Annotated in this window: 40 protein-coding genes (2 of these 40 only partly in view); 14 read left to right on the top strand and 26 right to left on the bottom strand. The window is 49.3% G+C overall.

Annotated features, from left to right (window positions below; translation table 11 throughout):
- The 4 genes in view from thiE to BMZ56_RS17330 are tightly spaced (at most 24 nt apart) and all read left to right on the top strand, a layout consistent with a single transcriptional unit that may run on beyond the window.
- Positions 1-87: the end of a thiamine phosphate synthase gene (gene thiE, locus BMZ56_RS17315; RefSeq protein WP_090628801.1), read on the top strand. Its footprint begins 633 nt before the window's first position; the window shows 87 of its 720 coding nt (coding positions 634-720); its start codon lies off the left edge, out of view; its stop codon occupies positions 85-87.
- Entirely contained in the window at positions 59-835 is a 777-nt protein-coding gene (locus tag BMZ56_RS17320) for a thiazole synthase (protein ID WP_090628802.1), read from the top strand. Before thiE ends, BMZ56_RS17320 begins: the two co-directional genes overlap by 29 nt.
- 1 nt (position 836) lies before the next feature.
- Positions 837-1,946 (top strand): 2-iminoacetate synthase ThiH, encoded by a 1,110-nt coding sequence (thiH, locus tag BMZ56_RS17325; protein ID WP_090628804.1) that lies wholly within the window; start codon positions 837-839, stop codon positions 1,944-1,946.
- 24 nt (positions 1,947-1,970) lie between these two features.
- Complete coding sequence (locus tag BMZ56_RS17330; protein ID WP_090628805.1) at positions 1,971-3,011, top strand: HesA/MoeB/ThiF family protein; 1,041 nt, start codon at positions 1,971-1,973, stop codon at positions 3,009-3,011.
- A gap of 5 nt (positions 3,012-3,016) precedes the next feature.
- Here BMZ56_RS17330 and BMZ56_RS17335 read toward each other — a convergent pair whose 3' ends face one another.
- The 10 genes from BMZ56_RS17335 to BMZ56_RS17385 form a co-directional block, all read right to left on the bottom strand.
- Positions 3,017-5,920: a PD-(D/E)XK nuclease family protein gene (locus BMZ56_RS17335; protein ID WP_090628807.1), complete on the bottom strand. Its 2,904-nt coding sequence runs from the start codon at positions 5,918-5,920 to the stop codon at positions 3,017-3,019.
- Positions 5,917-9,225: a UvrD-helicase domain-containing protein gene (locus BMZ56_RS17340; protein ID WP_090628810.1), complete on the bottom strand. Its 3,309-nt coding sequence runs from the start codon at positions 9,223-9,225 to the stop codon at positions 5,917-5,919. The genes BMZ56_RS17335 and BMZ56_RS17340 overlap by 4 nt, the downstream gene beginning before the upstream one ends.
- Positions 9,226-9,618: 393 nt before the next feature.
- Positions 9,619-10,104, bottom strand: coding sequence for a methylated-DNA--[protein]-cysteine S-methyltransferase (locus tag BMZ56_RS17345; protein ID WP_177195189.1), 486 nt, complete (start codon positions 10,102-10,104; stop codon positions 9,619-9,621).
- Between the two features lie 57 nt (positions 10,105-10,161).
- Positions 10,162-11,043 carry a lipoyl synthase gene (gene lipA, locus BMZ56_RS17350; RefSeq protein ID WP_090628811.1) on the bottom strand — a complete coding sequence of 294 codons (882 nt, stop codon included), beginning with the start codon at positions 11,041-11,043 and terminating at the stop codon, positions 10,162-10,164.
- A 127-nt stretch (positions 11,044-11,170) separates the two neighbouring features.
- Entirely contained in the window at positions 11,171-15,400 is a 4,230-nt protein-coding gene (locus BMZ56_RS17355; protein WP_090628813.1) for a two-component regulator propeller domain-containing protein, read from the bottom strand.
- 65 nt (positions 15,401-15,465) lie between these two features.
- Positions 15,466-15,981, bottom strand: coding sequence for a hypothetical protein (locus BMZ56_RS17360; RefSeq protein ID WP_090628814.1), 516 nt, complete (start codon positions 15,979-15,981; stop codon positions 15,466-15,468).
- A 102-nt stretch (positions 15,982-16,083) separates the two neighbouring features.
- The gene (locus BMZ56_RS17365; RefSeq protein ID WP_245893276.1) at positions 16,084-17,751 is read right to left on the bottom strand and encodes a RagB/SusD family nutrient uptake outer membrane protein; all 1,668 of its coding nucleotides are present in this window, start codon (positions 17,749-17,751) and stop codon (positions 16,084-16,086) included.
- A 7-nt stretch (positions 17,752-17,758) separates the two neighbouring features.
- Positions 17,759-20,878 (bottom strand): SusC/RagA family TonB-linked outer membrane protein, encoded by a 3,120-nt coding sequence (locus BMZ56_RS17370; RefSeq protein WP_090628816.1) that lies wholly within the window; start codon positions 20,876-20,878, stop codon positions 17,759-17,761.
- A 106-nt stretch (positions 20,879-20,984) separates the two neighbouring features.
- Positions 20,985-24,560, bottom strand: a complete 3,576-nt coding sequence (locus BMZ56_RS17380) for an alginate lyase family protein (protein WP_245893277.1) — start codon at positions 24,558-24,560, stop codon at positions 20,985-20,987.
- 116 nt (positions 24,561-24,676) lie between these two features.
- Positions 24,677-25,384, bottom strand: coding sequence for a DNA alkylation repair protein (locus tag BMZ56_RS17385; protein ID WP_090628817.1), 708 nt, complete (start codon positions 25,382-25,384; stop codon positions 24,677-24,679).
- Positions 25,385-25,722: 338 nt separating this feature from the next.
- Between BMZ56_RS17385 and hflX the strand changes: the two genes are divergently transcribed.
- Together hflX and lipB are read left to right on the top strand one after the other, a co-directional pair.
- On the top strand, positions 25,723-26,922 hold the full coding sequence (gene hflX / locus BMZ56_RS17390) for a GTPase HflX (protein ID WP_090628818.1): 1,200 nt from the start codon (positions 25,723-25,725) through the stop codon (positions 26,920-26,922).
- Complete coding sequence (gene lipB / locus BMZ56_RS17395) at positions 26,922-27,620, top strand: lipoyl(octanoyl) transferase LipB (protein ID WP_090628820.1); 699 nt, start codon at positions 26,922-26,924, stop codon at positions 27,618-27,620. The genes hflX and lipB overlap by 1 nt, the downstream gene beginning before the upstream one ends.
- On the opposite strand, the gene BMZ56_RS17400 is transcribed toward lipB, so the two are convergent.
- From BMZ56_RS17400 to BMZ56_RS17410, 3 genes are all read right to left on the bottom strand, one after another.
- Positions 27,610-29,091 carry a S41 family peptidase gene (locus BMZ56_RS17400; protein ID WP_090628822.1) on the bottom strand — a complete coding sequence of 494 codons (1,482 nt, stop codon included), beginning with the start codon at positions 29,089-29,091 and terminating at the stop codon, positions 27,610-27,612. The genes lipB and BMZ56_RS17400 overlap by 11 nt on opposite strands.
- Before the next feature lie 79 nt (positions 29,092-29,170).
- Positions 29,171-30,004, bottom strand: a complete 834-nt coding sequence (locus BMZ56_RS17405) for an MBL fold metallo-hydrolase (RefSeq protein WP_090628823.1) — start codon at positions 30,002-30,004, stop codon at positions 29,171-29,173.
- Positions 30,005-30,024: 20 nt separating this feature from the next.
- On the bottom strand, positions 30,025-31,449 hold the full coding sequence (locus BMZ56_RS17410; protein ID WP_090628825.1) for an L-serine ammonia-lyase: 1,425 nt from the start codon (positions 31,447-31,449) through the stop codon (positions 30,025-30,027).
- Positions 31,450-31,691: 242 nt separating this feature from the next.
- On the opposite strand from BMZ56_RS17410, the gene BMZ56_RS17415 reads away from it, so the two are divergent.
- From BMZ56_RS17415 to BMZ56_RS17425, 3 genes are all read left to right on the top strand, one after another.
- Positions 31,692-32,189, top strand: coding sequence for a DUF5684 domain-containing protein (locus tag BMZ56_RS17415; protein WP_090628826.1), 498 nt, complete (start codon positions 31,692-31,694; stop codon positions 32,187-32,189).
- 136 nt (positions 32,190-32,325) lie between these two features.
- Entirely contained in the window at positions 32,326-32,529 is a 204-nt protein-coding gene (locus BMZ56_RS17420) for a hypothetical protein (RefSeq protein WP_245893281.1), read from the top strand.
- Between the two features lie 58 nt (positions 32,530-32,587).
- The gene (locus BMZ56_RS17425; protein ID WP_245893278.1) at positions 32,588-34,162 is read left to right on the top strand and encodes a glycoside hydrolase family 10-like protein; all 1,575 of its coding nucleotides are present in this window, start codon (positions 32,588-32,590) and stop codon (positions 34,160-34,162) included.
- A gap of 21 nt (positions 34,163-34,183) precedes the next feature.
- On the opposite strand, the gene BMZ56_RS17430 is transcribed toward BMZ56_RS17425, so the two are convergent.
- Both BMZ56_RS17430 and BMZ56_RS17435 read right to left on the bottom strand, forming a co-directional pair.
- The gene (locus tag BMZ56_RS17430) at positions 34,184-35,893 is read right to left on the bottom strand and encodes a glycoside hydrolase family 3 protein (protein ID WP_090628905.1); all 1,710 of its coding nucleotides are present in this window, start codon (positions 35,891-35,893) and stop codon (positions 34,184-34,186) included.
- A gap of 10 nt (positions 35,894-35,903) precedes the next feature.
- Entirely contained in the window at positions 35,904-36,452 is a 549-nt protein-coding gene (locus BMZ56_RS17435) for a TetR/AcrR family transcriptional regulator (RefSeq protein ID WP_245893279.1), read from the bottom strand.
- Between the two features lie 199 nt (positions 36,453-36,651).
- Here BMZ56_RS17435 and BMZ56_RS17440 point away from each other — a divergent pair, with 199 nt between their 5' ends.
- On the top strand, positions 36,652-39,483 hold the full coding sequence (locus BMZ56_RS17440) for an outer membrane beta-barrel protein (protein WP_090628828.1): 2,832 nt from the start codon (positions 36,652-36,654) through the stop codon (positions 39,481-39,483).
- Here BMZ56_RS17440 and pncA read toward each other — a convergent pair.
- The 3 genes from pncA to BMZ56_RS17455 form a co-directional block, all read right to left on the bottom strand.
- Positions 39,459-40,049, bottom strand: coding sequence for a bifunctional nicotinamidase/pyrazinamidase (pncA, locus tag BMZ56_RS17445; protein ID WP_090628830.1), 591 nt, complete (start codon positions 40,047-40,049; stop codon positions 39,459-39,461). The genes BMZ56_RS17440 and pncA overlap by 25 nt on opposite strands.
- Positions 40,050-40,074: 25 nt before the next feature.
- Complete coding sequence (locus tag BMZ56_RS17450) at positions 40,075-41,082, bottom strand: hypothetical protein (RefSeq protein WP_143072955.1); 1,008 nt, start codon at positions 41,080-41,082, stop codon at positions 40,075-40,077.
- Positions 41,083-41,211: 129 nt separating this feature from the next.
- Complete coding sequence (locus BMZ56_RS17455; protein WP_090628833.1) at positions 41,212-42,201, bottom strand: aspartate-semialdehyde dehydrogenase; 990 nt, start codon at positions 42,199-42,201, stop codon at positions 41,212-41,214.
- Positions 42,202-42,351: 150 nt separating this feature from the next.
- Here BMZ56_RS17455 and BMZ56_RS17460 point away from each other — a divergent pair, with 150 nt between their 5' ends.
- The 4 genes from BMZ56_RS17460 to BMZ56_RS17475 are packed head-to-tail and all read left to right on the top strand — an operon-like array spanning position 42,352 to position 45,836.
- Complete coding sequence (locus BMZ56_RS17460; protein ID WP_090628834.1) at positions 42,352-43,317, top strand: lamin tail domain-containing protein; 966 nt, start codon at positions 42,352-42,354, stop codon at positions 43,315-43,317.
- Positions 43,318-43,349: 32 nt separating this feature from the next.
- Positions 43,350-44,321, top strand: coding sequence for an NAD-dependent epimerase/dehydratase family protein (locus tag BMZ56_RS17465; RefSeq protein WP_177195190.1), 972 nt, complete (start codon positions 43,350-43,352; stop codon positions 44,319-44,321).
- Complete coding sequence (locus BMZ56_RS17470; RefSeq protein WP_090628837.1) at positions 44,305-45,030, top strand: YebC/PmpR family DNA-binding transcriptional regulator; 726 nt, start codon at positions 44,305-44,307, stop codon at positions 45,028-45,030. Before BMZ56_RS17465 ends, BMZ56_RS17470 begins: the two co-directional genes overlap by 17 nt.
- Complete coding sequence (locus tag BMZ56_RS17475; RefSeq protein ID WP_090628838.1) at positions 45,030-45,836, top strand: hypothetical protein; 807 nt, start codon at positions 45,030-45,032, stop codon at positions 45,834-45,836. Before BMZ56_RS17470 ends, BMZ56_RS17475 begins: the two co-directional genes overlap by 1 nt.
- Positions 45,837-45,843: 7 nt before the next feature.
- Here the strand turns inward: BMZ56_RS17475 and BMZ56_RS17480 are convergent, their stop codons facing one another.
- The 8 genes in view from BMZ56_RS17480 to BMZ56_RS17520 are tightly spaced (at most 26 nt apart) and all read right to left on the bottom strand, a layout consistent with a single transcriptional unit that may run on beyond the window.
- A complete protein-coding gene (locus BMZ56_RS17480) occupies positions 45,844-47,181 on the bottom strand; it encodes an ATP-binding protein (protein WP_090628908.1) in 1,338 nt (445 codons plus the stop codon).
- A gap of 10 nt (positions 47,182-47,191) precedes the next feature.
- Positions 47,192-48,307, bottom strand: coding sequence for a hypothetical protein (locus tag BMZ56_RS17485; protein WP_143072956.1), 1,116 nt, complete (start codon positions 48,305-48,307; stop codon positions 47,192-47,194).
- Between the two features lie 11 nt (positions 48,308-48,318).
- The gene (locus BMZ56_RS17490) at positions 48,319-49,572 is read right to left on the bottom strand and encodes an eCIS core domain-containing protein (protein ID WP_090628841.1); all 1,254 of its coding nucleotides are present in this window, start codon (positions 49,570-49,572) and stop codon (positions 48,319-48,321) included.
- 3 nt (positions 49,573-49,575) lie between these two features.
- The gene (locus BMZ56_RS17495) at positions 49,576-50,205 is read right to left on the bottom strand and encodes a hypothetical protein (protein WP_090628843.1); all 630 of its coding nucleotides are present in this window, start codon (positions 50,203-50,205) and stop codon (positions 49,576-49,578) included.
- 21 nt (positions 50,206-50,226) lie between these two features.
- The gene (locus BMZ56_RS17500) at positions 50,227-52,005 is read right to left on the bottom strand and encodes an eCIS core domain-containing protein (RefSeq protein WP_090628844.1); all 1,779 of its coding nucleotides are present in this window, start codon (positions 52,003-52,005) and stop codon (positions 50,227-50,229) included.
- Between the two features lie 26 nt (positions 52,006-52,031).
- Positions 52,032-53,648, bottom strand: a complete 1,617-nt coding sequence (locus BMZ56_RS25875; protein WP_218146604.1) for an N-acetylmuramidase domain-containing protein — start codon at positions 53,646-53,648, stop codon at positions 52,032-52,034.
- Positions 53,649-53,667: 19 nt separating this feature from the next.
- Positions 53,668-55,131, bottom strand: coding sequence for a contractile injection system tape measure protein (locus tag BMZ56_RS17515; protein WP_090628846.1), 1,464 nt, complete (start codon positions 55,129-55,131; stop codon positions 53,668-53,670).
- A gap of 6 nt (positions 55,132-55,137) precedes the next feature.
- Positions 55,138-57,671: the 3' portion of a hypothetical protein gene (locus BMZ56_RS17520; protein WP_143072957.1), read on the bottom strand. It continues 1,132 nt past the right edge of the window; the window shows 2,534 of its 3,666 coding nt (coding positions 1,133-3,666); its start codon lies beyond the right edge, outside the window; its stop codon occupies positions 55,138-55,140.

The following is a 57,671-nucleotide window of genomic DNA, read 5'->3' on the forward strand; positions in this document are numbered from 1 at the left end:
AACCCATTTCCAACCATAAATTACGAATCATCGATCACGAATCACCGATCAACAAAAGATGAAAGACACCTTAAAAATAGCCGATAAGATCTTTTCATCCCGCCTGTTTGCAGGTACGGGAAAATTCGGCGATCACCAAATGATGGAAAAAGCCCTGCTGGCTTCGGAAACGGAGTTGGTAACGGTCGCACTGAAACGCGTGGAACATAGCCAGCCGGCAGAGGACGCGCTATTGGCGCATCTTGCACCCGGCCGCATTCACCTGTTGCCCAACACATCGGGAGTCCGCAATGCCCGAGAAGCGGTCTTTGCTGCACAGCTGGCCCGGGAAGCGCTGCAGACCAACTGGCTGAAACTGGAAATCCATCCCGATCCGAAATACCTCATGCCCGACCCCATCGAGACACTGGCCGCTGCGGAACAGCTGGTCAAACTGGGTTTTGTTGTGCTGCCGTATTGCCATGCCGATCCGGTGCTTTGTAAGCGGTTGGAGGAGGCTGGCGTAGCGGCTGTGATGCCCCTGGGTGCCCCCATCGGCAGTAACAAAGGATTGGTCATGGAGGAAATGTTGCGGATTATCATCGATCAATCCGCCATTCCGGTCGTGATCGATGCGGGCATCGGTGCTCCCAGCCACGCCGCACGGGCGATGGAACTGGGTGCAGATGCGGTGCTGGTCAATACGGCAATGGCCACAGCAGGCGATCCGGTAGCGATTGCCGAGGCCTTCAACTGGGCGGTGAAAGCCGGGCGGCAGGCGTTCGTAGCCGGCCTTCCCGGTCAGCAGGTCACAGCGGCAGCAACAAGTCCATTGACGGCATTTTTAGATTTATAAAATGTTTATACCGCTATTTAACCAATACGACTGGATTAAGGAGCTGGAGTCCATCTACCGTACGACGGCGGAGGATGTACGCCGTGCGTTGGCACGCAGGCAACGGACCCTGGCTGATTTCAAGGCGCTGATTGCCCCGGCAGCGGCACCCTTCTTGGAGCAAATGGCCTGGTTAAGCCAGCAGGCTACACAAAAACGCTTTGGGAAGACGATCCAATTGTTTGCGCCGCTGTACCTTTCGAACGAATGCCAGAACATCTGCACCTATTGCGGGTTCAGTCTGGATAACCAAATCCCACGCAAGACCTTAACTGCCACGGAATTGATCCAGGAATTGTTTGCCGTGAAAGCAATGGGTTACCAACATGTGCTGCTGGTGACCGGTGAAGCGCAGCAATGGGTCGGAATGCCTTATTTCCGTCAAATGCTGCCCCTGGTCAGGCAACATTTTCAGCACATCGCCTTAGAAGTGCAGCCACTTGACGAAACGGATTATGCCGAACTTCGTTCGTTGGGCGTAAATACGGTCTTGGTCTACCAAGAAACCTACCATCGGGGAGACTACCGAAAACACCATCCCAAAGGTAAAAAGGCCAACTTCGACTACCGCTTGGCGTGTCCCGACCGTATCGGCAGGGCTGGGATGCACAAGATCGGTGTCGGTGCGCTACTGGGATTGGATGACTGGCGGGCGGACAGTTTTTTTACGGCTATGCACCTGCAATACCTTGAAAAAACGTATTGGCAAAGTAAGTTTTCCGTATCCTTCCCCCGCCTGCGTCCCCACGCCGGTGGCCTGCAGCCCAAGTCGGTGATGACGGACCGGGAATTGGTGCAGCTTATCTGCGCGTGGCGGCTCTTCAACAACGAGGTAGAGCTGTCCATATCCACCCGCGAAAGTCCACGCTTCCGCGACAACATCATCAAGCTGGGCATCACGTCCATCAGTGCGGGCTCGAAGACCAACCCCGGTGGTTATGCGGTTGCGCCCCAGAGTCTCGAACAGTTCGAGATCGATGATACACGTGATCCGGCAGTCATCGCACAGGTTATCAGGGACGCCGGGTATGAACCCGTTTGGAAAGACTGGGACCATGCCCTTCAGCTATAGCTCATTCTCATATCATACAAACTGATGGAACAACAACTCACCCAAGCGGAAACTCATTATTTTGACCGCCACCTGAAATTAGCCGGCTTCGGGCAGGAGGCCCAGCAGCGACTCAAAAACGCCCGTGTATTGGTGGTAGGTGCCGGGGGCTTGGGTTGCCCGGTGCTCCAGTACCTGGCAACAGCCGGTGTGGGGCATATTGCTATAATCGATTTCGACACCATAAATTTCCACAACTTGCACCGGCAGGTATTGTTTTCGCCCGATGACGTCGGAAAAAACAAGGCAGAAACGGCCGTGCGGAAGTTATCCACCCAACAGCCTTTCTCGCAGCTCACCGCTTATCCCGAAGCGCTGTCGACCGCCAATGCGCTGACGCTCATCGGTGCGCACGACCTCGTGATCGATGGCACGGACAATTTCGCAACCCGATACCTCGTCAACGATGCCTGCGTCATTGCGGATGTACCGTTCGTATCCGGTGCAATAGACGGGTACACAGGCCAGGTATCGGTATTTAATTACCAGGGAGGCCCCACCTACCGTTGCCTGTACCCCGAGCCTCCTGAAGCGTGCGGCTCCTGCGCCATCGACGGAGTGCTGAATGTCCTGCCCGGCATTGTCGGCACGCTCATGGCCAATGAAGCACTCAAGGTGCTCGGCGGTTATGGTGAGATCCTGACAGGCAAACTGCTTCTGATCGATATCGGTGAGAATGGTTACCAATTGGTCAGCTTTTCCGATATTGAAGAAAATAAGCAGGTTCAAGCCTTACAGCCTCACTACGTATATGTGCCTGCGGAGAGCGGCAAGGTACCCCTTGAGCCGGTTGTCCAGCCTACGGATGCATTATTGGTGGATGTGCGTGAGCCGTGGGAGTATGAAGAAGGCCATGAAGACACCCATGTCAACATCCCGCTATACGAGTTGCCAGACCGCGTTGACGAGTGGGTTGTCCCCGGGCGACCCGTGGTATTTTTCTGCCCCTCCGGTAAGCGTAGCCAGATAGCCGTTGAGCTGGCCAAGCAACAGGGTGTGACGGCTTACGCCGAGCAGTTGCCGTAGTTTCATCAGGGTTCCTCTTCCGATGCCTGCGGCTGTCCGATAAACTCCCGGTAGGGATCGTTGGGATACAATATCGCATCCGGATTGTGCTGGAAGGGTATATCCGGGTTAAACAGTTCTTCAAGCGTATGCCTTAAGAACTCCACAAACTGCGTTTTGATGCGTTCGAGTTCCTCGCCTTCCGCCACATATTTGCCGCGCCCACTCATGTAAAATAACGGTCCCTCGTTACGGAGACGGCGGGCAATATAGAGGTTGGGTTCTACGTCCCGCTTGCCCGTTACCTGCTCGTACACATGCGTATAAAATAAGGTCTGGATCATGGCTTTGTTGCTCTTAGCCGACGCAGGAGCAAACAGGGTGTCCAGCCCGTTGTATTTCACCTCATCACGTCCGGTCTTATAGTCGACGATACGTGTCTTGCCGTTTACCTCATCCACCCGGTCGATGATGCCGTAAAGTTTAACCGTTCGAACTTCTCCCTGTACGGTGATCGGGAACTCGATGGAATAATCCCGTTCGTTTTCCAGCTCTACGATACGCAGCGGGGCCACGTGTGTAGCATCATACTGCAAGAACACCCTTGCATACTCCTCAGCCACTTTAAGCAGAATACGCTGCATGCTGTTGGGCGTCTGGATTCTCCCGGTCTCGCGGTAGAGCTCTTTCGACAGTGCCTGCAAGCAGATCTGCGGAAGCATTTTTATCTTCGCTTGAATGCGATGGGCTGTAATGGCATCGTTTTCTGCTTTTAATTGTTCATAAGTATCCTGCATCGCCTGATGTACAACCCGCCCCAACCGATTCATTTCAAACTCTTCCGTGATCTTGGGCGGCTCCTTGATGCCGGCAACGTATTTGAGGAAAAATAGAAGCGGCGATTGCAGGTACGTTGTTAGCGCTGAGGCCGACAATTTCGGACGATCGGGATCGGCATCGTCCAAATAGCGGCTCAGTTTGTGCCATGCCGCTCCGGTTTTAGGCAGGCTGAGTGAAGGCGGTGCAGAAATGGTTTTGACGGGTTGCTGCTGGATGCGGCGTTGGAACCTGAACTGGCTCTCAAATGCCAATTGGCGGACAAAGCGGCTTACCTCCCCGCTGTTTCGGTCGTCAACCACTGCATTATACACCACGGTAATACGCTTTGGATGGTGCAGCAGTCGGTAAAACAGATAGGCCGACAAGGCATCCTGGTTCTCCAAAACGGGTAGGCCATGGGCGCGCCGGATGGAATCGGGGATGAAGGTCGGAGCCACGGTGATGTTGGGCAGTTTGCCCTCATTGGCGCCTAGGATGTAAACCTCGTCAAAGTCGAGGCAGCGGCTTTCCAGCAGCCCCATAATCTGCACACCTTTCAGCGGCTCCCCCTCGATGGGCGCCGATATACTTTGGAGTGCCTTACGGATCAGCGCACACAGGAAAGACATCGACAGTTCGGGGTAATGGGCCAGCCCTTCCTGCAACAGGTTAAGGGCTTTCTTGACGGCCAGGATAAGTACCGCCTCGATATGCCGAAGGCTATGGGCATTCTTGCGGTATGTAAGCACCCCTTCGAGCAGGGCATGCAATGCATCCAGTACAGCCTTATTGCCACTTCGGGGCATAAAAAACGCCGGATAGCTGCCTGACTTCAGCGATAATTCAGCAACAGGTACCTCCAGCCATTCGTTGGCAGTAATGTTGCCTTGCAGCGCATCCCGTTCTTCCGCCGATAGGCCACTGAGCGGGTGAGTGAGGATCGTTTCAACGTCGAGGTGATGGACGAATTGGCCACGGTTTGTGGCCAATTGCTGCTGAATACCCAGCCAGCCATCCAGGTATCCGAAGAGCGTAGATTGTGACAATGGATAACCCATTGTTACATTAAAATCAATGCCATCGGGTAAGCTTTGCAATACCGGCACCAGTAGGCTTTCGTCAGCCAGGATAATAGCGGTACGGGTTGGCGTGTCCCGGTCGGCAGGTCGATCGACTAGCAAGTTCGACAACCATTTAGCCTGGGCTATGCTGCCAGAAGCGGCAATCAGTTCGATGTCATCGGCTTTTGAACGCAACGTTGCCGGAAATTCGCCTAACGCATTGTGCAGCCCGTACTGCCGCACATTTTTCCGGAGAAAAAGTCCCGCTTCCTGTAGGTTGTCATCCAGGTAATAACTGTCCGCGTCGAAGTAAAAGAGCGCCTTCCTTGATTCCTGCCATTGCGTGAACAGGTTGATTTCGCATCGGTTAAGTGCATTGAATCCCACGAACGCAACTTGCTTATATATCGAAATAAAGTTAGGATTGTCTGCATGATTCTCTGCAAGCGCACGGTAGATACCCGCCGTGGTGGTCAATTTCTGTTGGACCAGCTCCTCTTTGAACCGTTGGTAAAGCTTGGGTAAGCGCCCCCATAGCTGTAAAAACTTCTGTTGGATAGCGGTCTGCTTGCCTACCGAAAAAGACTCCCAGAACTGCCGCATAAATCGCTGCTGATCGGCAGAAAGGTGGGGAAAACGCTGTTGGAGCAGGGCAATGTCGCGCAGCTCGGCATAGACCGCCTCTGGTTCTACCAAGTCGTAATCCAGTTGTGCAAAATCGCTCAGTATGGTTTCGGCCAATGGATAAAACTCATCGGGTGTTTCCTCAGGCCGTCCCTCCTCACGCAGCAGCGCATTGTGCAGCCGATGGAGGACAAAAAACTGTGTAAGCGAACTTGCCTCCGGTAACGTAGCCGATTGGCGGATAAATTCCTGTATCGTGAAAAACGAGGGGCTCCACATCGGTTTGCCCGCTAAGTCGGCCAGGTGTTTCCGCAAAAAGACAATGGGTCGCTTGTTGGTGAGCACCACGGCTACGTCTTTCAGATCGCCACCAAAACGGGCTAATAGATCTGCTGCAACTTGTCGGAGGAATGGATCAGGTTTCATACGGCAACCAGTTTCTTTAATTCTCCATAATAGACGTATCCGCTTACGTTCGGCATGCCCATTTCACGAAGGAGCAGCTGATAGTCGACCACCTGTTTGAGGTGCGCTTCCTCCTCGTGTTGCGTGAATTTAAAGTCCAATACAATGGTTTCACCCGGGCGCACCAATACCTTATCCGGACGGAGTGTCCGTCCGTTGGGTAAGATGATACTCCGTTCATTCCAATGCACATAGTCGCCACTAAACCACTGAGTCAATTGCGGATGATTCCATGTATTCAGGGCGAGTGCCAATACATCTGCGCGTTCTTCCTCGCGTAGGAGTCCCTGCGCTTGCAAGGCATCCAAGCGAGCGTCCAGATCGCTCCTCGAAGCTGTCTCAGCCATCAGCTCATGCAGCAATTGCCCACGCCGCTTTGCAGCGTCCAGCCGCACAATGTCCAGTTCGGCCGCTATTTCCGGGCGGGCCAGCTCCTCTTTCATCCGGAGGGAAGCGGGATAATAGCTAAACGACCAGCTGGCTGAGGCCGGTTTATTCTCCCACATAACATCGTCGTTCTGGATTTCACCTAACTGCATCCCACCATGAAAGGCTACATCCAACTCGTCAGCAATCGCCGGCAACGTCTCCAAGAGCAAGTCGCCGGCAAGCAAGGAACTGATTTCGCCGTCGCCCTTTTTGCCCGGTGCGGTGATGTATAAATGTCTACGGGTTCGGGTAGTTGCCACATAAAGCGTGTTGAGGGCATCCATATAGTTAAAGAGCATCTCTTCGAAATACGCTTGGTAAAGGCGAGACTTACCGAGGTCGCTTTTATATTTCACCGGTGTTTTACGCAAAAGGGCATAAGGGGTGTCTTCGGTGCTCACCCAAAAATTGCCGTTGGTACGCCCATCAATGGGCCAGCTGCAAAACGGGATCATTACTACATCAAATGCCAGTCCCTTGGACTTATGGATGGTCAACACCTCTATCGCTTCAGCGTCACCCGCAGCAGGCAACGCTCGGTCGATCCCTTCTTCCTCCCAATACGTCAGGAATGCGGGTATTCCACGTTCCCCATTGGCAGTGAAAGCAGCAACAAGGTCACGGAAAGCAAGCAGATACGGAAGACTTTCTTCATTCGGCTGGAGCCCATAAGCGACAATAAGTGATTCGATCAGCTCTGCCAAGGGCAGTTGGGACCATGTTTCCCAATTGCTGCAAAGCGGTTCCGGCAACAACCCGGTCAGCCTGGCCGGTTTGCATGTACTGATCCGTACCCAATCATCGGGTAAGACGCTTTCCTCTCTGCCCAGCAATTGGCTATACAGGTGGATGCAGTTGGCCACATACAATGCCGTATCAGGAAACTTGCCCATCAGGGCGCGCAGCGTATCCACCAACAGCCGGACCGCCGGATGGCTGGCTAATGCCAGCGCATCGCCTGATATGACGTCAAATGCAACACCGGATTCCCGCTGTTTATCGAGTAGGTACTGGATGACTTCACGGGCTTCATTGTTGGTGCGGACAAGGATACCGATCTGGCCAGGACGGTAGGTGTCTGAAGACAACCATCCGATGAGCGTATCTGCCAAACGGCCGAGTGCTTCTTCCTTCACGGCACTGGCGCGGTGATTGTTGCTGCCCACGTCGATGAAATCCACCTGTACCTTACCGCCTTTTTTTTGCATAGAAGAAGGCAATTGTTGTCGGCTGTCGCTGTATGCCCGGATGATGGTATCGTGGTTGCCGGTGGATTTCCACCAGCGTTCATATTCTTCATCACCCAGCTCGGTCTGAATACGCTCGTTCAGGCGGTGCTGCAACCATTGCGCGGCATGCTCAAAAACCAGGTTATTGAACGCCACAATGTTTTCGTAGCTACGGTAGTTGGTTTCCAGTGTTTCGTTCTGGATGAGCGACGAGGTGTCGATCGTATTAAACGCCGTACCGATCTGCTGCGCTGCCTGGTCCAGCAGGATACGCCAATCGCCGTTCCGCCAACGATAGATGCTTTGTTTGACGTCGCCAACGATGAGGTGCTCACTCCGTTTACCGGCAGCGTTTCCCATCGCATTGATGAGCAAGGGGCGCAGGTTACTCCATTGTTTCCGCGAAGTATCCTGAAACTCGTCAAAGAGGAAATGCCGGAAGCGATTACCCGTTTTCTCCCAAATGAACGTTGGGTCGCCCGATTCGTTGGTGCCGATGTTGTTGAGCAAGATCTGGGCATCACTGATAAGCTGTGCCCCATTGTCCCTACGCCATTCGGCCAGCAGTGCGCTCATTTCTTTGAGCAGCCGCAGGTAGTAAAGGTTTTCGTCGATGGATTTAGCCAGGTAATAATCCGGACTTTGTGCGGTATACAGTTCATACAGTCGTTCCAAAAAGGGGTTCAAATCACGATATAGCACGGCCATCTGGCCCACCAGCCCCCCTTTTTGCCATTCATCTGGCGCATGGATGTATTTTTCCAGCTTTTTGACAACATCGTACGGATTCTGGGCAGACAGGCTACCCAATTTGCCCAACTGGTTACGCGACTTCCCCACCAAATCCATCACGTCTACTCCGGAAGCGACAAACCGCTCCGCTGCCGTTTTAAGTAACTGCTCAAAAGCATCTTCAAACTGTTTGATGGTTTCCTTACAGTAGCTGTCAAGGCTGGCGAACAGTTCCTGTTCGGGAATATCGGACACGGCCTTATCGAAATCCTGGAAATCTTCCTTGAAAATTTCCGAGGCGAGGTCGCTCAGTGCCCACCGATAATTCCAGTTTTCATCCCGGTCGATGCGCGTTTGGGCATAGTCCATGATCCATTGCAGTAGGTCGGGCCGCTCGTCAAGCAGGCGATTGAGGCGAAGCACAAGATCCGCTTTTACCTTACGGATGTTCATCTCCAGTTTATATCCTGCTTCGATGCCCAGCTCGAATGTGAAGCCCCGTATTACTTTCTGCGTATAGCCATCAATGGTGCTGACCGCAAAGCGGCTGTAATCATGAAGGATTTTGCGGTACACCTCGGCTGAACGTTGCCGCAACGTAACGGCATCCCAGTGCGAATAGCTTTCCAGGAGGATTTCGCGATAACCTGCAGCATCGTCTTTCTCGGAACCGTCGCCTGTAGCCAGGGCTTCCAACACCTTCAGGATACGGCTTTTCATCTCTGCTGTCGCCTTGTTGGTAAAGGTAATGGCAAGAATCTCGCGGTACTTTGTTTCACCCGAGAACAGGAGAGTGAGGTAATGCGCGGTAAGGCTGAAGGTCTTGCCAGATCCTGCCGATGCCTTGAGTATCTTCAATGGTGGTATGATGGGCATTATCGCGTGTTTCGAGGGTGAAGATAACAAATCCTAACGGAATAGTAGATGCAAATCCATCCATGCCATGCCATGCGTTGAGAATCGACCCGCTAAATTTCATGGCCTTTTTCTGAAAAGGAAGCATAAGATAACGGAAGAACGAGTGAGCTACGACTCATATTTGATATCTTATGTTACTATATTGGTTATCTATTTGTCGTTTATAAGACGATCAACAGACGATTAATAGACGACCAAAAGACGATAAAATAGCGTAGTATATCCGTTTTAATTCCCTATTCTTTCAGTTTCTTTTCATAAAAAGGTAGGAATACCTTGGGGACAAGAACCTCTAACATGGGTACACGTTAGCGCAAAGGGATCGAATAAAAAGAGAAAATAGGGGCTAAATCAAGCGAACATCGACTGTTGCTTATAAGGACTTTCGTGTTCCAGCAACCACTTCTTGCGCCATAATCCACCCGCATAACCAGTGAGGGATCCGTCGCGACCAATGACACGATGACAAGGCACCACAATCCAAAAGGGGTTTTGTCCGTTTGCTGCTGCCACAGCTCGGATGGCTTTCACATCGCCGAGCCTGCGGGAAAGCTCCAGGTAAGAAATGGTTTTCCCATAGGGTATGTTAACCAACTCCCGCCAAACACTTTTCTGGAAGTCCGTGCCCTGCGGATTCAGCTTCAGTTGAAATGTAGTGCGGGTGCCCGCAAAGTATTCCTGTAATTGGTCTACGGCAGGCTTCAGACTGTTCGGAACATGCGATGACGGTGCCGTGGCATCACCATTTAGCACCAAAATAGCTGTTACCCCTCCTTCATTGCCTTTAATGACCGTGATGCCGAGTGGCGTCTGGATAAATGCTTCTTGTATTTCCATAGTTAAAACGCAGCATTCGACATGCGACGGGCGGTCTATTGGTAGATCAGCAAAAGGCTATTGCATATCGAACAAGTGCTTTTCGGCATGATATGACGATCGAACCAACGGACCGCTTTCTACATATTTGAATCCCATCCGCAGCCCGATCTCTTGGTAGTAGTTAAACTGATCCGGCGTAATCCATTCAACAACGGGATGGTGTGCCTTTGTAGGTTGAAGGTATTGCCCCAATGTTAGGATATGCACCCCTGCTTCATAGAGGTCCGTCATCGCCTCAACGACGTCGGCTTCCGTTTCGCCGAAGCCCAACATGATACCCGATTTGGTACGCAGCCCTGCGGCTGAGATCCGGCGCAGGCATTCAAGGCTGCGGTCGTATTTTGCCTGTATGCGCACTTCGCGGGTAAGACGGCGTACAGTTTCAAGATTATGTGATACTACTTCGGGGCGCACGGCAAGGATGCGCTCCAGATTTTCCCATTGGCCTTTAAAGTCAGGAATCAAGGTTTCCAACGTCGTACCAGGACTTTCACGACGGATCGCATTTACCGTCTCCGCCCAGATGATGGATCCTCCGTCTTTTAGGTCATCTCGGTCGACCGAGGTAATCACACAGTGTTTTACTTCCATGAGCTTGACCGATTGCGCCACCCGGTTAGGTTCATCCAAATCGACCGCCAGCGGCCGTCCGGTAGCCACCGCACAGAACGAACACGAGCGTGTACAGATATTGCCCAATATCATGAACGTAGCTGTACCAGCACCCCAACACTCTCCCATATTCGGGCAGTTACCGCTCTCGCAGATGGTATGCAACTTATGCTCGTCCACCAACCCACGGACGTGCCGGTATTCTTTTCCCACGGGAAGCTTCACACGCAGCCAATCGGGCTTGCGCTGTAGCTGGTGGGCGGGAATGACAGGAAGTTCGATCATAGCCACAAAGTTAGGCATTAATATTTAGATTCCAGGCACCCCTAGCTAGGAGCACCGGATAATCTGACACTATGCAAACAGGCAGCAAGTCGTTTCACTTTTTCCGCGGCGACAGTAACTGCCTCACTTATACTTGGAGCTCCTGTGCCAATAAGCCTTTCTGTGTTGTTGCATCCAATGCTGCATACTCACTGGGTGACTTGCCGAAATGATTTTTGAATGACTTGCCGAAATATTTCGGATCGTTGAATCCTACGTGATAAGCCACCTGGCTGATGGGCATGTCGCCTTGTGCCAACAACTGGGCAGCTTTGCGGAGTCGCATGACATTAATCAGTTCAATGACGCTCAAGTCCGTAAGCTGCTTAAGTTTGCGGTATAAAACTGGACGGCTCATGCCTAACTCGCTGGACAACATACTGACATTGAATTGGGTTTCTCCGAGATTGTCTTCGATCATTCGGATTACTTTATGAAGAAATTGCTGATCGGCTGATGGGCCTTCAACCGCCTGTTGCGGAGCAAGCACGTAATCCCGTATAAATTTTTTGCGGAAGCGCTCACGAGCAGCTAGGATATTGCGGATTTTGAGTGTGAGCACATCCGGATGGAAGGGTTTAGTGAGGTAGTCATCGCTGCCGGACTGGAGCCCCGTGATGACATTTTCCATGGAAGAACGCGCCGTAAGCAGTAGTACCGGTATATGGTCAGTAGCCATGTTCTGCTTAATATTTTTCAGCAGCGTAATGCCGTCTGCCTCTGGCATCATAATATCGGTAATAACAAGATCGGGCAACCGAGAGGTGACCAGTTGCCAACCTTCCAAGCCATCAGCAGCTTCCAGTACCGAATAGTCGTCATTGAGGGTTTGGGCTATAATTTGTCGGATGTCGGCATTGTCTTCTACGATAAGGACAACGGAGCGGTCCGTATTGCGGGGCTCCGCAGTAATGATGTTGGAAGCACGTAACGAGTCCGAATCCGGTTCAGGGGGTCGCAGAATCCGCGCACTATCGGCAGCTTCCGATGGACACGCGAGGTCCTTAGCGTCAACATGCAGGTTACCCAACGGCAACGTAACTGTAAAACAAGTGTAGGTCGGCTTATCGGTGCCATGATAACTCTCAACGGTGATTTCACCACCATGCATCTCCGTCAGGTTTTTAGCCAATGCCAACCCGATTCCAGAACCCAGTTGCCCCCGATTTTTCTCGTTGACCGTGTGAAGCTGGTAATAAAATTCGAAAATGGATTCCAGCTTGTCGCCGGGAATTCCGTTCCCATTATCCCATACACGAATGATAGCAGATCCGAGAGGATATACCGGTGACGGCTTAACTTTTTCAACCATGAGTTGCACATTGCCCCCGACGGGTGCAAACTTGAAGGCGTTGGAGAGCAGGTTGTAAACTACTTTCTCCAGTTGATCAGCGTCAAACCATGCCTCTACAGGTGCTACCGGCTTACTGTATTCAAACCGGATTTGTTGTTCTTCGGCATAATGCCTGAATTCAAGGGCGATCCGATCGATGAACGCCACTAAATTGTGAGAAGCTATGGCGAGCTGAAAATTTCCGCTTTCCTGTTTCCGGAAATCAAGTAATTGGTTCACCAGGTTGAGTAATCGCAAGGAGTTGTTTTTTACAGTCGTCATCATTGTCCGTGCGTTTTCTTCCAGCTTAGCATGTGCGAGCAGATGCTGCACCGGAGCAAGGATTAAGGTAAGCGGCGTGCGGAATTCATGGGAGATACTGGTGAAAAAGTTCAGCTTGATTTCATTGATTTCACGTTGTCGCTCGTTTTCCAGGTGCTCCAACTGCAACTCGTGTTCCAAACGGCTCCGGATTTTGGTAAATCGGATGATCATGTAAATGCCGACCACAATCAAGGCAGTGTAACTCAGGTAGGCCCACCATGTTTTCCAAGGTGGCGGCAGTATCCGGATGGTCAACGCGGCCGGGGTTTCATTCCAGATGCCATCATTGCTGGCCCCTTTAGCCAAGAGTGTATAGGTCCCTGCATGCAGGTTGGTATAGGTGGCTGACGGATTGGCCACATAATTCCATTGGTTTTCCAGTCCGTCTAACCGGTATGCATACCGGTTTTTTTCAGGCAATACATAATTGATGGCTGAGAACTCCACGGTAAAGATATTTTGAGCATAGCTCAATACGAGGGTATCGGTCATGGAGATCGGCTTTTTCAATACTCCGTCATCGCTGGGAACCACCGGTTCGTTGAATAGTCGGAAATCGGTGAATACTACTGGAGGTATATAGGAGCTTGAGCTGAAATCTTTTGGATCAAAGCACGTAAGGCCATGCGTGCCCCCAAAGATCAATTGCCCATCGTCAGTTTTGCAGTAAGCGCCGATGGAAAATTCATTGCCGCCAATGCCATCTTTCGTATTATAGGACTTAATAACACCCGTTTCGGGGTCGACCGAACAAATGCCATTATTTGTGCTCAGCCACAATTTCCCGGCATCTTCCAATATGCCAAAGATGTTGTTGCCGGGTAATCCATCCTGCTCAGTAATCTGGCTGAATGAATCGGTCTCGTAATGGTATTGGTTCAGTCCGTTTTTGTAGGTACCAAACCATATCCGTTGCTGGCTGTCTTCAAAGATACTAATGATGATGTTGCCGCCGATACTTTGGGGATCATTCAGCGAAAACCGGAATACCTCGAACCGGTCGGACCCAGCACGTTTCAGGTTGAGTCCGTCTTCTGTACCCACCCAAAGGTTGTTGCGGCTATCGATAAAAACAATACGCACCAAATCGGAACTAAGGTGATAGCGGCCCGTTTTGCCCGCCCGGTAGCTTTCGAATTGCATGTCGGGCCCGGGGAGTTTGAGGTTGAGCCCACCTCCATACGTACCAAACCACATGTTTCCCCCTGCATCTTCCCGGATTGCGTATACATTGTTGTTTGACAGCGAATGGGAAATCGAGGGGTCGTGTTTAATATGCTGAAAGGTGTTTGAGCCTTTTTTCAATACATTCAATCCACCGGAATACGTTCCCACCCACAAGGTTCCGTGATGATCAAGGTGGAGTGACTTGACATGATTGTGGCTCAATGAGCCTGGATTTTTTGGGTCGTGCTTAAAGTGTCGGAATACCTGGCCTGTACGATCCATGTAATTTAAGCCGCCGCCTTCCGTACCAATCCACAGCTGTTGGTCGGCATCCTCAAGAATACCACTTACCACATTGTAACTCAAACTGGAAGTGTATGGACTATGCGCATAATTCTGAAAAACGGGAATGTGCCTATCATATACACATACGCCGCCATAATAGGTGCCTACCCATAACGATCCGCGTGTATCCTGAAAAAGCGGCCTGATTGAATTATTACTGAGCGAAAACGGATCGTAATCGTTGTTGGAGTAAGTTAAAAAGCCCGTATCCTCGGCATAATAATTAAGCCCATTGATGGTTCCTATCCAATACCCCCCGAAGCGGTCTTTGAGGATCGATCGCACGTCGTTGCTTGCCAACGAATAGTCCGGTGCCTGGGGTTGGTGCATAAGATAGTGAAAGACTCCTGTCCGCGAATTGTATACATTGATTCCTCCGTTCTTTGTGCCAAACCAAAATATACCGCTATCTAAACCTTGGACCACCCGCACGTCTTCGCTATTGAGCTCGCCGGGCCGTTTACGAAAATGCTTGATCAACTGTAGTGAACGACCAGCCTGATATGGCTCGAAAACCAATACTCCGTTTACCGTGCTCAACCAGATATTTCCGCGCTCATCGTCATACAGTGACTGTACATTGTTGCATCCCAAGGGCACTCCCTGCGCACTATACATTGCCGCATCGAATACCAGGATAAGTTGCATGGAATTTTTCCCTTCTTCAAGGCAATACAACCCTTGCGATGTTGCAAACCAAACCCGGCCGCTTCGATCTTCTACGATGGCCGACACAATCGGTTCGGAAAACGTGTTACCTGACTGATTATTAACCAACGGGAACCGCTTGAAACTATCGGAATACCGATCGTATAAACAGATGCCTGAGCTGGTACCCACCCACAGCCTGTTTTTACGATCTTCCAACAAGGACATGATGTAGTTGTCGGCAAGCGATGTGGTGTCCGATGGGGTATTCCGATAGGTAACAAATTTGCGTGCATCGTACCGATTCAATCCGTCACGCGTACCGACCCACATGAAACCGAGGTAGTCTTGGCAAAGCGAAAAAATACTGCTCTGAGACAGACCTTCACGCAAACCGATGCGTGTAAATCTAACCGATTTGTCACTGACCTGGCTTATCGCCGCATCACCAAGCGACAAAAGTATTACGGAAATAAAAATTCGTGCAATGCAGCACATCATAATCGTCCAAAGGCATTAACTTCAGTGCAATATCGAAAATTAATGGGTTATTCCCAACTGGGATACTACTCAATGGTTAATGTGCGCCGAAAGGCCGTAGAAAAGATATCGACGCGATAGTCGGGTGTAATGTTGTCCTCGAAATTGATCTCTACCACCCGGGTGCCGGGCGCCGGATTGTTGAGCAGTTTGACATACACCGTATCTTTGGCTTTTATTGCCTGCGGAAATACGATGGAATATTTACCGTTTCCATCCGGCTGAATGGCGTTTCCATCACGATCTACAATCTGGAAATCTTCGTCAATGACGGCGGCGTCAACGCCATCGGGTGTAACGACTGAATAGTGGGCAACTGCATCGTAATTCCTAGTAAATTCGGAATAAAACTGCACCGGGAATTTGAGCAACTCACTTTGGCTTCTGTTTACAGTAACGCCGCTGTTGTTGTTGGGTACATATACGATGTAATAGTGATGTTCGTATTCCGATAGCCCTGCGGGATAGTCTTTGTCTTCGCAGGCAGTAAACAATACGCCGGATAACAGGAGCGCCGCAATTAATACATTTTGTGTTTTCATTAGAAAATAGTTTGTTCTTAATAGTCTAATGGAACCTGCATGTTCATCGCCTTGTTGTATCAGGCGTTGACAGGGCAGGTTTCATTGTTCAATGGTTTATACTTATTGCCAATTGGGATTTTGGACCACGCTGCCACCACTTAGGGTGACCTCATTGAATGGAACCGGATACAGGTAATCGCGGTCAGAATCAAACGACCGTACGTTAGTATCTTCCACGACCAATACCCCTTCACTGTTGATATTCAAGGTAGAGGGATCTGCGCCCACCCAGTCCTCTGCATCAAATTTAGCTCCGAGCAGCTGCTCTGGAAGCAGGGTCTCTGCAGTTTTCCAGCGGATCAGGTCGTCGTAGCGAAATCCTTCCAGGGCCAGTTCAACCGTCCGTTCCCTTCGTATTTCTTCGCGCATATCAAGGTTATTGACCTGAGCGAACGCATTGGAAAGGCGTGCAGAAAAGCCTGCCCGTTGTCGCAACGCATTGATGGTGAGATCCAGATCCGCATCGCTGAGGGAGCCATTCAATTCATAGGTTGCTTCGGCATACGTGAGCAGCACTTCCCCATAGCGGATGAGAATTTTATCTACAGTTCCGGCACCGTTCGTCTGCCAGTCTTCAATGTTGAACCCTTTTTTTGCAGCAAAAGCCGAACGTGATCCCAAGGTAGTCGTCGGAATCCAGGGGCCTTTATAGGCCTGTTCTCCGGCTTGGAAGAGCGTCATTGCCAACCGCGGATCACGATTTTGAAAGATCGCGTTGTAACCATCCTCTTCGTTTTCCTCAATAAAATGTATGGAACGGGTTGAAGAAGGCTTGTTTAGTTCATTGAAAGCGGGCAGCCCATCCGAATAAAGATATTGCCGCACCAGGTTCCGTGTGGGTGCGTTGCGTCCGTTTTCCATGTCGCGGGAGTAGTTGTGTCCCACAATCAAGTTGGAAGGGCTTACTCCATAGATCTTTACGAAGATGTTTTCGGTATTGTCCGGCCCTTCGGCCTCATGCTGAAACAGTCCATCATAGGTAGGGTACAATTGGTGTCCCTGATCCATCACTGCCTGGGCCGCCTGCACCGCCAAGGTGAGATGCGACTGCCAGTCGCCGTCATTGTGGAATTTAGCATAGGTACCTACGTAAAGGGCTATCCGGGCTTTTAGTGCGAGCGCGCTACTTTTCGTTACCCGGCCATATTGTGCGGTTGGCAGCTGCTGATGGGTGGGCAACCACGCCGCCGCAAAATCCAGGTCGTCATAAATCGCCTGGATGACCTCTGCTTTCGGTGTGCGGGGCATGGTAAGCTCAGGGGCATCGGTATCGAGGGTTTTCAGGATCAGCGGGACATCGCCGTATTTCTGTATCAAGCTGAAATACGCATACGCCCGGAAGAAACGTGCCTCGCCGAAATATCGGTTCTTGATTTCGTCAGAAACCTGGGCCTTCCCCCCTTTTTCCAAAATATTATTTGCTGTGAAGATATCCCGATACGGGTTATTCCAGTCGCCGCTGGTATTGGGAATGGTTCGGGTACCATTACTTACGGAATTGGCGGTTTGGTTAACGTTGTCGTCACCACGGGAGTCTAATTGGAAGCCCGCCAGCAGTTGGTAGTGTCTATTGGTCGCATTCATCAGATCGGTCTCTGTATTCCAGAAATCCACATCGCTGAATTCACTTTCCGGAAAACGGTCCAGGCTGCAACTGCTGGCAATTCCTGCCAAGCAGATAATGGCTATCCGGATAAAGCTCTTGGTTTTATTGGGTTGTCTCATCATTGTTCGATTAAAAGGTAACATTCAGTCCAAAGGAATAAGAACGGAAAAACGGATAGGTGGTTGCACCAACATTGTTGCCCACTTCCGGATCAAATACGCTCATCACGTCGGTCGATTCCCACAGGTCCTGACCCGAAAAATATACGCGCAAGCGTTGGATTTTATCCGTCCGGATAGGGACGGTATAGCCGAGCTGCAGGTTTTTCAACCGGACATAACTACCGTTCTGTGCCCATCGGTCGGAGGACCTATAATTGTGTGCACTGGTCTGATACATACGTGGGAAGTATGCGTCCGGATTTTCCGGTGTCCATCGGTCCATATGAATTGTCCAAGGCATATCAGCGGTACCCAGCATGGGAGAGAGCGTTCCTTCGTTGATGAGGAACTTCCGCTTGGCCGCCCCTTGAAAAAAGATGGAGAAGTCAACGTTCTTCCAATCGAAACCCAAATCCAATCCATACGTATACCGGGCGTTGGTGGTGCCCAAATAGACTAAGTCTCCCGAATTTTCGGGCGTTCCCTCACCCGCATTGATACTGCCATTCCCATCCAGATCTAGGTATTTAACATCGCCTGCTCCGGCATTGCCCGGAAAAAACGGTGTGACCACTTGTTCCTTATAGGCATTGTATTCTTCCTGTGATTGAAAGAATCCATCTGTGCGGTATCCCCAAACACTGTTGAGTGGATAACCTTCGAGCAGCTCCACCACACCACCATTGCCGATCGAATTGCGTCCATCGTACCGTACGAGCTCATTTTGATTGTCGGAAATATTGAACCCTACCCGGTAATTGAATGCGTTAATCCGATCACGCCACCGGATATCAAATTCCCAACCCCAGCTTTTCAGTTCACCGATATTCATGGAGGGGACATTGATCCCTATGATGTTGGGTAGGTTCAGCTGTGCGAGCATATCTTTATTACGTTTCACGTAGTAATCGGCCGTAAGGGATAGCCGGTCATGGAGGAACCCGGCATCGATACCGATGTTCGACTGCTGTACCGTTTCCCACGTTTTCTGTGGGGAGGCCAGTTGGTTTTGGTAAAAATACTGCGTTCTAATATCGTTAAAGACAAGGTTGTTGGTCTGGGTAAGTCCGCTGGTTAAGAGTGCGATGTAATCATACAATCCAAGTACGGCACCGTTCCCTAATTGCCCCCAAGACCCTCTTAGCTTAAGTGCTGAGAGGATCGACTGATCCTGCATAAAGTTTTCCTGGTCAATACGCCATGCCGCAGAAAAGGAGGGAAACAACTGCCACCGATTTTCCGGCGCAAGCCGCGAGCTACCGTCGTAGCGGAAAGACGCCTCAAAGAGGTATTTTTCGCGAAAGTTATAATTCAGCCGACCGAAGAAAGACCCCATCGCCCAACTTTCAATCTTGTCGCCGTTAGTTTTGGTCAATGGGTCGGCAAAATTGAAGCTGAAGAAATCGTTGGTGATCATGCTTTGGGCACCCGCCGAAAACTCATCTTTCCGATATTCTTCGAACGACGCGCCACCGAGCAGCGTAAAATTATGCGCATCGGCCAGGGATAGGTTATAGGTAAACACGCCTTGCAGGTTGTTATGATAACCCCGATTCTTGGCCATGCTTTTGGTATTGGGGTCGTTTATGCGAAATCGGACCGTGTTGGTGGTCCGTCCGTACCACAGCAGCGTACGACTGTCATTTTCCATGGAATAATAGTCTTGGTTGCGCCATCCCGACAAATCAAAAGTCAACCCCTTGACCAAGTTTTGCACCTTGAGGTTGAGCCTTCCGGTAAACGATTCATACATACGTTGCTCCAAGCCTCCATTCTTTTCAATATCCACGGCATTGATTTGCAAGTCGCCGTTATAAGGTTGACCCGTGATATCTTCGGCGGGCACATATAAACTTTGGCGGGCACGGCTACGGTAGAGGCGGTTGATGATTTGCTCTGTCCCATAAGCGTTTTCGTTCACGATGGAACCGATGTATCCTGCCACCACTTCCACACTGAGGTACTTGTTGAGCTCCGCATTGATATTGGCCCGCAGGTTATACCTCGAATTATCATCCGGCCCATAGCGCAGCACGCCATCTCTTTTATAGTAACCGCCCGAAACCAGGTAATTCATCTGGCTGGATCCACCATTTATCGAAAGCGTATGATTCTGCATACCATTGTATTTGTCCATCCCCTCTTTGAGCCAATTGTTGTTGCCGAAGTACTCCCAACGATCCTGCGTAGGGTTAGGACGTACGGAGAAGTTGGGGTTGCTTACCCACTCCATTTGCTCTTCGCTGAATTCCGGATTTCCCGTCGCATTGCGGCGCGATTCGTCTATCAATATCTGTTCTTCCCACGAATTTAACCGTTGAGGCTGGCGGGCCGTGGCATTGATGCCATAATAGCTATTGAAGTTGATGCGGGTTTTTCCTGCGGTACCTTTCTTGGTAGTCACCAAGACTACCCCGCCTGCTGCACGAGCTCCATAAATGGCCGACGCGGAGGCGTCTTTTAATACCGAGATAGATTCGATGTCATCGGGGTTCAGCAGGTTCATATCCATTTGGATGCCATCTACGAGCACCAACGCACTGGTGGTGTTGGATGAAGAGAATCCCCGTATACGTATACCGTATCCTTCTGCTCCAGGTTTTCCGCTGCCGCGGAAGACTGTCACCCCCGGCAAAACGCCCTGCAGGGCACCGGTTACATTGGCCACGGGCCGATTCACCAATGCATCTCCGCTCACCTGTGCAACGGCCCCGCTTAGGTTTACTTTTTTCTGGGTGCCGAATCCGACCACAACCACCTCATCCAGGGCTGACACGTCGCTTTCGAGTGTTACATTGACGATGGTGCGGCCGTCGACAGCGATTTCCTGTGGTACAGCACCCAATTGCGTAAACACCAACGTACCGGTACTTGGTGTCGAAATCCGGTAGTTTCCATCGTCATCCGATGCCGTAGCGATAGTGGTTCCCTTCACCGCTACACTGACCCCAATGGCGGGCGCACCGTCCTGGAAAACGATTTTTCCGGTCACTGTAAGTTGAGACTGGGAATAGGCCATTTCCATCCAACATATTAACAGTGCAATCACGAAACCGTAGTTTCGCTTTTTTGTAAAACGTTTGCTCATCTGTATAGGTTTATATACGTTTATAAAATAGTTACAGCGAGCAAAAGTATTCGGGAATATCCCTTTGTACGGGGTAATTATTGTTTGAAAGAGGGGTAAAAAATGTTCACAGCCATAATAGTGGGTATCGGATAGGCAGATTTCGGATTACTTCTTCTTCGGTAGGCTGATGTTCAAGGGATATCCACGTGCGCAAAAGCTCCTGATCGCCATACGCGAGCGCGCCCATGAAAAGAAACGGTTGGGCTACGGGCCAGTTATCCCAATACATCACGTCTTCAGCATAGGGCCACTTGCTTTTATCCTGCACGAAAGGCAGCATATACTGTAGACCTTTACCGACTGAGCGACCATTGGCCATTGCATCATACCAAAGATCCGCTCCCGGCTTCGAAAGCAGGGAACAAATCGTAGCCATGGCATCGAGATTGAAAAGTGAATATCCATAAGGCTTCGTCCGTTCGATTTCCAACGGAAAGCTTCCATCTCCGGCCATCTGCTGGGGAAGCAAAACCGTTTTATACCGATCTGCACACTGACGCATCAGATTGGTATTTCCGGTATAACCAGCGAAGGCTGCCACCTGCATAACCCAGCATGTTCCGTGGTTATTTTTTGCGTTCATTTCCTCAATGCCATAGGGGTGTGTCGTTAACCACGTCAGGTAATCAGCAAACCATTTTTTAGTCCCTTGACTCATCGCCTCGTCGAGTAACCCCGCCTCATCCAAAAGACCCAATGCCTTGGCTACCTCGATCAGGTGAATGGTATCAATGATCCCAATACCTCGCCCTGTAACGCGGCCTTTGATAGCCTGCGCATATAGGAGTGAAGGGTTCATGCGGGTATCGGGATCGATGAACCAAGCAGACACATGCCGGAGCGCGTGTCGTACGTATTTTTCATCGCCGGTAAGCTTCCATGCAGACACCAATGCCCCGACAACGCGGCTGAAACGGATCATCGCCAAGCGATGATCTACAAAATTATCCGGATTGGAAAGCCCATCCCTCCGGATGTAAGGGCCATCGGGATGCTCCGGATCGGGCCACCAATAGTCGCCCTCTGAATAAAAATCGTGTTTGCTTCCGGCACTTCGGGCGGCAATGCTTGCCGTAACGGTAACCGGTTGTTGGGTAAGTGCCCAAGCTGCTGCTTCCATTGTCTGGTCGTGCAGTGTAGCCGTGATCATCTCCGCTGCACGCTGTTTTGCATCGGTTAAGTCCAATGGCAGAATTGCTGTTTCCAAGCTATCTGCTGCAGCTACGGCAACCATCCGATCGCCGGTACGTTTTATGCGGATAACCGCGCGGCCGTTGTATGCCTGCACTTTACGTGAGCCGTCTGATGTGCCAAGATCGGCCAGTAACCTGCCGTCGCCTGCCACTGAAAAATAGATGTAATTTGCGGCATCAAGGCATAACACCCCTTGTTTATCACGCAGTGTTGCCTGAACGGTAACCGTATCGACCTTTGCTTCGAGCATCTCAAGCCGTATGGATGCAGGAGCCGACCACTTGGCGGTCTGATAAACCTGCGTGATGTGATCTCTTACGGTAACACTGTCTTTGTGTGCGATTACTTCCAGCTTGTTTTCTCCTTCACGTAACAGGACCATCCAACGAAGACCCGCAGCGGGAAAATCCTGGCTGTCACGTTTACGAATACCCTGACTTACTCCATTGACAAAGAGTTCGGCTTTGTCGCAATTGGAATAAACTTTTACCATCTTTTCCTCACCTTCATCGCCCCATCTGACCGGCCAGCTGTGTCCATAAATATGGGCCATGGGTTTTTCCGACCAATAGGACTGGAAGATATAATACGATTCCTTTTTGTTGAAATTGCGCTCCACTACTCCTTTTTGATTAACATAGGGTACCGGGTTTTCCGGACGGATGGGGGTGGAAAAATCCTTGAACGGCCAGTAGGCGGTACCCGTGAGCCAGGGCATCGTTTCCTGTTCCTTGAGGTGCCAGTCGATGAGGTTGCAGATGTAACTCTCGCTCCAATCGCCATCCTTGGATACACGCGCAGGGCCACCGAACAGCGATGCATCGCCTGCACGCTCGTCAGCCGTGGTGCTATGCATCACTTCCGACAATCCCCTGTCGGGACTTTCCGAATGCCGCCGGGCATGGCTATCGCCCCCCCATTCCACGTGGAGGAAGTGATCGACCTTATTGAATTCAGCCTCCGTGGCCGTTTTATAATCTGTATAGATTCCCCGGTACCAACCTGCCCAGATGGAGGGCGAATAGACGTCGACAATATCCTTACAAAAGTCACATCGCCGGATGGCAGTTTTGCGGAGCGGATCCAACCAATGTGCCAAGTCGTTCAACTCTTTCATGAAGGTTCGGATTTGCTGCTGATCGAACACTTCAAAGTCTCCTGGCCAATCGTTTTCATTGCCCAATCCCCATATAATCACCGCGGGATGATTATAATGTTGCTCAATCATATTGGTAAGCATCCGGCGGGCCTGTTGTTTATACCGATCACCGCCGAGCCCGCCGCGGCACCAGGGGATCTCCTCCCAAACAAGAATGCCCAGGCTGTCGCAAGCTTCCAATACGATACGAGATTGCTGGTAGTGGCCTAAACGAATAAAATTGACCCCCATTTCCTTCATCATGCGCATTTCCTGCCAAATCATGTCTTCGGTCATGGCTGCCGCCACTCCGGCATGATCCTCATGACGATGGGTGCCTCGGAGCAATAACCGCTGGCCGTTGAGATAAAATGGACCTTTCCGCGCAAACTCGAACTGGCGGAAACCGACCCGCTCGGTATGTACACAGGTATCCGTTTGGGTTGCTAAGACAATCCGAACCGTATAGAGCCGGGGCTGGTCGGGCGACCAAAGCATTGGCTGTTTAACCGTGAAACCAGCGAAATCGACCTGGTTGTCGCGGATATCGATAGGCTGCTGTTGCGTTTCGACAACCCGCCCTTCGGCATCGAACAGTTCTACCGTAGCTTCCGCATCCGATAGCTTATCCGGGTTGTAAAGACGCGCACTCAGTTTGACTTCCCCTACTTGACCCGCTTTATCGGTGGTTGCGGTTGCGAAGAGCTTGTCTATCGATAGCGGCGGTACATACACTAGGTTAAGATAGCGGTATAACCCGCCATAGACATTAAAATCCGATAGATCGGATGGGATCAACTCCAAATCGCGGGAGTTATCACACCGGATCGATAATGGAATCCGGCCTTTGAATTGCTTCGTATATACCTCCGTGGCTTGAAATGCTTGCACTGCATCGGTAATATCCACCGACCATTCATCGTATCCACCCACATGTTCACCTACTTTTTGGGTATAGATATAGACGTCCGTTTTTTGGCCTGCACCTTCGAAATGCAACAATATCCGCCCGTTTTGATAGGGATTGGCAATCTCCAGGGACGTGCGGTACCATCCGGGGCCTTGGTAGTAATTTACATTAGGTGCTACCGCATCTGTAGCATTGAAGCAGTGGGGCAGGGACACAGGCTCCCAACTGGGAGAAGCCTGTGGATCGCCCGCTTTATACGGGCGTACAGACTCCCAAATACCGCCCAGGTCCTGGCGTACAAATTCCCAGCCATCGGTCAACCGGTGCTGTTGCTGGGCTAGCGACGTTGATGCAAGGCAAAGTTGAAGCCCTACGATGAAGAGGCAAATACGTTTCACGATAAGATAAAGCTATTTATTGGTAACCATAATTGAGTCGTAAAAGTAAGGGGGTGATCAGGTAAAGAAGGGTATTAATCGATTTATTAAGGGGTGTAAATTGTTCATTCCGGGCCCTAGAGCCGAAGCATCGCAGCTTCTTTCAACTCTTTTGCCATTTTTTCAATGGCGTATCTCAATGCGGTACGAGGCATGCGGCTTTTGTTCTTCATCACATAATCAAATACCTGATCCTGATGCGACTTGCTTGCTGCCTTTAACAACCAACCGTATCCTTTTTGTACCAGGTCGTCGTTGTCTTCCAACAGGTTGTCGGTTATCTCAAAAATATCGTTGACAAACTTGCCGTTTTTGGCAGGTATGATCAATGATACAGCTGCGGCACGCCTTAGCCAACGATTTTCCGACTGCGTGAAATCCTTCAGCCTTTCCAAATTGACGGGAAACATCTCAATCAACGTACCGACCGTGTGGTTGCAAAGTGTATCGCACGATGCCCAATTGGTTACACATTTCCTTAGCCAACGTTCTATTATCAAAAAATCATCCGGCTTAAACTGTTTCCGAATGCTGTACATTAGGTTGCAGGCTATGATCGATTCTTCAAAATACCCGGATTCCCATAAGATATCGCAGCATGTAATGATCTCCGACTTAGTGAGCTTATTAGTTTCCTTCATCAACTTTCTCCCTACAGCAGCTGCAAGTGGAAGTTTCACACCATAACTTTTTATGGGTTCTTTGAAGAATCGTTGTTGTGATAAAACAACCTCTCCATCGGCGAGTTCTGTTAGTTCATTTCTGATTTTCTCTATGACCTCCATATTTTCAGTTTACTAAGACTGCTGGATATAATCCAAAAGCTGCGACAAGATGACAAAATTCAATCAAATACGTATATAATATTTTTGGCACGGTTATTGACAAAACATAAATATAAAATTGTCTTTTCATAATTTAGGTTTATAATTGGTTAGTTTAAAAGCCCTGATTCTCCCCGTTTCAGGGCTTTTTTCTTTGGCAGGAAACCTTTATCTTTGCATTTTGTTAGTTACCCATAACGCCATGTACACCTTTTTATAGCTCCGTTTTTATCATTCCCGCTTGTGACAAGCGCCTTCGGATTTTTTACTTTTTATTTTTACTTTTATTTTTTTAATACATGGCCAAACAGAAGATTTTTGACACCGCTATACAACCCGAAACCGCTGTATTGGTAGGCATTATCCTGCCGGATTCCAGTGAAGTAAAAGAACGCGAATACTTAGAAGAATTGGCGTTTTTGGTCGATACCGCTGGAGGTACCGTAAAAGAGGTCTTTACCCAGAAACTCAGCCATCCTGACCGAGCCACCTTTGTGGGCACAGGAAAATTGGATGAGATTAAGTCGTATGTAAAAGCGGAAGAAATAGACATTGTCGTATTTGATGACGAATTGTCACCTTCCCAACTTCGCAACATTGAACGGGAGTTAAATGTAAAGATTCTCGATCGCAGCAATCTCATTCTGGATATATTTGCCCGGCGGGCTAAATCCGCACAAGCTAAAACCCAAGTGGAATTGGCACAGCTACAATATCTCTTGCCCCGACTGACACGTATGTGGACCCACCTTGAACGGCAACGCGGCGGCATCGGCATGCGCGGTCCGGGGGAGAGCCAGATTGAAAGCGACCGCCGGATGATTTTAAACAAGATCGCTTTACTGAAAGAACGGTTAAAATCCATTGACCGACAAGCAGAAACACAGCGGAAAAATCGGGGTCAGTTAATCCGTGTAGCGTTAGTAGGATATACCAATGTGGGGAAATCGACGATCATGAACCTGATTTCAAAATCAGACGTTTTTGCCGAAAATAAGCTGTTTGCCACACTGGACACCACGGTACGCAAGGTTGTCATTGACAACCTGCCATTTTTGCTGTCGGACACCGTTGGTTTTATCCGCAAATTGCCCCACCACTTGGTTGAGTGTTTCAAATCCACGTTGGACGAAGTCCGTGAAGCAGATATTTTGCTGCACGTGGTGGATATCTCCCATCCCAGTTTTGAAGACCACATCCGGGCAGTCAATGAAACCCTTAAAGATTTAGGTGCACTGGATAAACCGACCATCACCGTATTCAATAAAATTGATGCCTACCGTCCCTACTCGGAACCGCATGAGGACGATAGGGAAACAGAACCGCAACCCGTATCGTTAGAAGACTTCAAAAGCAGCTGGATGGCAAAGCATAACAGCCCCGCGGTATTCATATCGGCTATCGATAAAACAAATGTAGAAGAATTCAGAAAACTGTTGTATGATAAGGTGGTAAGCATGCATACGGAAAGATATCCATACGATAATTTGTTATATTGATGAACAAGCGGGTAACTTTTCAAGACTGGGGGCGAGTAGACTACCAAGACGCATGGGATCGACAGGAAACATTATTTGCGGAGGTAATCGCACAAAAGTCGGCAAACCGCGTGAATGGCACGACAAGGCCCACCGCCAATTACCTCGTGTTCACGGAACATCCGCATGTATACACATTGGGCAAAAGTGGCAAACCGGAAAATCTGCTCCTGGATGAAACTGGACTGGTAGAAAAACAGGCAGCCTTTTACAAGATTAACCGCGGAGGCGACATCACTTACCACGGGCCTGGACAAATTGTGGGGTATCCTATACTGGACCTTGATAATTTCTTTACAGACATTCATCTATACCTCCGCACATTGGAAGAAGCTGTTATCCGCACGTTGGCTGACTATGGCATTGCAGCGGGTCGTTACCCCGGATATACGGGAGTATGGCTGGATGCAGACAACGACCGAGCCCGCAAAATATGCGCCTTGGGTGTACGGGCGAGTCGATGGGTGACTATGCATGGTTTCGCTTTCAATGTGAATGCTGATCTCGCATATTTCGACCACATCGTGCCATGCGGTATCGATGACAAAGATGTAACGTCTATGCAACGGGAACTAGGTGCGCCACAAGATATGGATGCGGTGAAGAACCTGTTAAAGGGTCATATTGCAAAACTATTTGAGATGGAACTTATCGGATAAATGGCTTTTTCGGGCGACCAATATCAACCGGTACGGGTCTGTTGAGCTCGTCTTCGAAACCTGCAACCTTCACCGCGTGAAGCTTACGTGCCGTTTGCGCCTTCACTCCCATGGTCTTAGCCGCGATCGGCTGCATACGCGGATCGATAAGGCCAAGCGCTTTGGCCAACAACGGATCGTCCAAAGAACCGATCGGCGCCCATGGCAGGTAATCCCACTCGTCGACCTCATACTGCGGATCTAAACCGTTTGGATAGTCTCCGAATCCATTTTTATTAGCCAGTTTCACAATGATCGGCTGAATCCCCCACTCAATCTCAGGAGGCTCGCGTTCGTCAATGATGGTAATGGATCCTTCGTTTTTACCCACGGTCGTTTCACCGATGTGTATAACATTTGCGTCGGATAAAAATGGCCGTAGGTTATTGATAACCAGTTCACTAGCGGAAGCTGAGTAGTTGGTTGCGAGGATATATACCCTAGGTAAATTCAAATTCAATTCGTTGATTGCACTCACGACTTCGTCTGCAGACTCGACTTCCTCTTCATCGTCAGAATCGCCTCCGAACAATTGATAGTAGGTAAGTGTTTCATCATCGTAATTGCTATTGTACTTATATTCGATAAAGGGATCGTTCTCCCTGAAATTAGCCTGAATAAGGCCTGACATAATCGCCGCGATCCATATACCGCCTCCACCATTATACCGCAAATCCAATATGAGGTCACTTACACCTGCAGTCTTAAATTTAAAAAAAGCATCCAACAGTTCATTGGGCTGTTCATTCAGAAATCGATTGTAAAACAGGTATCCCACTTTTTTGCCCCCTGCGGTTGTAATGACGGTGTCTAGGTGAATAGCTTGTTCCTGAAACCGCTCGACCGGCGTAAGTTCTATCTCTTGGTCAACCACAATCTGATCGTTTTCATTGATATGCGCCAGTTGTACACGAAAGGTGGCGGAACCATAATAGGGCTCTAGCACTTCCTGGTAATTCTCAACCGTCAATGCGCGGCCATTGATTTCGGTAATGATATCCCCACGTTCAATCCCCGCTTCATCCGCTGGAGAGCCTTCCAATGCATAGCGGACAGAAATAATTACTTCGCCAGCTTGGTTAATCTGAAGCAATCCGATGCCCAACCCCACCGTCGTGGAAACCCCCGATAGGTCGTCTTCCAAATCTTTGGCTAATTGAATCCACGAAAACCGATCGTCTGGGTGTAGGATTTTGTCAAAAAATTCTTCAGGGCCGAGATCGAAATCTAAATTCCGATCCTGAGGTATCGAAGTATTCCAATAATATACATCGCGCATATTCTCAATTACCCATTGATTGGTTTTTTCATTTTGGGAGGGCTGTACATTTCCACCATTTTCTTTTTTACAGGCCGTAACCAGCAAAAGAACAGCCGCTACCATCCATACAGCATGACTCACTGTTATTCGGTTGAAAAGTATCGTGTGCATTGGAGAAGAATTAAAGATCAATCAAATCTCAATAAAAATCTTGATATAAACAGGTAAACGGGGATGTTTGTTTCACCCTTTATGTCGAAATGTATCCATGGGTTACTTCGATCTGGATATTCCATTCACTGCGCATCAATGTGGGTTTGTCGCCTAAGCGGTAAACAGGAGTCTCGGCATAACGTCCCGCCACAATGATCTCCGTATCTCCGCGGTGCTCATTAAACAAATTATGCACCAATTCTGGATCGTTGTTGTCTCGCGATAGGTGCGACAGAAATAGATGGCTCAGTTTGGGAGACCGGTATTGTCTAAATAACTCCAGGGCTTCCGTGTTGGACAAATGCCCGTAACCACTGCGGATGCGGTTTTTGAGGAAAAAAGGATAGCGGCCCTGCATGAGCATGTCCACATCGTAATTGGCTTCCAGGAAGGCAGCATCGCAACGACTGAAATAATCCACCATTCGTTCGCAGACGCGGCCGATGTCTGTAAACACACCCACCGTATATCCGCCACTATTTATGAGAAAGCTATGGGGATCTGCGGCATCGTGGAATTTCCGGAAAGAAGTAATTTCCAGGTCGGCCACCGTCACGGTTTGCAGATCGGCCAACGGATGCAGCAAGCGATCAGGTATCGCCAACCGGCAACCGGCACGAGTACCATCCGACAGGAATACCGGCAGTTGATACTTATTAGCCAATACGCTTAATCCCCTTATGTGATCGGTGTGTTCATGGGATACGAAGATAGCCTTCACCTGCTGCATAGACAGCCCCTGTCTTGCCATCCGTTTCTCGGTTTCCCGACAGGATATACCTGCATCCACGAGAATTGCCTCTCTGCCATTACCAATATAATAGCAATTGCCGTTGCTGCCTGATGCGACTGAACTGATGAAAAGGGGCATTTCACAAAGTAATGAAAAAATTAACACTCAGGCAAGCTCAACGGAATATTCACGGCTAATCCACCGTCGGCGGTTTCCTTATACTTTGCATTCATATCCTGAGCCGTTTCCCACATGGTTTTGACCACCGCATCCAGACTTACTTTCGCTTTATCCGGATTGGATTGCAGGGCCAATTGCGCCGCCGTGATCGCCTTGATCGCTCCCATGGTGTTGCGTTCGATACACGGGATTTGTACCAATCCGCCAATGGGATCACAAGTAAGGCCTAAATGATGTTCCATGGCGATCTCAGCCGCCATAAGCACCTGCCTTTGCGAACCGCCGAGACGTTCGGTAAGTGCTCCTGCTGCCATGGCAGATGATACACCTATTTCTGCCTGACATCCCCCCATTGCAGCTGATATGGTAGCTCCTTTTTTGAAGATACTCCCGATTTCGGAAGCCGTGGCAATAAACCGGATGACGTGGTCTTCGCACAAACCATCGTGGAAAGCAATGAAATATTGTAACACCGCGGGAATCACCCCTGCTGCACCATTCGTCGGCGCCGTAACTACCCGTCCGAAGGAAGCATTTTCTTCGTTGACTGCCAACGCAAAACAGCTTACCCAGTCCAGCGTATACTGAAAACTATTCCCCCCCGCACGGATAGCCCCTATCCAGCTCTCGAAATCGGCATAAGGTCTGCCCGATATCAACCGTTTATTAAGTTTATGGGCTCGTCGTTCGACCTGCAGTCCACCGGGCAACGAACCTGTTGTATGGCATCCCCGGTAGATACAATCCCGAATGGTCTCAAATAGGTGAAGAATCCCTTCCTTAGTTTCCGCTTCCGATCGCCATGCCTGTTCATTTTCCAATACCAGTTCGGAAATTTTAAGCCCGGTACGCATACACCCCATCAGCAGGTCATGGGCATTCTGTATTGGGAATGGCAGATCGACCTCTTGCTTGCTTCCGCCCTTATCGCCCTCTTGCACCACAAAGCCACCGCCGATGGAATAATAGGTTTCACTTACGGCTGTGCCATCAGTCAGCAACGCCTGAAACGTGACAGCGTTCGGATGGAAGGGAAGACTTTCCCCGTACAGGAATAGCAGGTCGTCTTTATACTGAAAAGGCAGTTCATGCGACCCGCCCAGTGTTAGTCGGCATTGCTGTTTGATCCGTGCAATCTTGGGAGCTACCTCGTCTACCGCAAAGGTAACCGGATCGTCTCCACTTAGCCCCAGTAATACTGCGATATCCGTACCATGCCCCATGCCTGTTTTGGCCAATGAACCGTAAAGCAGGATTTTTATGGCTTCTGTTTGCCTAAGTACATCATTTGCTACCAGTTTCTGTGTAAATAGCTGAGCAGCACGCCAAGGCCCGAGCGTATGCGAGCTGGACGGCCCGATGCCGATCTTAAACATGTCAAAAACTGAAATCTGCTCTTTCATTTCGTATTCTGTATCGGGTACGTTTGCAAAGGTATTGCTTTTATTTCAGCTAATAACATGTTGGATGCACGGCAGGTTTCTTTGACAAAAAGTTTTCAACGGTGGCGGAGTAAATCGATAAATTTCTTCTTAATGCAGTAGGTTTCGTATTGCATATAAGAAGAACTTTATTTAAGTTTGAACTGAATTACAGACAAATACTAATCAATTTAATTATTTCCTCATCATCAAAACTAAAAGTCATGGATAACTATGGAAATTATGACGGTATGAGCGGTGGTTTATTTGCAGGTATCGGCATTATCGGGATCATTTTTTATTTGGCCATCATTGTCTTGTACATCGCTGGTCTGTGGAAAATGTTTGAGAAGGCGGGAAAGCCCGGTTGGGCTGCGATTATTCCCATCTACAACATGATCATCATCGCCGAGATTGTAGGCAAACCCATATGGTGGGGTGTTGTTGCGGCCCTGGTGCCCTGTGTAAACATCATTTTCTCCATTTGGCTGATCAATCTGTTGATGAAAAGCTTCGGCAAAGAGGTGCCACTGTGGACCATACTAGCTCTCTTTTTTGGAATCGTGGTATTCCCGATCCTGGGCTTCGGAGATGCCCGGTACATTGGGCCTACCGCTGCGGAAGCGACGGGTGGCAACTCCTTTAACAACCTGAAGAATGACTTCGACAACATAAAAGATTCGTTTGACGATCAAAACAATCCACAAAATCCAACGGTATAATATTTCAAGTGCCCAATTTGCGTGGGCCGTTTGCAGCCTGGAGACGTCCTCCTGGCTGCAAAATTTTTTATTGCCCTGTCCGTTCAAGTCGCTTACGGGAATAGATTGTCCAGGTTGCGGATTCCAGCGTTCGCTATTGTCCCTATTCAATGGTAATTGGGCAGAAAGCTATCATCTCTATCCGCCCACCATACCCTTGTTGATTGTCTTGTTATATGCCCTCGTGAAATGGAAAGTCGGGTTTGACAAGCGGGATATTGCTATGAAGATATTGGCCGTGGCTTGCGGTTGGTTTGTAATTGGTGTATATATACTAAAACTTTGGAGCGGGCACGTGTAGGATAGATGTACGATTTTGGATTTTAGATTTACGAATTTTGGCGTTAGCTTTGTGGCGGATGATGACATTGGAAATGAGTACTGTTCGTGTTTGCCGGGGTTTCCTACTGATTACTTTCCTATCGCTGTTTTCTTTTTGTGGCTATGGCTTCCCTAATCCGCCTCTGGATATACTGCCCAAGCGTGAACTGCGGGGCGTCTGGATCGCAACCGTAGTCAATATTGACTGGCCTTCTGCCAATAACTTAACCACCGCACAGCAAAAGGCGGAGCTCATACAGCAGTTAGACAATCATCAACGGGCAGGCATTAATGCCATCCTGCTGCAAATACGGCCTTCGGCCGATGCGTTCTATGCCAAAAGCAAGGAACCATGGAGCCGTTTCCTTACGGGGAAGCCCGGACAACAACCATCTCCTTTTTATGATCCATTGGCGTTTGCCATTGAGGAAGCGCATAAGCGCGGCATGGAATTGCATGCATGGATCAACCCCTACCGGGCCACGTTTGACCTGGTAGCTGCCAATACAACAGCCGATCACATTACCCGTCAAAAACCCCAGTGGTTTTTCATTTACGGCGGAAAGAAATTGTTCAACCCTGGCTTACCGGAAGTCAGGGAGTACATTACCGGAATCGTCATGGATATCGTACGCAATTACGACATCGACGGCATCCATTTTGATGATTATTTTTACCCTTATCCGGATCGCGGCAAGCCTATTCCGGATGCGGAAACGTTCCGGAAATATCCAAACGGATTCCATGATGTAGGTGATTGGCGCCGAAACAATGTCAATCTATTGATCCAAAAGGTTTCAGATAGCGTGCATAAAGAAAAAAAATACATCAAGTTTGGGGTAAGCCCTTTTGGTATTTGGGATAATAAAAAAGACCACCCACGTGGCTCGGCGTCTTCGGGCCTAAGTGGCTATCGACAGTTGTATGCAGACGCACTGAAATGGCTGGAAGAAGGATGGGTCGATTACATCAATCCACAGATCTATTTTCCCTTTGGCAATCCTTCCGCTCCCTACGAAGTTTTGGCTGATTGGTGGGCTCAGCACGTTAACGGCAGGCATTTTTACATTGGTCACGCGGCATACCGGGCCAACGAAAACCGCGAAGGCTGGCGGGAACGCAGTCAGATTCCTAACCAGGTGCGGTATGCTCGGCAGCATGCCCATGCACAAGGGAGCGTCTACTACAGCTCCAAGCATATCAGCAATAACGTCGCTGGCCTTAGGGATTCGTTGCAATACAATCTATACCGTTACAAGTCACTTCCTCCCACGATGCCTTGGTTGGATAGTGTTCCACCCGAACCCCCTTTCGGCCTGCTGGCCACGGTAGCAGAAAACCGGACTTCTGTGATATTGCACTGGCTGCCAGCGGCAACGGCAGCAGATGGTGACGAAGCCTACGGCTATGTTGTGTATCGATTCAACGAAGGCGAAGAACTGGATCTCAATAATCCGCAGAATATCCTGTATATTACGTATGATAGCAAGCAGCTGACGTACACGGACAACCTGACCCGCAAAAATGGCTACTACCGATATGTGGTGACTGCCATAGACCGCATAAAAAATGAGAGCGCCCCTTCGAATGTACGTGAAATGTATATCGAGTAACCTCTTGCTTTTGATTCTTTCTTATCTCCCGTCGCCATAACGGAAAAAAGAATTAATGGTAACGGGTAGCCTTCCGGAAGGGGTTAAACGCCGAAGGATAACTTTGGCAGCCGCCCGCTGCATGATGGGATCATTTTGATAACCTACGAGAATGGATTTCGCTTGTTCCACTCCCGGCAATCCGGCGAGCGCATACGGATTGGCAAATACACAGAAAACACTATTCATTCCAGCCAATTCATTCAGGAACAGGCGCACGGTTCCGTTATACGGCAAGGTACTCCTTGGTCGAATACGGTCGTCATGAATCGCTACAATCACCTGGCTATATCGAGTCAGTTCGCTGGCCACTGCGGCCACGTCATCTGCCGTAGCATGGGGAGATAGCACGTAATTCATATGATTATCAAATCGCCACCCGAGCATATTCTGGAATTCGGAAATCTGCGTAACTCCTACACTAATGATTGCGGTTCGTTTGTTATAATTCAATGCGTTAATCAAACTATCGCTGTTGAGCAACGTCATGGAAGCGTCTGCTAACCGCTGATTCAACAATTGAGTCTGGCGCCTGTTGATGTCTTGATACAGGTGGTTAAGGTTTACCGGTCGTAACGTATCCAAGCCCAGCCAATATTTTGCTGCCAGTATCTTCTTAACACGGTCATCGATATCCTGCTGGGTCAGTCGTCCCTGCTTGATCGCCTGCAATACCTTATCAATTGCCCGTGCACTATTTTGCGAAAGTTCCAGCAAATCATTTCCCGCCAAAATCGCGCGAACATCCGCTTCGCCATTTGGAAAATGTTTGACTACCCCCTTCATGTCCATTGCATCGGTAAACGTAAGTCCCTGAAAACCGAGCCGCTTTTTCAGTACATTGGTGACGATGTGCTTGGATAGCGATGAGGGCAAGTTAGGAGTCTTATCCAGACTTGGAATGTTCATATGCGCGACCATCACACCCGATGCCCCGGCTTTGATCAATTCGCGGAATGGGTACATCTCAAGGGAATCTAATCGTCCGGCAGTGAATTTTAGCTGCGGCAGGTCATAATGTGAATCCACATCGGTATCGCCATGCCCCGGAAAGTGTTTTAGCGACGTCAACAATCCTCCATCCATCATTCCCCTCATATAGGCAAACCCTTTACGAGTCACATTTTGTTTATCTTCACCAAATGAACGGAAATTAATAACCGGATTGCGAGGATTGTTGTTGATATCTACCACCGGTGCAAAATTAACGTTCACCCCAAGCCGCTTGAAGTCGCGCGCTATTTCAAGTCCCATCTGATAAATCAAGGCTTCGTTCTGTATAGCCCCCAATGCCATTTGATACGGAAAGGAAAGGGTAGAATCCGCCATCCGCATACCCAATCCCCATTCGCCGTCAAAAGCAACCAACAGCGGCACTTTCGACAATTGTTGATAACGATTGATCGCCTGCGCATGTCGCACCGGTCCTCCCTGAAACAAGACAATCCCGCCCAATTGTTCCCGTTGCAACACATCCGCCACCGAATCGATATACCGCTGCCCCAGGTTGGTATGGGTGCGCACCATAAAAAGCTGAGCTACTTTATCGCGTTGGCTGAGGGTATTGAATACCGAATCTACCCATGCATGCTGCGTATTTATAAAAGGAATAAATGCACCGCGCTGTTGGCCGACCACCCAGGAACATAGCGACAACAAGGCAAAAACAATAAAGACAGCTTTTTTGAGCATCTCTCTCATGTTAGGTGGCAAGACCGTACTTAGCTTCGAGCAATTTGGCCACCTCAGCAGAGTGACTCAGCTCCCCATTTGCTTCCTTTTTCCACAGCGTTTCGATGATCATCAGCAGCAATTGAGTTTCCAGTTCGGGATTTCCGTACCCCAGTTCGCTAAACGCACGCTTAATAACCGGATAAACCGGCTTCATAAAAAGCTCATGCTGCTGACGGGAAAATTCATGGTGCGACAGTCGCTCCTGCAATTTCCAGAATAAGGGTTCTTCACTGACCAGTTCTTTCGGTAAATTAATCATACTCCGCAGGAAGGTCTTGGCATCCCTGTAAATCATCATTCCGCGATGATGTTGCAAAACCCTCCGGTATCCGGACTTAATCAAATGAAATAGCAGGCCATCCTTATTTCCAAAATGTTTAAAAATGAGTGCCTCGGAAACTTCCGCCCGTTGAGCGATAATTTTTGTTGAGGTATCGATATAGCCCTTTTCAGCAAATAACAAAAGTGCCTCCCGCATTATTTTTTCCTTCCTGCTTTCTGCTTTTCGCTTCATCATCGCTTCCTACCAAATGAATTGCAAATATATTACTCAAAAAACGGTTGCAATAGCCAAATCAAGAAAAAGAAGAAAACTTAACAAAAACCCAACGAAAATTTGCTGAAAATCCGCTGTAACAAAGCATTTACGATTAAACGTTGGGGCATCAATAACGTCTTAACCTACTAAATTATTCACACAGATACTAAAATTAACGATGAACAACCTGTATAAACGCTATTACCTAGTGTTGTTTTTGCTTTTTTGCTCGCTGATTGCTCTCTCGCAGCAGGCCATACGGGGTAAAGTCTTAGACAGCATCGATAATGTTGGCTTACACGGTGCCGACCTCCGGTTGTTCACATCCAACGATTCATTATTGGAACAACGCGCTACCGATGCCGCCGGGAATTTTCAACTGAAACAAGTGCCGCCAGGTAGATACAGATTACAGGTAAACTTCCTTGGATACCGGCCTGCCTATTTAACTATTCACATACCTTCCGAAGGTCCGCCGCAACCGACGAGTATCCGCCTAATTCCCGAATACCGGGCGCTGGAAGAGGTAGCCATTATTGCTGCCCCGCCCGTTTCCGTACTTAAGGGAGATACCACTGAATTCGATGCCGCAGCCTTTAGTACCGAACCTTATGCGGATGCAGACGCGTTAGTGATGCAGATTCCGGGGGTAGAAATTGATGAGGAAGGGCAGATAAAAGCACAGGGTGAAGACGTGCAACGGATCGTTGTGGATGGCAAGGAATTTTTCAGCACCGATCCGCGTATCGCGCTGAAAACATTACCCGCAGATATTATTTCAAAAATTCAGATCATCGATGAAAAAAGCGAGCAGGCGCAGTTTACCGGATTTGACGACGGGCAACGGCGGAAAGTGATCAATATCGTTACCCGACCCGATCGCAGGCACGGGTATTTTGGCCGCGCCGCAGGGGGGTATGGGGCCAGTGAGCGATACAATACCGGTGGAAACCTGAATCTATTTAACGGCGATAAGCGCTTTACCATCTTCGCCGTATCCAACAACGTCAACCAGTCGGATTTTTCCATGGCAAGTATTGCAGGAGGAGAGTCCGGAGGCGGGCGAAATAGCCGGGGTGGAAGAAACCGTGGCAATCCGGCGGACGGAGGCAATGGCAGGGGTATCAACCGGACAAACAACGTTTCGACCAACTTCAATAACGAATGGCTGGATGAACGGTTGGACTTCAATGCCAATTACGCCTTCAATTCCACAAGCAATACGACAAACAGCCTGACCAACCGGGAATACCTGATTGGTTCCAATGCCAACCAGTTCAACACCCAAAATCAAGAATCAAACAGCATCAATTACAGCCACCGGGCCAATATGCGTGTGCGTTTCGACATCGATTCCAGCCAGCGCATTGATTTTCGGCCCAGCTTGTCCTTTCAACAAAATAATCGCACGTTGTTTTCCAACGGCCGTATGGTATCGGCCACCGACGACCCGATCAATGCATCCAAGCGTACCAATGATAATGACAACTTCAATTTCAATTTCAGTGGAAGTCTGGATTATCGGCTACGTTTGGGCAAACCGGGAAGAACCGTTTCATTAAGCGCAAACGGCTCGACCAATTCCAATAAGGGCTTGGTACATACCTACTCGCTCAACGAGTTTTTCGAGGCCCAGACCTCCGGCCGTACCGATACCGTAAGCAACCAGAACAACACAAATGGATATGGCAATGGTATTACCGGTAGACTGGCCTATACAGAGCCCTTGGGTCAGCATAGCCGTGTGCAGGCCAACTATAGCCTCCGCAATACGGCCAACTATTCCAACCGGGAAACGTTTGAATTTCTGATTGAGACCGGCCAGCTTGGGGAGTTTAATAAACAGCTTTCCAATGAATTCAGGAATGATTATACCTATCAAAGCGGCGGTTTGTCTTATCAAATCGCCAAACGGGATTCCTTCCGCTTCGAGCTGGGCATTGATTTTCAGGATGCCAAAATCAACAATCACCGCACCTTTCCGGATGCTCGCATTACGGGAAGCCATTTTAGCAGTTACCTGCCCAATGCAAGTTTTTCTTATCACTTTTCCCGTGACAAAGAAGCACAGATCAGCTATAATTCGGCCACCAATGCGCCTTCCATCAGCCAATTGCAGGACGTGATTAATAACCAAAACCCGCTGAACATACGCACTGGCAATGCCGACCTAAAACAGGAGTTTGGTCACCGACTCAATCTTCGGTTCAACAGCGTAAAACGCGAAACCGGACGTAATTTTTCGGCGAATGTAAATGCTGAATTTTCTAATAATCGAATCGTAAATTCGACCTACATTGCGAGCAAAGATACATTAATCGCACCCGAAGTGCTGTTGGGCGCCGGTGGACAGTTTACACGTCCGGAAAACATCAACGGGTACTACAGCGTGCGGGTTCATACCACCTATGGCACGCCCATCAAACCGTGGAAAATCAACCTTAACCTCAGCACCAATTTATACCAAAACCACGATATCGGACTGATTAACCATGTGGAGACGTACTCCAACTCGTATGGCATCAACCAGCGTATCGGGGCGAACAGTCGTTTCGGACCGCATTTGGTCATTGGCCTAAGCTATATGGGCAACTATAGCGTCGTACGAAACAACTCCAATACCGATCTGAGCTACAACTATTACAATCAGATCATTCGCAACGACGTGGCCTACACCTTCTGGAAAGGCATACGCGCGGCCTCCTCTTTATACTACAACTATAACCAGGGGCTTGCAGAAGGTTACGATCAACAGTTTATCCTGTGGAATGCTTCCATCGGCAAAAAATTATTCAAACGACAGGAAGGTGAAATCACATTATCGGCGTACGATCTGCTCAACCGCAATACAAACATCAACCGCAGCATCAGCGAACGGTATATACAGGATAGCCTGAATAATGCGCTCCAACAATATTTTCTGTTGAGTTTTACGTATAACGTAAGGCATTTCGGAGGGGGAAGGAGCAAGGGTGGTAGAAGCAATCAGCGCAACTTCCCTCCGCGCTGAAGGAAAGTTGCGCGCTTATCTCTATAACCGGAAGCGTCTATCGGACGTATGGCCTCTTCAACGATATATGTATCAAAACCCTGTTCCAATGCGTCCATCGCAGTAAAATACACGCAATAGTCCGCCGCAAGGCCGCAAACTGAAACCGTGGTCACGTCTCTATCACGTAAATAACCAGTCAAACCCGTGTTCTTACGTTTGCCATTATCAAAAAACCCGCTGTAGCTGTCGATCTCGGGATTTGTTCCTTTACGGAAAATGGCTTCGACGCGGTGTGTATCCAACAGATCGGTTAGCTCAGCCCCGGCACTTCCCTGCACGCAGTGGTCCGGCCATAATACCTGCTCCAGTCCATTGAGGTCTATGATTTCAAACGGCTTACGGCCCGCGTGGGCCGAAGCAAAGCTCTTATGGCCGGCAGGGTGCCAATCCTGTGTAGCTACTACCAAATCGTAATCTTGCTGTATCCGGTTAACTTGCTCGATAATCTCATCGCCCAATGGCACCGCTAAGGATCCGTTTGGAAGAAAGTCATATTGAATATCAACGATAATCAAGGCATGCATCTAACAAACCTACGGAATTTCGGGATTAAAGTGAAAATTGCACTCCAACTATTCCACCGAGATAGAATCCGTTGAATACGTCGTCTCCATGCGACGTCCACAGATAGCGGTTATCCCGGATATCGGGTTGGTCATTCTCAAACATCAAGTGGTTAAACGTGGGGCCGGCAAACACTTCGAACCGCGGAACAATCCGGTAGCCTGCAAGTACGCGCAGGCTCTGCCTGCCATACACCCCCTCTTCAAAATTGGTCATCGCTGCACTTGCCAGCTCGGCATTGAGCCGAAAGGCCTTTGCGGTGATAAGGTGTGCACCTAAACCTGCTTCGATCACATAACGGGCTTCCTCATAGCCAAAATGGTAGCCGATACCCAACAGGCCATACATCACTTTTCCGCCCGACCGCAAGGTTACCATCGCATTTCCACCCTCATCCGTGGCAAGCCCGAGTTGCATTTCCCCTTCCTTGATGATATTAAGGATGCCTATCGGATAATCACTTTCCTCTGCTATGTTGATCAATCCAGCTATCTGAGCTCCTTTCACCTTTTTTGCTACGTTGATCAATCCCGCCACCTGTGTGTTTGCATTCCCTGCTTTGTTCATCAATCCAGCTATTTGTAAGCCTTGGGCATTCCCCGTGGAATTGACTAAACCCGCTATCTGAACTCCCTGTGCACGTCCGTCGATGTGATTCAAAATTCCCGCTACCTGTACACCATCTGCTTCTTTGCCCACATGGTTGGATATCCCGGACACCAACGTTCCGTAGGCATTGCCTTTGACGATACCCGAAATCCCGGCAATTAAAAGGGCATCTTCCTGCTGTGAAATCCCTGCCAGCAAGTGCAGCGAAAACTTATTGGTATCTGAGGCTGCTGTTTTGCCATTGGTGCTGAGCGGATAAATAATACCGACATGCGCGTGGTTTGTTCTACCGTGCTGTGCTGCGACATGCGCTGATAGCATAAATGTCAATAGCGTACAAGCCAGCAATCGGACTGAGATAAGGGAGTTGTTATTTTTTGCCATTTTATTGTTGTTTTCAGCATAAGACAACAACGACGTGGATTACCCTTACCCCGCGTTTAGAAATATCGGTAAAAAGAAAAGCATCCGCCGACGGCGGATGCTTTTATCTCATTTATTTACACGTTGTATTTATAACAGCCCTTTTTCAATCAGTTTCTCCGCAATCTGAATCGTATTGGTAGCTGCGCCTTTGCGCAGGTTATCGGCCACCACCCAGATATTCAGGGCTTTGGGCTGGCTTTCATCCCTGCGGATACGGCCTACAAAAACCTCATCTTTGCCATGCGCATCTTTTGGCATGGGGTATTCCAGATTTGCCGGATTATCTATTACGATCACTCCCTGCTGCTTGGCAAGCAGCGTCCGCACTTCATTCAGGTCAAAATCGTTCTCGAATTCAATATTGATCGACTCGGAATGCCCCCCAACGACCGGGATACGCACCGTGGTAGCTGTTACGCGGATGCTGTCATCGCCCATAATCTTATTGGTTTCCTTGATCATCTTCATCTCTTCCTTGGTATATCCATTGTCCTGGAATACGTCAATCTGCGGGATGACATTCAAATCGATGGGATACGGATAAGCTTTTTCACCCTCCACGCCCGCGCGCTCGTCCTGCAATTGTTTCACCGCTTTTACACCCGTACCGGTAACGGATTGATACGTAGACACGACGACGCGTTTGATCGTATATTGTTCATGTAATGGTTTTAGCACGACCACCATCTGGATCGTAGAACAGTTTGGATTCGCAATGATTTTATCTTCTGCAGATAGTACATCTCCATTTACTTCGGGCACCACCAGTTTCTTCGTCGGGTCCATACGCCAAGCGGAAGAATTGTCAATGACGGTGATACCGGCAGCCGCAAATTTTGGGGCATATTCCGTTGATGTACCCCCCCCGGCCGAAAATAAAGCCACGTTCGGTTTAAGTGCAATGGCTTCGTCGGGTGTAACCACCTTATATTTCTTTCCCTTGAATTCGACTTCCTTGCCTTTGCTTCGCTCGGAAGCTACTGGAATCAATTCTGTTACGGGAAAATTACGCGCTGCTAACACCGTTAACATCTCCGAACCCACCAGTCCGGTCGCGCCGACTACTGCCACTTTCATTTTTTACCTTGTTGTTTTTTGTGAACTAAATTTAATAATGTTTACCTTTAATTTTTAAAGCTGCCAAACATACGAAATTTGGCTCAACATTAGGCTAAGGAATTGTAAAAACCTTTCACCAAAACCCATTGTTTATCAGTCTTCAAACCCATGAAAAACAATTTATTCCTATTATCCAGCTTACTGCCGATGTTTCTGTCTCTTTTGCAATCTGATGATTCTTCACTTCAGCAGCTGCAGCGGGGTTATTACCTGCAAAACGGTATACTATCTGTTGAACCCGGCGATATCATTATTAACGAGATTCTCTCGAATCCGAAATCAGACGGTGTTGATTTTGTTGAGCTATATAATTACTCCGGCAAAACCATCGATTTACAGCACCTCTATATTGCCGGTGTCAATTCAAAAGGTGTGGCGGGTAGCCGCAAAAAAGTAACTGAGCGATCCATTCTCATCTACCCTGACGAATATAAAGTACTTACGACCAGCCCCTCGATTATCCGGCAGCACTATCCGCACAGTGACCCAACTACGTTTATAGAAATGCGGACGCTGCCAAATTTCAACAATGAGACAGGAGGTGTGGTCGTGTACAGCAATGGCACTCCTATTGACAGTCTCTTTTATACGTCGGAGATGCAGTCGCCATTTCTGGCCATCCCGAAAGGCATTTCGCTGGAACGGCAACATTTCTCAACGCCTACCAACTTGCCGGGAAACTTCCGTTCGGCGGCCACAGCAACTGGCGGTGCGACACCCGGATACCAAAATTCCCAGTCGCCTGTGGACGCCGAGCGATATGGATTTTTCCTCAAATCCCGAACCTTTTCACCGGACAACGATGGCTTTGAGGACGAGTTGGAAATCACGTATCTCCTCCAACAAAATGGCTTTATGACCAATATCGATGTCTACAATGCCAACGGGCAGCTGGTAAAAAAACTGCAACGCAACCAAAGCCTTGCCACCCAAGGCCGCATTACGTGGGATGGTTTGTCGGATGCCGGACAACGGCTTCCCATCGGAATTTACGTAGCCGTAGTGGAGACCTATCACCCCGAGGGAACAACAAAAATGTATCGTCTGAGTTTCGTATTGGCTGCTAGGCTGTGACGAAAATGGAAATTTTGCTAAGTTTGCAACCGATGGATGAACGGATCGTTATCATTGGATCAAACGGCCAGATCGGAACGGAGCTGGCAACTGCCTTACGGGCGAAGTTTGGGGCGCAACAAGTGGTAACATCCGATATACGGGAGCCGCAGATACCCGATTCCGAGGGGCCGTTCGAAATCATCGATGTGTTGGATCGGAAATCGTTACATTTACTATTTACGAAATACCGCCCCACGCAAGTTTATCTGTTGGCGGCCATGCTTTCGGCTACGGGAGAGAAGCATCCCCGCCAAGCCTGGGACCTGAACATCAACGGATTGCTAAATGTGTTGGATCTATCCATCGAGTACAACGTTAAACGAATATTTTGGCCGAGTTCAATTGCCGTCTTCGGGCCTCATTCTCCCAAAACGAATACGCCACAGTATTCAGTAATGGATCCTAACACGGTTTATGGCATCAGCAAACTCGCTGGAGAACGCATCTGCGAATATTATTTCAACCGATATGGGCTGGATGTACGTAGCATCCGCTATCCCGGCATCATCAGCTGGAAAGCGGCACCGGGGGGCGGCACCACCGACTATGCGGTACATATTTTCCACGAGGCGTTGAAAAGCAATCACTATGCGTGTTTCCTTGCCCCTGATACCGCATTACCCATGCTTTATATGGATGATGCGATCCGCGGTACATTGGCATTAATGGATGCTCCGGCAAAAAATCTCAGCATCCGATCTAGTTATAACCTGACGGGCGTGAGCTTCACTCCAGCCAAACTGGCCGATGAAATCCGCAATTACTTGCCGGAGTTTGTCATCACATATGATGAAAACGATCCGCGCCAAGCCATTGCCGATAGCTGGCCCAATAGCATCGATGATACCGAGGCACAACGGGATTGGGGATGGAATCCCCGATTCAATCTCAGCGAAATCACCGCAGACATGCTAACAAATCTTAAAGAAAAATACAGATATAACGATGGGAAGAGCATTTGAATTCAGGAAAGAGCGCAAATTTAAGCGTTGGGCCAAAATGGCTGTGCAATTTACGCGTTTAGGCAAAGAAATCGCTATTGCAGTCAAAGAAGGCGGCCCTAATCCCGAAGGCAACTCGCGTCTGCGCACGGCCATCCAAAATGGCAAGGCCGTAAATATGCCGAAAGACCGTATCGAAGCCGCGATCAAGCGAGCTTCGGATAAGGACGCTAAGGGTTACGAAGAACATGTATACGAAGGATATGGCCCTCACGGTGTGCCTGTTCTGATTGAAACCGCGACAGACAATACTAATCGGACGGTGGCCAATATACGCAGTTATTTCAGCAAAGCAGGCGGCACCTTGGGTAAAACCGGCTCATTGGACTTCATCTTCCAACGCAAATCCATTTTCCGGTTTATCGTGGGAGAAGATATAGATCTGGAAGAATTGGAACTGGAACTTATCGACGGCGGACTGGAAGAACTTTATGTAGAAGCAGATGAAGAGGGGAACGATGTGGTAGTAGCGCAAACTTCGTTTGAAGATTTTGGCAATATGCAACGTTTGCTGGAAGAAAAAGGCATTGAAATAAAAAGTGCGAACCTGGAACGAATTGCCTTGTCGAATACGGAAGTTTCTGAGGAAGATGCAGCTGAAGTACTCAAATTGATCGACAAAATCGAGGAAGATGACGATGTACAGGCTGTATATCATAACATGGGCTGATGACTTTTGAGGAATTTTTCATCAAAAAGAAAATCGATCTGGTGCTATTGCAACGCACCAAACCGGATTTATATGAGGAATTCCGCGGCCACTACGAACAGATGGGCGAAAAAAGTTTTGACCATACTAAAAAATATTGGTTCAATCGGCTCCGCAAAGACTATCTGTTGACAGAACCAGCGACTATAAAAACCAATACTATAACTACTGCTACGACGACATCCGTCGATATTTCGACGCCGATCCCAGAAGGAAATACGTTGCCGAAAAATGCACCTCCAACTGGGTTCAAACCTCGGTTTAAGCCGGGTGCGGCCAAACCTGCTACACCTGCAGAACCCGTGGAGAATAAGGCAGCCGAAAACAAACCCGCTGCAGAGGAGACACCTCGAAAAGCTGCACCTCCTGCCGGATCATCTTCAATGAGTCCTTCGGGGTTCAAACCTCGATTTAAGCCAGGTGTAACCAAACCTGCTACACCTGCAGAGCCAACAAAAGATCCGGAACAACAAAAGCCAGACCAACTGGAGAAACCCGCTCAAACAGACGAGCCAACAGAAACTCCGAAGCAAGTACCTGCAAAACCCGTGGGGTTCAAACCACGCTTTAAGCCAGGCGTAACAAAACCCGCCGCACCGTCGGAGCCAAGAGGAGATTCGGAACAACAGAAACCAGATCAACAGGAGCCACCGGCCCAAACTGGTACGCAAAACGAACCCCCGGAGCAAACGCCCACGAAACCGTTGGGGTTCAAGCCACGCTTTAAGCCGGGAATCACCAACAAAAAAAATGAGGATAACGAATAATTAGCCGCTATTTAAATACCCGATCTTCCTTCTCAAATTCACGGCGTATGCCGGCAAGCAGTTCCTCCTTCTCCATAAAACGGTTTCCCTTTGAAAAAGCCTGAAGCGCCGCATGGTGTACAGCCTGCACAATAGCCGACCCACTGAGCTCATATTTTTCAGCAACTTCTGCGAGCGGTATGTCATCCTGAAGCTTCCCCTTGCTCGGAATAATGGTTTGCCAAAGCTTGAGCCGTTCCACGATACCCGGCATGGGGAAATGGACCACCGCATTGAATCGTCTCATAAATGCTTTGTCGATGTTATTTTTGAAATTGGAAGCCAAAATAACCAACCCCGGAAAATCTTCGACCCGTTGCAATAAATAGGCTACTTCTTGATTGGCGTACCGGTCATGAGAACTCTGCACGTTAGATCGCTTTCCAAATAGCGCGTCTGCTTCGTCGAAAAACAATATCCAGTCCCGATTTTCCGCACGTTGAAAGATCTTCTCCAGGTTTTTCTCCGTTTCGCCGATGTACTTAGATACCACCTGTGAGAGATCAATCCGAAAGACCTCCCGATTGAATTCCTTTCCGAATAACGTGGCTGTGAGTGTCTTGCCAGTACCCGGGGGGCCATAAAAAAGCACCCGGTAGCCGGGCTTGATCACGCGCTGCATCTCCCATTGGTCTATCAACGTCGTATTATATCGAAGCCATGTCCTGATATCTTCCAGTTGTTGGCGCGTTTTATCGGCGATCACCAAATCCGGCCACTCCAATAACGTGCTTATCGCCTTGGCTGGAAAATCCGGGCCAAATACAGGTCGTTGTTCTTTTCCAAGTAATAATTTGGATAGCCATTCCGGTGTCATAACCAACCTTCCACTCATCGGGGGTTCACCTTCTTTTACTGTCTCTAGGTAAATCACACCTTGTTTAACTAGCTGGCTTTCTCCCATGAGTTGCCGCTGGACGTCCATTCTCTTTTCAATGTTATCCCCTGCAATAATAAACAAAGCTGTTTCGCCCGTTGGGAGAAATCCACGGTGGTTACCCATATTCTTTACACCCCCCATTTCGAGAATATCCCCGCCGTTGGGTAAAAAATCCTGGATAATGCGGTCGTAAAAAGCAGGACGGAGATGGGGAGCTAAGGATAACATCAGCATCGTTTTCTCAGTGTCCGTTGCCTGTGTCAGGCACATCGAACAGTAAGACCCGTCGTCACGCACCGTCCAATGCACCTGTTCATCAGGATATACATTACCCGGAGCAAAATATGTGCGGAGCCTGCGCGTAACAAGTTGTTCGGTCTGCCTAAGCAGGTCAGCCAGTGTATGTGTCAACATCTGTCTGTTCATGTTTTCAGTTTCAAGCCATATGACGAAATTCTTCAATCACCGGAAAATCCCCACGCAATACGGGTGGTGGCAGCGCTTGCATTTGCGTCTTCCATATATCGATATGATCCATGATGAACCGATACCGTGCCGGTGAACGTAGTTGCAGCACGGAATTAGCGTAAATATACGCAGCGATGGTTTCCGCAAAATCCTCTCCCGGTCCTCCCGCTACGGCGTAGCGGGACATCGGTTGTTCGATCCACTGGGGATTATTCCAATCAAGATCCCGTATGTGGTATTGGGCAGGAGGCGACGTACCTTGACGTATCGCATCGGCGACTGGTTGCTGTCCAATATCAAACAACTGTCCGCCAACCCAGCCTATTGCACGATTGTACTCGGTAAATACATCAGGATCGGCACGGTGTGCATCTTCAGCCATTGCATGCCCCAATTCATGCACGATGTTTTCCCGCAGGCTGCGTTCACGCGACTGATAAGGCAGAGGTGCTCCCGGTGTTTCCCCTGCTGCGGGGGCAAGAACCACCCCCGCCGAGGGATAGGAACCGCTGACATCGCTCCTTGCATTTGGAAACGCACGACTACGCGAAAATGCTTCAAAAACCGTTAACTTTCCGCCTCCGAATGAAGCCCCGACATCGGGTCTGGCGACGCCAATACCGGCGGCATTCGGCTCGTAATCCATCTTAAAAAACACGACCGTACGGATGGTCGGAATCGCACCAAAGGTTGCAGCGACCGCTTCAATTGCCCGGATGATGTGGGCGTAATCCGCCGAAGATGTTCCGGGGTTCCAGGACTGCCAATTGGGAATGGAAGGTGCCGGGCGCCCATGCCTGGTCAAAGACATTTCTTGTTCGTCTTGAGTACCTGTATGGATATCCTGCACTCCAAAATAATCCATCAGGTATCGATCAAACTCCACACGGCTGATCTCCCCTTCGGGTATAGATCTGAATAAGGGGTTAGGCTGTCGCTGTGGGTTTCGCTGGAGTACCTGATTGCCCAACGGGCTAAGGGCGGGTTGAAAAAAGGGTACACCACCCAAACCCCTGCGGTGACCAGGCGATGTGATTATTGGCACTGATAAGGAAGAAATCCGCTGGTTATTGTCGTACGCCATTGAGTTTGTTGTTAAGCCATGTGGGAAACCGTACTTGGTGTTGGATAGTCACCAATAGGGTATACCCCGGTATGGGATGCCTTCCAGTTACATCCCGTAAAGTAATACATCGCAGTGGTAAAAGGTGTGTAATCCCGTGCCGAAACAATCCATCCCGACCCCATGATATCGCCCCGCTCGCCGACCGTGTTGCCGTATTGATCACCCGATGGGCAAATACCCGTCTGGGGATCACACTCAATATGAGGTATGCCCAGCATATGTCCGAACTCATGTTCCGATGCCCGTTGCTGAAAATCCTGTCCGAGCCTATTACGTGTCATCCTGTCGTTGTCAAGCGCATCCAGCCTTGCGGTCCGAGCATGTGAATTGGCACTGCTTCTTCTGGAACCGGCAGCCACCTCAACGGTGTAATGCGGATTGCTGGTAACCGACTGTACATTGACCCGTGCAAAAATGGTTTCGTGTGTATTTAGGCAGATCCCTTCAGGAACTAAATAAAACCGGTAGCTCCATCGATTCTGTACATGATTGATGAAATCCGTTATCCAGTCTTGCTGGTCCTGACCGGAGGCCCATGCACCGGTAAAATCAAATTTGATGCGCATAAGTAACGTCAATGTATTCGTGTCCCGGTTCAACTCGGCATCGTATAAACCAAACCGATTGCGCATGCCCAACCCAAACCTCCGTTCGACATCGGGACCGGCGGACTGCCGCTGTACGTTGCTGCCGGTTCCACCTTGCTGCACCACGTGCGTCAACTCATGCGCCATCAGCCGTTTGCCGCTTTCGGAGGTTGGCTGATACTGTCCTTGATTGAACACGATATGGTTCCCCATTGTATACGCCAAGGCATTGATTTGCTGGGCGGATTGTGCAGCATGCGTATCCGTGTGGATACGTACATCCGAAAAATCACGGTTGAACCGTGGCTCAAAAAAGCTGCGTTCATCGGTAGACAACGGCCTGCCCCATCCACGCAAATTGGTAACATAACGTTCGAAGCTTCCATTAACCTGCGGTACGGCCGGACTTCCTTCTTTGCGATGCAGTTGCTTTTCCTCTTCTTCACAGTGTTTACATTTGCGTTGCACCGACATACGCATTACGCGATCGGCTGTGGCGTCGGCTTCCCGTTCGTAATGATCATCCGGCGGATTTATCGCAAGCTTAGGCCGAAAAAACAACGTTTTTCCCGCTTGCGGTTTGTGAACCACCTTATGGCTGGCCTTATCGGCTGAGACATGTGCATGTGTGTTCATGACCTATTGTTTCTTTTGAGTTAGTGAATCAGACTTCCTCACGGCTTGGTGTAACCGTATATTGTTCGCTGCCTTATTGAGCAGTTTGTCCTTAGAGATACGCAAGATCTCCAAGTTATCGTCCGTAGGAGCCTGCTCTGCCTGTTGCAGTTTCCGTTCGATATCCTGGGTTACCAAGATGGTACTTTTTAGATCGTCCGCTCCTACCGATTCCCTTGCTCCTTCTGGAATTTTATCAAGGGTCTGCAATGCATCCCGATCGTTACCCAGCATATAATTGGCTTTGGCCATATTTATCAACGTTTTGGGGTTCTTCACTCCCTTGTCTTCCAGTTCCTTTACTTGGGCTTGCAGCGCTTTTCGGGTTTCTGGATCTTGGGGGTCGCTCTCGTACGTCCGCAAGGTGTTTTCCAGTGCGATACCTGCCTCATTGATTTGTATTCTGGCAATCGAAGGCCAACCGATCATGACTATGGGTATCATAAAGAAAAGCAGCAGTACGTTGAGTTTTTCTTTTCGCCAGGCATACAGTACCATCAAAAAGAGCAGAACCAAAAAAAACAAACTCCCCAATACAAAGAGCAGTACTTCGTGCATGTGCAATCCATCTGTTAGTTGCTCCCAGAAATTCATGAGTTTATCGAATCAGTTAATTTAAAATGAAAACTGCCGTCTTGCCGCTGTTTCGACGGCTTGCGGACAGCCCACGCTGCGATAACCTGCCGGTTCTTCCAGCGTTACCTGTTCATCGCGCATACCGGATTTTTCCAACGTGATGGTTGCCCGCCGTAACAGGGGGTATACCGTATCTCGCTGCTGCTCCAAACTCATACTTTCCATTTGCTCCAGCAGTTCTTCCGTGCGATGAGCCGATTCATCTGCTGACGTCTTGAATTGATCAACCGCATGTTGCGCCAGTCTCCTACCCTCTATTTCACGGCCTCTATCGTCTGAGAGTGTGTACAATTCGCCCAGTCCGATGGGTTGCACATCGCGTATAGCATCTGCCGTGCACCGTCTGGAATCTCGCATACGTAGTTGTTGCGCAGCACAGATAGATTCCATTTCAGCAAGCGCAGCCGTTGCCCGGCTTTGTCCCAATTGTTCATTTCCTTCAAATCGCCTTCCCCGTTGCATCGGCCCTTCGGGAGATGTATGCCCCGTGACGCGCGTCACCCGATACCCTTCTTGCAACAGCGTGGTAATCTCCGTCAGCATCTGGGCGCTTCGGGCCCGATCGATGCTTGCACTTGCGTAGTCGAAATAGATAAAGCGGTTTTGGGTATCCCGGTAAGGAACCGGAACCGTAATCTCATACGGGGATGCCTCGTGCCACTTTTCGCAGACCAACCTGACCGAAAGCGGAACAGACGTACACTCAAATGTTTCATCGGTACGGCCGGGGGTGACCGTAATGTTGCCGCCGAGCATCCACCCCTCATCGTCGCCTTCTCCCCGGATTCCGATGTCAAGGGGTCCTATCCGAATACCTAAAGAACCTGCCCCACCGGTAACACGCTCCAATCCAACCGTAACCTCACCCCGCGCGGTAATACTGAACTGACCGGACCGAGCGACCAAGACTTCGATAAAGGGGGTTACATCGACGCCTTCAAGGACACCTTCGATGTCGCCGATGGCCCCGCGTGAAACCGCATCCAAAATCCGCCGGGCGACTCCCATAGCACTCTCCGGAATGTTCGCGCCCAGCTCGACCGTGCCCCGCGTGGTATCGCGACAGACCTTTATCGTGATGGTGATGTTGGTCCGGTCGATGTCGGCGTCTATAGAACCTGAGGACCCGCTACCCCTTCGTCTGCTCTCCAATATTCGGGTTACCCGATAGCTTTCTCCTTCATGTTCCACTTGCACAACATTGGGTGCGACACGACGTGCCGTCTGCCGCTGTATGGCGCCCATACTTCCTCCCTGCTGCACCACATGGGTCAATTCATGCGCCAGAAGCCGCTTTCCGTTTTCGGATCCGGGTCGATACTGGCCCGTGTTAAATACGATATGAGTTCCTGCGGTGTAGGCCAATGCGTTGATACGATCGGCAGACTGTGCTGCATCGCCTCCTGTATGGATGCGCACGTTGGAAAAATCATAGCCGAAACGCGGCTCAAAAAAATCCCGCTCGGATTGCGACAGTACGGCACCGCGCCCATGCAATGAAGCTACATAGCTTTCAAATCCTTCATCCACCGCGGGGGTAGCCGAGTCGGTTCCCTTTCGCTGAATCCGCTTTTCTTCCTCCTCGCAATGCTTGCACTTGCGCTGAACGATCATCCGCATGACCTGATCGGCCATTGCATCTGCTTCCTGCTCATACTTATCGCCCGGTAGGTTTACCGTCAATTTGGGCTGGAAGAAGACGCCATTAGTGGCTACGTTAGCCTCTGCATTCGAAGCGACTTTTGGTGACAGCATCATCGTGGCATTTTATTAACGACCCATTATCAATAAACCCTGGCGAAACCCAGTAATTTTTCCATGCGTGTTTTTACGTACGAAAACCCCGCAACATTGGCGGCTTTGTTGCCCTCAATGGTATACAGAAACCCATCTTGGCAATGATGTACAAAACCGATATGTCCGTTTACGGATGTCAACGAGGTACGCCACCAGCAAACGACGTCCCCCGGCATGGGCTGCTTGCCGGACTCACCGGAAAAACTCCAGCCCTTGCTTTTCAATTGATTGAATACATCGCGTGCGCCAGCTGAATACTTGAAGGGCATGTCCTTACGATTCCCACCTACGGCTTGCAGAAAACACCAGCTCACAAACGCCGCACACCACGGGTATCCATCGGGTAACCCGGCGGGTTCCATATATTTCTGCACCCACGGGCCTTTGTTGTTTCCGCCTATTTCACCTGCCCCCGCTTTCAACTCGTTGATGGCTATGCGCAGCGCCGCTCTTCCCAAGGCGCTTTCTCCATACGCTGAAGGAGGCAGTTTATCGTATTCAATGACACCGGATGTCACACGTGGGCGTGGATTTTCAAGCGCCCACCACGTCAGCGCACCGGCAACGCCGTCTACGGTCAGCGGCTGTTCGTGCTTATCCAAATGGGAACTTTGGAAATTCTTCACCGCTTGCTCCGTTTGGGCATCAAACACTCCATTTACCGGCACCGTATAATCCAATTCGTTCAGTATGGTTTGCAGTTCTTGCACCAATGTTCCTGTACTTCCCTTTTTTATCAACTCCCGGGCTACTTTCGGTGCACCTTCACCGGGCTGCATGGTGGCATATTTCTGATAGGCTTCCTTCAGTTTGATATCGTACTGGTTGGCGGCGTAGTCAGGCCCATTGTATCGTTTAGCAAATTCCGCCCATTGCCGATTCCGAAGGTAGCTTACCAGCTTATTAACCTGCAGGAATTTGCCAAATGCTTCCAGTTGCTGCCGCTCACCCAATTGCATGTCGCCAACAAATTCGGTTACCGAACCGTATCCCAGTGCTTCGTAGTGATATCCCATAATCTGGAATAGCCCCCATGAAGCCGACGCATACGCCGCATCTGCCACCTTGCTGTTATTGGGAATGATGTTAATTGCCTTGTTCAGCCGCTCATACTCCGCAATGCCGCCTTTGTAGTAAGCTTTCGTCCATTTTTTGTATAGCACATCGTCGTTGTCCGAAACGTATCCTGCCGGATCGATGCCGCGCTTTTCCAGCTCCTTCCAGAACACATGCCCCTCAAACAGGATCTTCGGATTGCCGTCTGCGTTGAATCCGCGACCCCTGCTTTCCACCTCATTCACTGCCTTGATGGTAGCAACATCCAATGCGAGGGCTTCTGCAAGCCGGTTAAGATCCGCTTCTTTCAGGTATTTGTCTTCCATCTTACTCAGGTCCACCGGCGTTCCATTAATGAGCTTGGTCCATGTTTTGGTATATACAATGCCATCGGCAACCAAGTCATTATCCACTTGAAATGACCGAACAGCCTGCTCAGTCGCCTCATCAAATATTCCATTGACGACCAAGGGATGTCCGTACTCGTTGAGCAATTCCTGAAGCAGCTCTACAGCGTCTCCACGGCTGTTTATTTTCAGTAGTTCCATACTAATAGGTTTTAATCGTTTATATCCACTCGACATATAACATCCGATCCATCCATGGCAGTTTAATGATGCCGATGGACCAGGGCAGGCTTGCCATCAGTACATCCACACCCCTCGAATCGACCTGTAATAACCAGCTGTCGGCCCTTCGGGTTAATTTGCCTTCCCGTTGCAAAAAGGTTTCACGTAACCCATCAATACTGGTGTTACGGAGTACTTCCCAGTGGGTAATGATGGAATGCAGTACGTCTTCACATTCCTGCTCGACCAACGGAGTCCATTCACACCCATCCGGGTTGACAAAAGACTCCGGATGCAAGCCCGAAAGAATTTTATTCAATGCGAGCATGCTTTCTTCAAGCGCAGGCGATGCATATACTAAATAGTGAAGCAGGAGCGCCGCTTGAGCCCTATTTTCCACCGAAAAGGGAGTCTCATTGCCGATAAGTCCCACCTGCTGCATCAAGGGCCCGATAAAGGGATGGACCAGTACCAGCCCGGCATTATTAAGGTAAAAGGATTCGTCTAAGCGGCTGCCACCAATGGCGGTTTCGGTTGTCCGTTGAATGGCTGGATGATCTAAATGCCTGTTGCTGGCATGCGCAGATTCCAACTGAAGCGGCTTGATACCCTTCGATTGAAAAACATCGGCCAGTGCTGGAAACTCGTCACGGATCCTAGGCAATAGGGCAGCGACAAAGTTTGGCTTCTTTTTCAGCAACGAGCGGGCGCGTTGTACCAATTTCGTTTTGTTGGTCGTGTCCATCGCCGGCCAAACAACGGATGTCAGGATGACGGAAAATGGCACAGATTCTCTCGCAGGATTGCCGAAGGCATCCGCATAAGCTTTGACCACCGACCTCGACAACGTCGTTGGATTCACCCCTGTTTGCTTCAGAAATACTATGTATGCAGCCTCATCAGTGGAAATTCGGGTAACGACAGCATCGCATAATCGATGGATAAAATCAACCGAAAAATAGTAGAATAAGCGGTTCATCGCATCGGCGGATGTATGCAGTACCTGAGCCAGTTCGTCCAAAAAAGCAGGCTCGGGTTTAAACCGCTTTTCAAAATCAGAGATTGCCTCTTTCCGGATTTCCCATGGGAATTTCCCCTTCTTCAAAAAATAGATAAAATCTTCAATCCACTGCGGGTCCTGCCCGTCCCGGTTGTCCCGTTCGTCCCGGTTAACCGCCGGACGGTGATGGGACTGGAGTTCCTTCCTTACCAAATTGAGTACATTTTTGGTAAGCGTTTCTTCCCAATTCGCCTCGGGAAGTTCTCCACAATCAATCGATAACGCAGGAATCGTCAGCGCTGCTGGCCCATCACTGAAGTCGTCAAACAAATTAGCCAGTTGGGGTAATATCCGTTGATGGTAGACGGCAGCCAGCCGATCCTGCATCCCCTTGCCCTGCCCCGGCCGGCGAAAGTCAACTTCCAGCGATTGCTTATAGATGATATGTTGGCAGCGGTCCATTGTTCTTTATTCCACAACGATTTTTCCCTTGTTGGCTACCAACTGTCTGCGAAGCACGGCAATGGATTGTGTATATGTTTTCTCGGCTCCGCAGGGGCCGTCACCGAAATCAATCTGGTGCGTAATTGTTAATTCTTTAAGCTTTTCGAATTCCGCGAGCGGGATGCTCATTGTTTCTTTGGCTTTCTTACCGTTGACTGTCCATATTGACGTACCTCCCGTCGATAACGCTTTTAATGCTACGCTCACTACGTTTTTCACCGCTCTCCCGATTACAACTACGTCGCTTTTTGGTAGTCCGATGGTTGCTTCAAAAGATGCGGTTCCTAACGTGATCGTCAATACTGCCAATACATGGGTATCTCCATTCGCATAGTGGTACGCAACTACACCCTGTTTCAGTCCGTCCTTTGCCATCTCCGCCGGCGAAATAACCAGATTTGTACCTTTGGTGGTTACGCCCTTCGGTGCCGCTACGACAACGACCGTACCCGAAGTTTTTACGGGGATCGTCAAGGTCGCGGCGTCCGAACAAACGGTCTTTGCCTGTTCATCACGGACAAACGTACGGATCCGTTCTCCGTTACCGCAAATGCTTTCGGTAACCGAATAGGCAATGGTAGCACGCGGGTTATTAACGGTAAGGGTTTGCTTAATTTCAGACTGGTTCTCCGCAACAGGCTTGCCATCCAGCAGCCACTGCGATTTAAGTTGACCACCGTCGGACACCACGGCTTTCAGGATCAGTTTCCAATTTCTGTCTTTTTCCGAATAGTCGGCTCCTGCAACTTCAAAATCCGGATTGACGGCTTCCTCCACCACAAATTGTGTACTTGCTTTGGCTCCAGATGCCAATGTATATACCACGTCAAATGTGCCTTTTCCTAAGCGTCCAGGAACTATTTTTGCTTCGCTCTCTTTTCCATTAAGGATCAGTTTTCCCCCTTCGGGGCTGATCTTTATCGAATATTCTTTCGTATCGTTAGTACAGAACCTGGTAGGTTCTATGACGACAGCGGGCTGATCTTCCTCCGGCTCTTCCGGTTGTGAGGGCTCATCGTCTATGTCCTTTTGAAAGACATATGCGATCGGCTGACAATTGCTTTTAACTAGATAAGGCACATAGAAATCGGCTATGACTACACCACCGGGCAATTTACTCACCAGCTTCTCGGCTTCTTCTTTCTTTTTCAATGCGTCCAGCACTTTGGTTGCGTCGGCTCCAAGGCCTAATTTTTCGATGAGGCTTACGGTGTCTGCGTACTTCATGGTAGCTGAAGAAAGTAATGGCGCAGACTTGGTATCTTTTAATAGACGACCCGTTTCTTTTTTAGTAGTTGTTTCAGCCGGTTCCTCCCTAACGACATCGGCGAATCGATCCACCACGCGTATTTCCTTTTCCGGTATAACGGCGGTATAACGCGGTGCCGACGGTTGATATACCAGCACGAAAGTTCCTCCTTTAGGCACCCCAGCCTTATGTTCCAACCCCCTGTGCCGTTCAAAATAGCGGGCGAAGGTGGCGGCCTCCTGATATTGCTTGATCCGCTCGTTGTATTCCTCCTTAACGGCGTATAACTCCTCGTTCGCACAATTAAACAACACGTTGTTGTTTTTGGGGGCGAAATATGCTTTCAATTCCTCGTTCTGTGAATTTGCAGATTCTTTGATGATGCTGTTTACGGTTGATTCGTATTCCGCCCACAATTTATCATATGCATCTATATCAAATTCACGGAGATCATTTTCAAAAAGATAGCCAAAGATGGCATTGAGCCGCTGAAGAAACACCAGCAGTAAATCCGGTTTCGGCAACACATATTCAAATAGCTTTCTGTCGGTAACCAAAAATGAATTGATATCCTTTGCTACGAAATCCATCAATTTCACTTCTTGATCATCCTTGCCCAGATCCACAATTTTTTCTATGTAGTTTACTCTTTTAATCCCCGGCTGCGTGGCGACTTTCTTTTGCAGGTCCACTTCTTTCCGGATTGCAGTTACCTTTTTTGAAAGGGTAGGCAGCGACAGGTCGTCGTTGACCTTGAGCGTGTCGATTACCCGTATATCACCGATGTCGGTATCTTTCTTCGGTCGCAGACCGCCTACATAGGTCAGCAACTGCTTTACGCGGCACAGCAACCCTGCAAGCATTACATTATAATTCGATTCCAGATCCTGTACCTGACACGACACTTCATTTCCATCGGCTATCCGTTCCAGGTCGACCGCGCTGAGTGCCACCACGTCAAAAGGCAGGTTGTATTTGTCCCGTTCAGCAATGATTTCGGACAGGGCCGTGGCGTAGGGCTTGCCGACATGCCCTTCTATGCGGAAGGCATTGAAGCGCTCATTATCGTAAAGCAACACGTTCTTCACGGCCTCGGGTGCGTCAATACCCGTACGCAGGTGATACCCACGATTCATCTGCGGAATACCCATTCGGCTCAGTCGGTAGTTCCACCACTTATGGAGGTTATTGAGTTGATAGTAAAAAGGAATGCTCCGGTCGGAAAGCAGATTCGCCCCGATCTGACTTG

It is taken from the genome of Parapedobacter indicus (assembly GCF_900113765.1).
In the GTDB taxonomy this organism is placed as follows: domain Bacteria; phylum Bacteroidota; class Bacteroidia; order Sphingobacteriales; family Sphingobacteriaceae; genus Parapedobacter; species Parapedobacter indicus.

Bases quoted from the DNA above. Each gene is read 5' to 3' on its own strand.
- BMZ56_RS17320 (WP_090628802.1), top strand. From the start codon at position 59: ATGAAAGACACCTTAAAAATAGCCGATAAGATCTTTTCATCCCGCCTG.
- thiH (WP_090628804.1), top strand. From the start codon at position 837: ATGTTTATACCGCTATTTAACCAATACGACTGGATTAAGGAGCTGGAG.
- BMZ56_RS17330 (WP_090628805.1), top strand. From the start codon at position 1,971: ATGGAACAACAACTCACCCAAGCGGAAACTCATTATTTTGACCGCCAC.
- BMZ56_RS17335 (WP_090628807.1), bottom strand. From the start codon at position 5,920: ATGAAACCTGATCCATTCCTCCGACAAGTTGCAGCAGATCTATTAGCC.
- BMZ56_RS17340 (WP_090628810.1), bottom strand. From the start codon at position 9,225: ATGCCCATCATACCACCATTGAAGATACTCAAGGCATCGGCAGGATCT.
- BMZ56_RS17345 (WP_177195189.1), bottom strand. From the start codon at position 10,104: ATGGAAATACAAGAAGCATTTATCCAGACGCCACTCGGCATCACGGTC.
- lipA (WP_090628811.1), bottom strand. From the start codon at position 11,043: ATGATCGAACTTCCTGTCATTCCCGCCCACCAGCTACAGCGCAAGCCC.
- BMZ56_RS17355 (WP_090628813.1), bottom strand. From the start codon at position 15,400: ATGATGTGCTGCATTGCACGAATTTTTATTTCCGTAATACTTTTGTCG.
- BMZ56_RS17360 (WP_090628814.1), bottom strand. From the start codon at position 15,981: ATGAAAACACAAAATGTATTAATTGCGGCGCTCCTGTTATCCGGCGTA.
- BMZ56_RS17365 (WP_245893276.1), bottom strand. From the start codon at position 17,751: ATGATGAGACAACCCAATAAAACCAAGAGCTTTATCCGGATAGCCATT.
- BMZ56_RS17370 (WP_090628816.1), bottom strand. From the start codon at position 20,878: ATGAGCAAACGTTTTACAAAAAAGCGAAACTACGGTTTCGTGATTGCA.
- BMZ56_RS17385 (WP_090628817.1), bottom strand. From the start codon at position 25,384: ATGGAGGTCATAGAGAAAATCAGAAATGAACTAACAGAACTCGCCGAT.
- hflX (WP_090628818.1), top strand. From the start codon at position 25,723: ATGGCCAAACAGAAGATTTTTGACACCGCTATACAACCCGAAACCGCT.
- lipB (WP_090628820.1), top strand. From the start codon at position 26,922: ATGAACAAGCGGGTAACTTTTCAAGACTGGGGGCGAGTAGACTACCAA.
- BMZ56_RS17400 (WP_090628822.1), bottom strand. From the start codon at position 29,091: ATGCACACGATACTTTTCAACCGAATAACAGTGAGTCATGCTGTATGG.
- BMZ56_RS17405 (WP_090628823.1), bottom strand. From the start codon at position 30,004: ATGCCCCTTTTCATCAGTTCAGTCGCATCAGGCAGCAACGGCAATTGC.
- BMZ56_RS17410 (WP_090628825.1), bottom strand. From the start codon at position 31,449: ATGAAAGAGCAGATTTCAGTTTTTGACATGTTTAAGATCGGCATCGGG.
- BMZ56_RS17415 (WP_090628826.1), top strand. From the start codon at position 31,692: ATGGATAACTATGGAAATTATGACGGTATGAGCGGTGGTTTATTTGCA.
- BMZ56_RS17425 (WP_245893278.1), top strand. From the start codon at position 32,588: ATGATGACATTGGAAATGAGTACTGTTCGTGTTTGCCGGGGTTTCCTA.
- BMZ56_RS17430 (WP_090628905.1), bottom strand. From the start codon at position 35,893: ATGCTCAAAAAAGCTGTCTTTATTGTTTTTGCCTTGTTGTCGCTATGT.
- BMZ56_RS17435 (WP_245893279.1), bottom strand. From the start codon at position 36,452: ATGATGAAGCGAAAAGCAGAAAGCAGGAAGGAAAAAATAATGCGGGAG.
- BMZ56_RS17440 (WP_090628828.1), top strand. From the start codon at position 36,652: ATGAACAACCTGTATAAACGCTATTACCTAGTGTTGTTTTTGCTTTTT.
- pncA (WP_090628830.1), bottom strand. From the start codon at position 40,049: ATGCATGCCTTGATTATCGTTGATATTCAATATGACTTTCTTCCAAAC.
- BMZ56_RS17450 (WP_143072955.1), bottom strand. From the start codon at position 41,082: ATGGCAAAAAATAACAACTCCCTTATCTCAGTCCGATTGCTGGCTTGT.
- BMZ56_RS17455 (WP_090628833.1), bottom strand. From the start codon at position 42,201: ATGAAAGTGGCAGTAGTCGGCGCGACCGGACTGGTGGGTTCGGAGATG.
- BMZ56_RS17460 (WP_090628834.1), top strand. From the start codon at position 42,352: ATGAAAAACAATTTATTCCTATTATCCAGCTTACTGCCGATGTTTCTG.
- BMZ56_RS17465 (WP_177195190.1), top strand. From the start codon at position 43,350: ATGGATGAACGGATCGTTATCATTGGATCAAACGGCCAGATCGGAACG.
- BMZ56_RS17470 (WP_090628837.1), top strand. From the start codon at position 44,305: ATGGGAAGAGCATTTGAATTCAGGAAAGAGCGCAAATTTAAGCGTTGG.
- BMZ56_RS17475 (WP_090628838.1), top strand. From the start codon at position 45,030: ATGACTTTTGAGGAATTTTTCATCAAAAAGAAAATCGATCTGGTGCTA.
- BMZ56_RS17480 (WP_090628908.1), bottom strand. From the start codon at position 47,181: ATGAACAGACAGATGTTGACACATACACTGGCTGACCTGCTTAGGCAG.
- BMZ56_RS17485 (WP_143072956.1), bottom strand. From the start codon at position 48,307: ATGGCGTACGACAATAACCAGCGGATTTCTTCCTTATCAGTGCCAATA.
- BMZ56_RS17490 (WP_090628841.1), bottom strand. From the start codon at position 49,572: ATGAACACACATGCACATGTCTCAGCCGATAAGGCCAGCCATAAGGTG.
- BMZ56_RS17495 (WP_090628843.1), bottom strand. From the start codon at position 50,205: ATGAATTTCTGGGAGCAACTAACAGATGGATTGCACATGCACGAAGTA.
- BMZ56_RS17500 (WP_090628844.1), bottom strand. From the start codon at position 52,005: ATGATGCTGTCACCAAAAGTCGCTTCGAATGCAGAGGCTAACGTAGCC.
- BMZ56_RS25875 (WP_218146604.1), bottom strand. From the start codon at position 53,648: ATGGAACTACTGAAAATAAACAGCCGTGGAGACGCTGTAGAGCTGCTT.
- BMZ56_RS17515 (WP_090628846.1), bottom strand. From the start codon at position 55,131: ATGGACCGCTGCCAACATATCATCTATAAGCAATCGCTGGAAGTTGAC.